The sequence below is a fragment of the Shewanella sp. SM23 genome, assembly GCF_025654295.1.
GTDB classification, from domain to species: domain Bacteria; phylum Pseudomonadota; class Gammaproteobacteria; order Enterobacterales; family Shewanellaceae; genus Shewanella; species Shewanella oncorhynchi.
In genome coordinates this window covers 57,672-114,303 of the sequence record NZ_JAKKRM010000017.1, presented here as the reverse complement: position 1 = coordinate 114,303, position 56,632 = coordinate 57,672, and the positions used below count along the sequence as shown (strand labels likewise).

Genomic DNA, 56,632 nt, shown 5'->3' with positions numbered 1-56,632 from the left:
TTGTCCTGTATGAGCTGCAAGTTGAGCCGCCAACTGTACAAGCCGTTTGGTCCTTCGTACATCCCCTAATTTTGCGCGCTGAAAAATGCTCTGTGCCCAGAGTGATGGTTCACTTAAAAACATGGCATGTGGTATCTGAAACAAAAGGTCAGGATCAGATCAGGTTAATTAAAAATGGTTCAAAAAAATCCCCCGGGGCAAACCGAGGGATTTGTGTAGAAGAGACAGGTATTCCTATAGGGCTTTTTTATTGCTGTTCACGCCTACTATGTCTATTGCTTAAGGACTTGAGGCAAAAGCCGCGCTTTGTTGCTACAATAGCCGTGCTTTTGGGTTGAGCGAGCCTAGCGCTTAAATCTAAACTCAAGCTAGCCCAAAGCTAACCTGAATCTTGATAGACCAGTTTAATCGATAAGTAACGCAATTTCAGTAACCTAGCAGCCGCTTCGTTACCCACCACAGGATATTCACCTTGAGCAACTCTGATACTAAGCCTAATCCATCAATGGCTTTTTCGACTCTTAAGCTAAAACCCGAACTGCTTGAGAACCTTTCTTCTATGGGCTACAACGAGATGACGCCAATTCAGGCGCAAAGTTTGCCACCCATCTTAGCGGGGCAGGATGTGATAGGTCAGGGTAAAACTGGCTCGGGTAAAACGGCCGCCTTCGGCTTAGGATTACTGAACAAGTTAGACGTTAAACGCTTTCGCATTCAAACCTTAGTGTTATGCCCAACCCGCGAGTTGGCCGACCAAGTGGCGCAGGAAATCCGTACCCTTGCCCGTGGTATTCATAACGTTAAAGTACTGACACTTTGCGGCGGTGTGCCTATGGGGCCACAAGTTGGCTCGCTGGAACACGGCGCGCACATTATTGTGGGTACGCCTGGCCGTATCGTTGATCACTTAGATCGCAATCGCTTAGATTTAAGCAATCTCAACATGTTAGTGCTCGATGAAGCCGATCGCATGTTAGAAATGGGCTTCCAACCCGCTCTAGATGCGATTATCGAACAAGCCCCGCGTGAGCGTCAGACGCTGCTATTCAGCGCGACGTTCCCTGAGCAAATTCAATCGATTGCTAAGCAAATCATGTATGACCCAAGCATGGTTAAAGTTGAAGGTAATCACGACAGCTTAAGCATAGCCCAACATTTTTATCATTTAGACGATGACAAGGCGCGTATGCAAGCGCTGCAATTATTGTTGTTAGAACATAAGCCTGAAAGCGCAGTGGTGTTTTGTAACACTAAACGCGAAACCCAAAAAGTGGCCGATGAGCTTGAAGGTTTAGGCTTTAGCGTATTGGCTTTGCACGGCGATTTAGAGCAAAGAGACAGGGACGAAACCCTGCTGCAATTTGCTAATAAGAGTGCCTGTGTCTTAGTGGCGACTGACGTTGCTGCCCGTGGTTTAGATATCGATGCGCTGGATGCCGTGTTCAACTATCACGTCGCCTATGACACCGAAGTGCATATTCACCGTATCGGTCGTACTGGCCGTGCGGGCAGTAAAGGCGCCGCTTATACCTTCTACAATGACCAAGACGGTTACAAAATTGCCTTGTTAGAAGAGTATTTAGAGCGCGAAATCACCAGCGAATCATTGCCCTCTGAAAGCCTGCTCGGCAACACGCCTGCAGCCCCAACCATGATCACTTTGCAGATCGATGGCGGTAAGAAGGAAAAACTGCGTCCAGGGGATATCTTAGGCGCGCTGACGGGCGAAAACGGTATCGAAGGCTCACAGGTGGGTAAAATCCAAGTGACCGATTACCGCGCCTATGTGGCCGTTAATCGTAAGGTTGCCAAGAAAGCGCTGAACAAAATTACTGGCGGGCGCATTAAAGGAAAATCTTACCGCGCTTGGCCAATGAAGTAAGTTTGGCTTGAGTTGAATCGTACCTCGATTTAATTCGCTCTATTTTTAAAGGGAATAAACTCAGGTTTATTCCCTTTTTTGTTGGGTTTTATAGCTGTAGTCACTACACCTTTGTGTCTACTTCACCTCGAATCTTATTGGGCGATTAAGTAACACTTTGTATTTGTCTGCTTAATTGATATGCCCCTCAGCTTGCCTGTGTTAGAAGTGATTCTGAGTAAAAAATAAATGAGCGGATTAACGGCTTTGTCAGGTGATAAGGCTGCATCGGTTTGGAGTATTTATGTTTCGATGGACTATTTTACTAAGCATCTTTTTAAGCGCAGCGAGCGTTGCATCAATTCAGCCAGAGCCGCAACCGGAGTCTAAGTCAGAGTCGCAACCGTTACAGCACTTCATCTACATTAATCATCGTGAGGCCAACGGAGAAAACATTCGTGCCGACAAGGCGCTGCGCGATCCCCGTTTTGGCGGTGCGCAGATTGTTTATACTTGGCGCAGTTTAGAGCCTAAGCAGGGCGAATATGATTTCAGCGCGATTAGGGCCGATATTGCGTATCTCGATTCGATAGGCAAAAAATTGTGGATCCAGCTGCAAGAGAAATCCTTTACGCCCAGAGTCAACGTGCCGCGTTATTTGCTCGATGATCCTATTTATCAAGGCGGTGTGTTGAAGCAAAGCATGTTGAGTGCACCAGAGCGTGATCCCAATAAACTGGTGACGGATGATGAGTATGGCTGGTCAGCCAAAATGTGGGAGCCCTCAGTGCGTGCGCGTTATCAGCAATTGGTGCGCCAGCTAGGCCAAGAGTTTGATGGGAAAATTGCGGGCATTAACTTTAGTGAAAGCTCAATTGATGTGGGGACTGAAAACGCCGATGGAACGACTACCTTCCCCAGTGATTTTAATCCTAAAGCCTATATCGATGCGATTGGCGAGAATATGCAGGTATTAGCTGAGTCATTTCAGCATTCAACCGCTATGGTGTATTTGAACTTTTTGCCAGACGAATGGCTGCCATGGAATGACAAAGGCTATATGCGAGGCTTATTTGCGCAAGCCAAATCGCTCAACATGGGTGTGGGTGGCCCAGATCTGATGCCTTACCGTAAAAGTCATATGGCACAAAGTTATGCCTTTATTCAAGAGTACCCAGCGACACTGGTGAAAGGTATGGCGGTGCAAGACGGTAATTTACGGCAGATTAATCCTAAAACGGGTAAAAAGAATACTGTGCCTGAGCTGTTGGATTTTGCACAAAACTACCTAGGCTTAGACTACATTTTTTGGGTTGAAGATGAACCCTATTTTACTGATGAAGTCCTGCAGCAGTTGCCAGATACAAAGGCGAATTAACTTAGGTTGCCGTTTTAGGCTGTTTTTAAGGCAGTGATTGTTCAAGCCGATTATTGTTCAAAGCGTAGATAACGAGCTAAGCATCAAAATAAACAAAGGCAAAAAACGCCCAATTCCATACGGAGTTGGGCGTTTCTGTTTAGGACTTAATACGGCTAAAGCGCTAAGCAAGTTCGCTTAGCTTTTGCATTAATCCTGTGAATGTCTTGGACGACTCGCACCGTTATTTGGGCGACGGGTGTTTTTCTTTGGGCCATTGGCGTAAGGATTCTCACCCGCTTGGCCACGATTCTCGCCAGCGCCTGAACGGCTTTCACTTGGACGACTAGCGCCTGCGCTATTGGCTCGGCCATCGTTTGAACGTGGGGGACGAGGTTTGGCATCACTACGGGGGGCGCTACTGGCTTCACCGCTGTGTCTTGGATTCTTGTCGTTTGGCTTGTGACCGCGCGCGACGTCACCGCTGCGTTGACCGTCTTTATGCTCGGCGCTTCTTGGGGCACCATCGCGTGAGCTAGGTTGGTTTGAGCTGCGGGTATTTCTACGGCTTGGTACTGATTTACCGCTACTTTTCCCACCGCCACCTAAACGTGATTCTGGCAATTCATGGTTAAAGCCTTCAACCATTTCTCGGTCTAATACGCGATTGATCAAACGCTCGATATCGTTCAGCAGTTTGATTTCTTCGTTACTTACCAGTGACACGGCTTGACCCGATGCGCCAGCGCGGCCAGTACGGCCGATACGATGTACATAATCTTCTGGCACGTTCGGTAAGTCGAAGTTAACCACTTGTGGTAATTGGTCTATGTCTAAACCGCGGGCGGCGATATCGGTCGCAACCAGTACGCGAGCTTGACCATTTTTAAAGTCGGCTAAGGCTTTAGTACGGGCGGTTTGGCTCTTGTTACCGTGGATAGCGGCGGCTTTGATACCTGCCTCTTCAAGGCTTTTCGCCAGACGGTTAGCACCATGTTTAGTGCGCGAGAATACCAACACTTGTTGCCAATCGTTTTGCTTGATGAGTTGGATCAAGAGTGCCGATTTTTGGCTCTTATCAACTGGGCAAACCCATTGTTTTACTGTGGTCGCTGCCGCGTTACGTGGCGTGACCGAAATTTCGACTGGATCATTGACTAGGCCTTTTGCCAGCTCACGAATTTCATCGGAGAAGGTGGCTGAGAACATCAGGTTTTGACGTTGCTTAGGTAAAATGGCCAAAATTTTACGGATATCGCGGATAAAGCCCATGTCGAGCATGCGATCGGCTTCATCTAACACTAAGATCTCAAGCTGGCTGAATTTCACCGCTTTTTGATTATATAGATCCATCAATCGACCCGGTGTGGCGACTAATACGTCGACACCGTGGCGCAATTTTGCGATTTGTGGATTGATAGGCACGCCACCAAATATTACCGCCGAGCGCAGTGGTAAATTCTTACCATAGGTTTCAACACTTTCTGCAACCTGAGCTGCCAATTCGCGTGTCGGAGTTAACACTAATGCGCGCACTTGGCCTGCTTGGGCACGGTTACCTTTACTCAGGAGTTCGAGCATAGGTAGGGTGAAACCTGCTGTTTTACCTGTTCCTGTTTGGGCGGCCGCCATCACATCTTTGCCTTGAAGCACAGCGGGAATTGCTTGAGCTTGGATTGGCGAAGGTGTGTCGTAGCCTTGCTCGGCAACGGCTTTAAGTATCGGGGCCGATAAGCCCAGGGAGGTAAAACTCATAGATTGGTCTCTTGTGGCAACACTGTGCTGCATTTATGGTCAATAGCCAGGTCTGCTGGCGGGCGTGCAGCTTACAGGATCAGGGCTTTAAGTGCCATCTAATAAAGGTTTTTGGGCTGGGTTTCATTCATATTGGCACATAAATCGCTTGTCGGCGGCTTTCACTCGGCCTCGCTTATCTTTTAGGCGCAAGTTTAGATGGCAGAGTTTGAGGTTATGGAAGTTAATTGATTTCAAGGAATAAGATGACTATTAGGCTTATTTCATAATATCAATTGAAGTCATAGGCATTTTTTATCTAGAGTTAGAATGAGTTAGCGGTAGATCACGCTACAATAATGAGAGTGGTATAAACTAAAGTCGATTGGAGTAGAATTAATCAATGACGCAATTGGTTTAGCTATCTGTTCAGTTCGTGATTGATGTTATTCGCTGAATTTTTAACAATGAACCGAGCGAAAGAATTATTGAGTGTTTTCACGGTCACGTTTAACTGAGTCATTCATGTTTAACTTAGTCATTTAGATGGAGTGGCTTAAGAGCAGTTCTCTGCATGCTTGCGATTTATCTCACGTTTATTTTAGGATGAGGCATTGTGGGAACGGTTAAACGCCTCTCATTTATAGGTGGATTATGACAGCGATACAGCATATTGAACGCCTTGCACGAGGACGCAGTGAACAAGCCGTCGCTGTGATTAAAAATGTGCAGCAGATGTCAAATATCCCCATGCATGAGATGCAACTCGCGCTTAAACAATTGCTCAACTGTGGCCGAATTGCGCTGCATTTTCATCCAGATAGAATTGATAGCCGTGGTATGACGGTTGCCGAAGGTTTACTGCGCGATGGTCAATACCGCAGCCAGTTTGAGACCCATATTTCCAATGGTCAGTTGTCACCTGAGTTAGGTGGCCCACGGGATCATTGGGAAAATCAGCTTTTTGGGGATGTATACAAGGGCACTAAATCTCGGCCTAAATACGGCGCACTCGATCTGGGGATGTGGCAGGACGGTCCCGCCCCACGTTTTGGAAGCTGTTATTTTTTGACTCATACGAGTGCGATGGCGCGCTCAACCTTTAGTTATCTTGACTCGTATCGTAATCCGAAAGAGAAAGGCACGCTGTCATGTTTCGATGATATTTTAGCGGCGCTGCTGACTGAGAGTTTTGAGCGTCACTATGCCTTAGGCAAATCCGACTTTAAGCCGCTGAATGTGATCCATTATTTGGGGCATCAGCTCAATGCTTCCTTGCTTTCACGTTTCGAGCGGCCGCTATCGAATAATCTTGACCATTATATAGAGGCGCAGATCCATGGCGATGTTTCCCTCGATGAAGATATCGCCATGCTGGTGGCGGACCCCAGTTTTAAGGGGACTGATATTGGCGCAAGCTTAAGTAAAATTTGCGATAAATATGATATTGAGCTGCAATATTATGATGGCTTTAGCCTGCATACGGCGCAGATCCCCAGTGATTTCCGTGGGCCAACTATGCCATCGCTGGCTAATCGGATTGCCATAGAAGACAGAGTCGATGCCTATGCCATAGGCGTGGCGGCGCGGGATTTATACCATTCCCCCCAGCATTGGCGCGACCGCGGTAATCGTGCGCAAGTCGCCCATGAACTTAAGTTGCTCTGGCATGTGCTGGTGAAATACGGTGGAGTGTAATAAGCGCGAACTCTTTAAAAATGCTTAATTGTAAACGTAAGCATTAACAACAAAATGAGTTTAGGTCGTAAATAAAACAGCGAGATAACATCAGGTTAATTCGCTGTTTTTTTTCTATAGATATTTTATCGTTAAGGTCGCCTAGCAACCAGTGTCGACTTTTTTATAAGTGGGGACGCCCGTTGTCTCCCATTTATAGTCGATATAACAATTTGTCGCTTCGACTTGCGCTTCTGTGGGCGTGGCAAGGTTCAGTTTTTGCTTTGGTGTGGCTATAACTTCATAGGTGCCGTTGGTGGTGTAAATTCGATAGGACCACTCATTCACATTTAGCCCTGCCGCTTTAAAAATTTCTGGCGGAGTCGTGTAAGCCGTACTTGGCGTTATACCGCTGGTGCTGGCAGCCCAAGGCTGATAGTTTTCGCCACGGATTTCGTCGTAAACGACTCTATTCGTGGTGCCGCTGTTAGCAATTTCCGACTTTGATTTGAATAAAGTGACGGCGGATTTCATCGAAGCCAGTGCACCTGATAGCTGACTCTTATAGGCATCTGATTGTAAATTAATGAATTTAGGTGCAGCTACTACGGCTAATACGCCAAGAATAATAATAACCACAACGAGTTCAATCAGGGTGAAACCAGCATTTTTATTTGGCATAGATAGAGGACATTCAATACAAAGAGCTTCATGCTACCTAAGTTTTTAAAATCAGGCTAGTACTAGGTAAAGTTCCGTTAACTCCTAGATTTATTTATCTTTAGCTCGTTTTTGTGAGTCCGCTAGCAAAAGTCTGTGATAGGGTTTCATCTGTTGTAGATGCCTGCGATACTGCGTCCCTATCGGAACTTTTTAGCTGTTGCAAGCCCCTTAAACTGAATTGTTATCGATAGTCGATCCCCGCTACGAGTCGCTTAATTGTTTTCTTGTTGGAGCACCATGGATAAGTCGTTAGAAAAATCCCTTCTCGTTTGGCTTAAAGCCCAGAAAAAAGCCTATGGCCTGTTCCTTAAATTGTCGTTATGGCTTGGGATGATAAGCGCCGTCGCTATGGTGGCGCAGGCTTATATTATCGCGACGATTCTGGATGGCGTGATCATAGGGCAAGTTATACCGCTAACTGACAATGCCCAAACGATCAGTTCCAGCGTGAATATTGATACCTATACACCTCATTTTATTGCGCTAATTGCCTTGATGTTACTGCGTGCCTTGTTGGCTTATGGGCGTGAGCGCGCCAGTTTTGAGGCGGGTAAGCGTCTACGTGGCCATATTCGCGCTGCAGTGATGGACAAGTTGACTAAGCTAGGTCCTGCATTTATTAAAGGTAAACCCGCAGGGAGTTGGGCCAGCATAGTCTTAGAGCAAGTCGAAGATTTACAAGATTTTTATGCCAGATACCTTCCGCAAATCAGCCTTGCTGGTTTTATTCCCGTACTCATTTTAGCGGCGGTATTCCCGATTAACTGGGCGGCAGGCTTAATCCTGTTACTCACAGCGCCATTAATCCCTATGTTTATGATCTTAGTTGGCATGGGCGCTGCCGATGCTAATCGCAAAAACTTCAGTGCGCTTGCAAGATTGAGCGGCCATTTTATGGATAGATTAAAAGGCTTAAGCACGTTGAAACTTTTTCACCGTGGTGATGCCGAGCTTAAGGTGATCGCGAGTGCTTCGGAGGAGTTTCGTAGCCGCACTATGTCGGTGCTACGCATGGCATTTTTAAGCTCGGCAGTCTTAGAGTTTTTTGCGGCGGTTTCGATTGCTGTGCTGGCGGTTTATTTTGGTTTTAGTTACTTAGGTCACTTAGATTTTGGCTACTATGGCGCCCATGCCAATATTAGTTCAAGTACAGTGCCTGACATGGGCGGTATTCCTTTCAGCTTATTTACTGGGCTATTTATTCTGATTTTAGCTCCTGAGTTTTATCAACCGCTGCGCGACATGGGGACTCATTACCATGCTAAGGCGCAGGCTATAGGCGCGGCAGAAGCTTTGATTACCTTGCTCGAACATCCGGAACCTGAATTTGCCGGCCACGTCTGCATCAATAGCATAGAGACGCTGAGTGCCGACAATCTTGAGGTGTTCAGTGTCGATGGCACGCGTTTACTTGGCCCGCTGAGTTTTGAGTTAAAAGAGGGTGAACGCTTAGCTTTAGTTGGCCCGAGTGGCGCGGGTAAAACCAGTTTACTCAACGCCTTATTGGGATTTTTACCCTACAAGGGCCATTTGTTGATTAATGGCCATGAGTTATCCGCATTAGACTTATCCCATTGGCGACAGTACTTAGCTTGGCTTGGACAGGAACCGCAGTTATTCCACGGTACTGTGAGGGATAACGTAGCTTTAGCCGACCCAGCTCTGCCCGACGATACGCTGTGGCACTTGCTGGCAGAGGCCAATATTAGCGACTTCGTTAAGGCACAACCACTGGGATTAGACTCGCCGGTCGGTGAGCAATCTTCCGGTTTATCCGTCGGCCAAGCCCAGCGTATTGCCTTGGCAAGGGCGCTTGGGCAAAAGGCGAGTTTGTTTGTCCTTGATGAACCCACAGCCAGTTTAGATAGCCAGAGTGAGCAGGCGGTGAGTTCTGCGCTGAATCGCGCCATGGCGGGTAAGATGTGTATTATGGTGACCCACAGATTAGATCAGTTAGATCAAATGGATACTATTCTTGTGCTCGATAAAGGCTTGATAGTACAGCGGGGCGACTTTACCACTTTGTCTAATACACACGGTTTATTCCAAACTTTACTGCGTGAAAATGTTGAGTCCGTGGCGGATATTGAACTTGTACCGTTATCGGCCAGCGCCAGTGAGACGCAGCTTGATAGTGACGCTCCACTCGACAGTGCCGAGTCCACTAAAGGAGATGCCCAATGAAAGTGCTGATCCCCTTTATTCGATTGTTCTCGCGTCAATGGCTGATGATGTCCGTGGGCTTGCTGCTGACCATTATTACTTTGATGGCGGGCATAGGTTTACTGTCACTTTCGGGCTGGTTTCTTTCCGCTACCGCTGTTGCGGGTTTGACGATAGTTACGGCGCAGTCCTTTAACTTTTTCACTCCTGCGGGCGGCGTGCGTTTCTTATCAATTGCCCGAACCGCTAGTCGTTATGGCGAGCGTTTAGCGACCCATGAGGCGACCTTTAAGTTGCTGACTGAGCTTCGCGTTTGGGCGTGGTGTAAACTCTTGCCGCTAAGTGCTAAAAATCTGCAGGGGCTGCGCCGTGGCGACATGCTCAATCGCTTAGTGGCCGATATCGATACCCTAGATCATCTTTACCTGCGACTGCTCACGCCTATGGCAGCATCACTGCTGATGACAGGGCTCTTGTATCTGTTTCTTGCTTGGTTCGATGCCAAACTTGCCCTCAGTCTTTGCCTATTTTTAGTCGCTGTTTGGCTGGTGATGCCACTGCTATTTTATCGCCTTGGACACGGTCCGAGCCGAACTATGCTTGAGACCAAGCGTCATTATCGGGTGCAATTATTGGATATGCTGCAAGGCCAAGCCGAGCTTAGCCTATTTGGCGCGAACGGCAGATTCAGGCAGAAACTGAATGATGCTGAAATTGCACTTTTTCGCAGCCAAAGCGCGATGGCCAATATCACTGCTCTCAGCCAAGCCATGTTGATCCTCTCCACGGGCTCAGCCTTGATCATGATGCTTTATTTAGCCGCTCAAGGTGTGGGTGATGCCGTGCCGCCGGGGCCCATGTTTGCACTTATGGTGTTTGCGACTATGGCCTGCGTCGAGATGATGATGCCGATCGCGGGCGCGTTTCAGCATTTATCAGGCTGCGTATTGGCCGCAACGCGAATTAATGAAATCACTGAACAAAAGGCCGATATTCAATTTGCTGTCGATACTGGCCTGAGGGCAAAGTCTGGCGCATTACAGATTGAAGATATCCACTTTGGTTATCGAGACGATCAAAACGTGCTGCAAGGTTTGTCCCTTGAGATAAAAGCCGGGCAAAAAGTCGCGTTACTTGGGCCAACGGGTTGCGGTAAGTCGAGCTTATTGACGCTGATTACCCGAGAATGGCAAGCGCAGCAAGGGCACATCAAGCTCGATGGTCATGCACTTTCAGAGTACAGCGAGCGCGGTCTTAGGGATGCGATTACTGTGATTAGCCAACGCATCTATTTGTTTGCGGGTACTTTGCGGGAAAACTTAGTATTAGCGCTACCTGTTATCGAGGGCGAGAAACGCACTGCCCACGACGCACGCTTGATTGATGTGTTACAGCGGGTCGGACTTGGCGCTTTACTCACGGGTGATAAACCGCTGGATATGTGGATAGGTGAAGGTGGACGTCAGCTTTCGGGTGGCGAGCAGCGCCGTATTGGTGTTGCTAGGGCACTGCTGCGTGATGCGCCGCTGCTATTGCTTGATGAGCCAACTGAAGGGCTAGATAAACGCACCGAGCGAGAGATTTTAAGTTTACTGTTTGATTTTGCAAAAGATAAAACCTTACTTATGATTAGCCATCGTTTAACCGCTATGGCGAAGATGGATCAAATTCATTTACTCGGTCAGGGGAAGATTATTGCGTCTGGCACTCACCAGAGCTTAATTGAAGACAGTGCAGAGTATCAGGCCTTGTACCAAAGACTCGCTTAAGGTTTTGGATTTAATCTTTTGGAATTAAGATGTTGGCGCTCAATATTATAAATAGCGATATATTTTACCCATTAAAAGCGGATATGAATCTATGAACCCTGCGATGCCAGAAGCATTAGCCCCACAAATTAATGCTCATTTTAATGGTAAGTTTGAGGTCGAGCTTAAATATCGTTTATTGGATCGCCACGCTTTTTTCGCTGCCTTACAAATGAGAAATCCTGAGGTCATGCTCGAAGACAACCTTGAGCATGATTGTTACTTTGATCTGCCATCACAATCACTTAAAGGTGAGCACAAGAGCTTGTGTATCCGTGAGATGCAGCCATCGGGGATAATGCTGTGGATAGTAAAGGGGCCAGAAAAAGACCGCTGTGAAGCCGTTAATATCACTGAAGCAACAAAAGCAAAAAGTATGCTGCAGACCTTAGGCTATGAGTGTGTACTGGAAATTAAAAAGCGCCGCAGTATCTATTTTCTGGGTGAATTTCATTTAACAATCGATCATATCGAAGGTTTAGGGGATTTTGCTGAGCTTGCGATTATGACCAATGATGAAACCCTGTTGCCTAAATATGAAGTGCAATTACAACAACTCGCCGCTGACTTAGGCTTAAGTGAAACGCAGCGAGAGCTGTTATCCTATCGGCAGTTGCAGCGGGCTTTAAATGATCAGTGATGGTTCAATCTTTTGGATTAACAGCTTGAGGCTTAATAGCTTAAAGTTTCATCGCTTAAGTTTAATGGTTTACACCGCTAGATTTTGCCTAACCAATCCTTCGCAACAAACCGCTATGGCTAAGTTCAAATCCCTTTGAGCGTCACTGTCCATACCGCATTCACTGTTTGTTTTAACTTGCTATCGACGACTTAAACTTAAGCAGCGTACTTAAATTCGAGTATCACATTTCAATTCAAGCCACCTTTACAAATTCAAACGGCTTACATACTGATTATTCAGTTTTATTTGCCGTGAGTTACTTGATGCGTTTTAGCCTAAGCGTTGTGAAAAGGCGAGGTAGCGTTTAACTTCCGCTTCAGGGAATTTTAATTCGTCACCATCTTGAACACTTGAGAGTAAATTCTCCCGAGCGAAGCGTTTAATGGTCGCTGGTGTTTTATCTAGCATTTTGCACACTTCATCTAAGGTTAATAAGTTATCGCTCATGGCACTCTCCCAGTAATTCAATAGAAACATGACCCAAAGAGTATAGAACAATAATTCCAATCAAGATGACGCAGCGGCCTAAACCGCCAAGGCTATGATTCTATTTTGTGGTTGCGGGCGGTTTCCCGCACTTGGCTCTCTATTTGCAGATGGCCTTTTGCCGCTGTGATCGCCAGAACGGCACGGGACTTGAACTCGCGGCGATATAAGGTTGCGACCACAAATAAGCTGGCCGAGATAAAGAGTATCGGGTGTACAAACCAGCACAATACCGCCATTGAAAAGTAATAGGCGCGTAAACCATAGTTATAGGAGTGCGCCGCTTGATCTTGCACTGTCGCCATTTGTCTTGCATAGGCTTTGAGATTGTCATTTGAGCCATCGGTGTCCAGAGGACCCGCGCCTATCATCACGTTCACAAAACCGTATTGGCGCATTGACCAAGTAAACTGGAAGAAGGCCATCACAAAAATGCCAACTAGCAGAGCTAACTTGACTTGCACCAGCGCATGATTCGGTGGCGTAGCGAAGGGAATGGTTGCTATAACACTTTCTAGTCGTTCAACTTGCGCAAATAAGGTTAGTACACCCGCAAGCACAAACAGCGTGGTCGATGCAAAAAAGGCAATATTGCGTTCTAAGTTGGCCAGTAGTGCCGCATCACCCACGCGCACACCGCGGGTCATCACCTCAAGCATCCAGTAAATTCTATGCTTATGGAGACCACGGGCAATACAGTCTGTATCTCTCGCCTTGCTACGGGCAAAGGCGGTGTAGCCAGCCCAAGAAACGATAAACCACACCAATGCAGAAATATCTAACAACGAAAATGTCATAGCCACCTTAGTAAAATGTAATATGGGGAGAAAGAGAGAGATTAGTCATGTGCAGATTATGAGGTCTATGAAAGATTTGGTGCAACTGAGAAACGATTCCCAGTAATGATTTTTTTGCATAGTGATTGTGACTTCACATTAGGATAAAACTGTTTTATGACAACTCCTGTGTCAGTCGCTTAAATATCTTCGATATAAAGTTGCTCACAAATTTCAGCCTTAATTAATATTTTGGTTACATCAGTATCAACTTTAGATTGACTTTTTAGAGCTAATTCCTTCTAATCCTTAACTTAATTTATTGCATCTAAAATTCAATTTTGAATTTTTAAAAAGTTAGGGATGACTATGAAGTCAAATTTGAAATCCATATCGCTCGCAGTTGCTGGCGTATTAGCGCTTAGCAGTTGTGCCATCACTCAATCTGTTGAAGATAATAAAGAAACTGTTATTGGTTGTGCTATTGGTACTGGTTTAGGTGTATTGATTGGGAATTATTTAGGTGGCAATGAAGGTATGCTTTATGGCGGTGCCGCTGGTGCTGCGATTGGTTGTACCGTTGGTTATGATTTTCAGCAAAAACGCGAAGCATTAGAACAGTTAGCGAAAACAGAAAATCTTGATATTCAATTTACTTCAATCAGCGCTTCAAAAGCATCAGATGAACAACAAAGTAGCTTACTGATCAGTTCAACCGAACAAACCATGTCGAAGGAAGATTCAGAAAAGTACGCTAATTATCAAGTTGTGGGTATGGCTGCGATAGTTTCGAGTAATAGTGAAGTGATGTTTGCTTCTGGAGCTTCAGAGGCGACGCCACAAGCTAAACAAAAATTTCAAAAACTCGCCGCTATCTATAAAGACTCTAAACAAAACATTTTGATTACAGGTCATACAGATGCCAGTGGTGCTGAATCGTTAAATCAAGAGCTTAGCGAAGCGAGAGCGCGTTATGTGGCAACCCTCTTTAATCAAGCTGGCATTCCGACTGAGCGATTATTCTTCCAAGGAGCAGGGGAGTCACAGCCTGTTGCAGCTAATAGTGATGACGCTGGCAAAGCAAAAAATCGTCGAGTAGAAATTATTGAAATTGACGGTAAACCGGATCAATTACTGGCCTATTCATACAAACAGAAGGCAAATTTGAGTTATTTATCCCGCCGATCGCAGGATAAAGTGACAGCAGCCAAGCCTACGACTCAAGTGGAAAAGCAGCCTACAACTCAGCCAAATAAACCGAGCACTTCACCAGCTCAAATACAAATGACGGAGTCGGAAATCGTCAAGTTACTTGAGCCAGTGAAACTGCAAAAAGCCTTGGTAGATTTTGGCGGTAAGAAAATGCTCGACCCATCGACAAACTTTACCCAGTTAGTGGGTGCTAAAAAAGAGAGCGGTTTTGCATTATTTAGCAAGGCGTATGCATCTGAAGTCTCTAGCCTAAATTGCGCCGTTGAGGGACCGAGAGTCACGGGGGACGTGAAGAGTTTAGCCACAGGTGAGAGCTATAATCGTAAGGATTACAACACAGCAGATTATTTACCGGGTATGAATGGTACTGCTTGGGGTTATAAAGTGAATGGCCATTATATTGGTTTGACCCCTGTTGCTGTAATTAAGGACAGTGGCACGGCTGTTTCTGCGCCTAAAGTGAATATTTGGAAGAATTACAAAGGTTCAAGTAAAGATGATCCAAATTATCAGCTTACGAGCCATGTAGAGACTTATTATGGTGATAAAGGCTTGTTATATCGTGTTTTTACAACGGACAAAGACTCTCCTGTGCGCTGTATAGATGTGGTGATGCCAATCGATCGTTCAGCGACCGCGATTGCTGGCAAGTTGTACTACGAGAAGAATAAAACGGTTTATGAAGCCGATTTTGAACCCAAATTGTTATAAGCAATGTGCTTAGGAGCGGTAAATGGATTTTGTGTCTATGTTATTTAATGAGTATCGCACGTTAGTGTCGCTGTTACTTTCGTTGATGGTATTAGTGGTCATTATTACGGTTTGGTGGGATAAGGTCAGTTTCTGGTGGCTTAATACATGGTATGCCTTTCCGGTAATCGGTAAGGAGAGTCGCTTAGCGAAAGATTATGAAACCCAAGTTAAGATTTACGATAAGGATTGGTTGAATACTGAAGTCGCACTATGTACTGATTTTGCGGCTCATTATGAGAAAGTGAATAAGGACGAGGAGCTTTTCAGTAAAAGCCAAGACTATTTAGGTAAAGTGACTGAAAATGGTCGTAACAACTTACATATTTTGGGGTGGATATTGATTGCCGCCTTAGTGTTTGTTGAAGCAATGGGATTTAGTTACGTTCTTTCAGGTTTCACGATTCCCGGAGCATCGGAAAAACTACAGCAGCAAGGTGCTGTGGGTATCGCCTTCATCATCTCGGTTTTACTGGTAGGTTTAACTCACTTTACTGGACATGAGCTGCATGCTAACTCGCTCATTAAAAAGGCCAAGGTCTGGTGGAAAAATGCTAAAAACCGCGACAAATCGACGCCAGAACTGGCACCTAATACTCGTATTAATTTAGATAAAACCTTTGAGGATGATAATGAGCCTCAATATAAGCAACTCATTAATCGGATCTCTACTAACGCAGAGGTTAAGCCCCGTTATTTCATCACCACGGTTACTGCTATTGCGATCCTAGTTATTGCAGTATTGGCAACCTATGTGCGTGGTCAAGTGCTTGAAAAAATGCACATTGATGAAGTCAATATTCAGCAAACGAGTGGATTGTATCAAGAACAAGACCCCTATGCTGAAGCACCTCCAGCACTCTTACTGGATGAGTCTAAAAGTGCAGGTGATAAAGCAAAGGATGACGTGTGGGATCGTGAACAGAAAGGCGGTTGGGGAACTTTTATTTTTCTTGCTTTCTTATTCATCCTATTACAGATTTTCGGTATTTTAATTGGTTTTAAAACCGGATTTGCTGGCAAACATTCTAAAGATGCGCGTAAAGAAATTGGCAACTTTAAAAGTGAGCGTGAGTTTAAGACGCATTATTCTCGTTTAAAGCAGCAAGTTGCGCGTGTAGCCCAGAAGCGCCTAACTAACTTGCAGCAAAGAATGAATCAAAAAGCCGAAACTAATTGCCAAGATCCTAAGGTGCTAGAGGTGTTAGAGGCCTGTGGTGAGCGTTCATTCCTGACGTATATGGAAGATTTAGGTAATGCCGAAAATCGATATGATCAATCGGTACGTTTACGTGAGCATCAAACATTAGCCAGCCATCAGGCGATGAAAAGTGCCGCTGTGGTGGCAACGTCTCATATTGTTGAGGTAGAAACTTCCGAAGCACCAGAGGCGATGGAAGCAAGATTGAAAGCCGAGCTTGTTGCTGAAGCGAATGCTAAAAAAGCTGCAGAGGCCGAAACGCCAGAACAAGCTGAACAACGTATTCGACAAGAGCTGCTTGCTGAAATAACTCAGCAAAAAAAGGTTGTTGAAACGGAAGAACAGATGCGCGATCGTTTACGCAAAGAGATACTTGGAGAGTTAAGTTCATGACAGGAATGACAAAGCTTGCTAAGTTGGTGGTTACTGGCTTGTTTGGCACTTTAGCTATTTCTATGTGTTTGCCTGCGATGGCCGCTGAGAGAAATGATATTAAAAGTTGCTACGAGTTTGCCAAAATTGATCCACTAACAGCAAAGACAGTTTCTGGCCGACATTTGTTTGTGGCGATCGATGGTACTTTTTCTCCGGACATAAATATTAAACAGTTAGTTCATGAGAAAGTGCATCTCTTCCTACAAGCTGGGGATAAAATCACTATCATTAGCTTTAGTGCTTATGTAAAAGATTTTTATACCGATGTTTTGTTTAGTGGCAGGCTGGATACTGATATTGCTGACAGGGATGACGTATCGAAGAAAAATCTAATGGCTTTTGATAATTGCATGAATAAGCAGGCTCAGTTCGTTAGAAGTAAAATTGATGCCCATATAAAACATGCTTTTAAACCTAATGATGTGGATTTGCCTAAAACTGAAATCCTCAGTAATTTATCTCAGGTTATTGCGCCGCAAGTGGCTGCCGATACCGAAGGACGCCGAGTATTGTTACTTGTGTCCGATATGGTTGAAAATTCAGATGTGACCAGCTTTTACAGTAAAAACACCTTAAAAGTTATCGAACCTGAGCAAGAAATGCTAAAAATACAAAAAGCGAACATGCTGAGTGATTTTAAGCAGGCAGATATTTACGTATTAGGTGCGGGTTGGGTTCCTGCTACATCAAAAGGATTTAGAGGCGGTCAAGTAATGTTGCCGTTGAAACAGTTTTGGCAGCAGTATTTTGAGTCCTCCCATGCTGAACTTAAAGGTTTTGGTCAACCCGTATTAATGACGGATATGTAATGACTGGGATTTTAATTAAGTTGTTACGTCATAGATAAGTACCGTTTTAGACTCTAATAAAAAAGCCAGACTCAGTCTGGCTTTTTTATTGTTATCGCGATGGCTAAAGATGCATCGCGATATTCTAAAGCAAGTTCAGTGTACTTATTCTTCGCTATCACCGAGTGACAGTAGGGTCGCATTACCACCAATAGCTGTGATGTTGTTGGTGCGAGTCTTTTCAGTCACAAAACGGGTTAAGTAGTGTGGGCCACCGGCTTTAGGACCTGTGCCTGACAGACCTTGACCGCCGAAAGGCTGTACGCCCACCACAGCACCGATTTGGTTACGGTTAATGTAGACGTTACCCACGTTCACTTTGTCGGCAACTTCCAAGGCATGGCCTTCGTTACGGCTATGGATACCTAAGGTTAAGCCAAAGCCCGTGCTGTTGATTTCATCGATCACTTTGCCAAGATCTGCCGCTTTATAACGGATCACATGCAGGATTGGGCCAAAGTGTTCTTTCTCAAGCACTTTAATTGAATCGATTTCAACGGCGGTTGGCGACACAAAGTGACCATTCTCAGTACCAGCGGGCAGTGGCATTTGCTTGATAAGCTTACCGACTTGCTTGATATGGTCGATGTGGGCATCTAAGTTAGCTTTGGCGGTGGCGTCAATCACTGGGCCTACGTCGGTTTTGATTGAACTTGGGTTGCCAATCACCAATTCATCCATGGCGCCTTGCAGGACTTCGATCACGCGATCGGCGATGTCTTCTTGGAGGAAGAGCACGCGCAGTGCGGAGCAGCGTTGGCCTGCGCTGGTGAATGACGATGAAACCACATCGTTAACCACTTGCTCAGGTTGCGAGGTTGAGTCCACTACCATGGCATTTTGACCGCCAGTTTCGGCAATCAACGGAATAATCGCGCCATCACGGTTGGCCAGTGTACGGTTAATCAGTTTTGCTGTGCCAGTTGAACCGGTAAAGCATACGCCGCCGATACGTTCATCGGCCGTAATTGCGCTACCCACAGTCGCACCCGTACCGGGTAGGAATTGCAGAACCTCAACAGGAATACCTGCTTGGTGAGCAAGTTGTACTGCACGATAACCAATAATCGAGGTTTGCTCCGCAGGTTTCGCGATAACAGTGTTACCCGCCGCTAATGCCGCAGAGACTTGACCGAGGAAGATGGCCAATGGGAAGTTCCATGGGCTGATACACACGAATACGCCGCGGCCTTGGAGGAACAGTTCGTTCAGCTCTCCCGTTGGGCCAGGAAGCAGTTCAGGCTTCGCCATCATTTTCTTAGCTTGTACAGCGTAGTAACGACAGAAATCAACGGCTTCACGTACTTCGTCGATACCGTCTTGAATGCTCTTGCCTGCTTCACGGGTACACAGGGCGATCAATTCTTCGCGGTTTTCTTCTAATAAATCGGCCAATTTTTGTAGTGCAGATGCACGGGTTTCCACTGGTGTGCGTGCCCAAGAGGCAAATGCTGCTTCAGCAGACGCGACGGCTGCTTCGATTGCAGCTTTGTCGGCGAAGGCGACTTGACCTACGGTTTGGGTAGTGTCGTATGGGCTAACAACCGTTTTATGTTCGCCAGTTAAGGTTTTACCGTTAACCAGAGGGCCCGCTTGCCATTGGGTATTTTTAAACTGTTCTAGTGCCGCGAAAAATGGCTCAGATTCGGAAATGATGTTCATATTGAGTCCCTTGGAATTTTTGCGATCGCTACCGAAAATATCGGCAGGTAAAACGATTCTGTTGTTAGCCAGGGTTTTGTAACCCGTCAGTGTTGTTAGCGGATGTACCACTAATGACTCGATGGGGGTTTTAGGATCCACCAGTTTGTGGACGAACGAAGTATTCGCGCCGTTTTCCAGCAGGCGACGAACTAAGTAGGGCAGTAGATCTTTATGGGCACCGATGGGGGCATAAATACGTACCGCTTTAGCACCGGCTTCAGCCAGAATCGTGTCGTACAGCTCTTGTCCCATGCCGTGTAAGCGTTGGAACTCATGGTTACGATCGCCCGCCATATCGGAAATTGCCGCCACGGTTTGCGCATTGTGGCTAGCAAATTGTGGGTAGATAGCGCCGCGAGTCGCATCCGATAACAAGTAACGGGCGCAGGCGAGGTAAGAAACGTCAGTACCGGCTTTGCGAGTGTAGAGTGGATAAGCGGCTTCGCCAGCTTGTTGCGCCCACTTAAGTTCGCTATCCCAATAGGCGCCTTTAACTAAGCGAACTGGGATTTCATCCCCTTGATCTTTCGCTAGACGCGTTAACCAAACCAGTACGGGCAGGGCACGCTTAGAGTAGGCTTGTACTACTATGCCGAGTAATCCCCAGCCTTTAGTTGCTTCAGCATTAAACAGTTTTTGGAACAGTTTTAGTGATAACTCGAGGCGATCGACTTCTTCAGCATCGATAGATATACCGATATTTAAACCACGTGCCAGCTTAATCAGGCGAATCACTGTGTCGTACAGTTCAGTCAAGACGCGGTCTTCATTGGCCACTTCGTAACGTGGGTGCAATGCCGATAGCTTGATGGAGATTGTTGGGCGCGGTGATTCATTTTCGTTATAGCTTTGAGCACCGAGCTCAGTGATCGCATTGGCGTAATCGGTATAGTATTTCTCGGCATCTTTGCGAGTTAACGCCGCTTCGCCCAGCATGTCGTAGGAATGGGTATAACCTAACTTACGTTTGTCTTCGCTGTTTTTCAGGGCTTCTTTCATGTTGCGACCCAGCACGAACTGCTTACCCATGATCTTCATTGCTGCCATCATGGCTTGACGGATCACAGGCTCACCCAGACGATTCACTAAGCGGCTCAGCAAGTTGCTTGGGGTACCATCGAGTTTTTTATCGAGTTTAACGATTTTACCTGTGAGCATTAAGCCCCAGGTCGATGCGTTAACCAGTACTGAGTCACTCTTGCTCATGTGCTCATCCCACTTAGCGCCTGAAAGCTTATCTTCAATCAGCGCATCGGCAGTGGCCGCATCGGGAATTCGCAGTAAAGCTTCGGCTAAACACATCAGGATAATGCCTTCCTGTGTTTCTAAGCTGTACTGTTGCAGGAAGGCATCTATGCCGACCATCAAACCTTTTTTATCGAATTGACGAACCTTATTGACCAGTTCGTGGGCACGACGAGTGACGCGCTCTATGGCTTCATCACTTGAGGGAACTAGTTTGATCAGCTCTGACAAGTATTGTTCTTCATCGACAATGTAGTTGTCGCTGACTGCTTTGAACAGTTCGTCGAGATTGGCAGAATCGTAGCGGCCTGCCAGCACTTCACTCGCTTTGAACATAGTTATCGCTTCCATCTTGGCCGTTATTGGGGCGCTATTGTTGAAACAAATTGGGAGGCGCCAAACGCATTTGATATTTTGTATACAATATGAAGGTTTGCGCGCGCAGATTATACAACCAAAATGTGACGGACAACACTATAGCGTAAAAGATTGTGAAGTTTGTTTGATTAGCTTGTTAATAAGTCGATGTAACGCTTGATTGACAAAAAAGCCAGTGTTTGAAAACACTGGCTTTTGGAAGGTAAATTAAGACTTTTTGTGTGTCAGACTCACATCCAACGTTTTTTATTACGACGTTGTGGTCTAGGTAAATACACTAAAATAATGCCTAGGATTAAGCCCATGCCTGCGATTAATCCACCTTGGCGCCAAAGTTCAAAACGCTCGTCTTGAGCTGTGCGATCTACCGCATTTTTCAGTTGATCACGTTCTTGAGTCGTTTTAGCTAGGTTGGTTTCTAACTCGCTTAGTTTAGCCTTTAATTCGAGCAGTTCGCCGGCATGATTATCTGTTGAACTTGATACTTCTGCTAACTTAGCTTTGGCCTGTGCGAGTTCAGTTGTTAACGCAGGGACTTGCTCACGGAAACTTTGAGTCGAACTGATCAAGTTGGTTTGTACCCAACCTTCACGGCCTTTATGGTCGATTATTTTGGAGTAATCACCTTGAGTTTCGTTGAGCAGTGTCACAGGTTGACCCGCTTCAATTGATCCAACAATTCGAAACTCAGTACCAGGGCCACCTAAAAGATACAGAAACACGTTATCCGAGATGTAGCGGGATTGGCCTTCGGCCAGCAGGTTGGAAGACAGCAAGATCATTCCTACCAGAGTCAGGAGTCTAAACACTTTTGTATTCTCATCAACGAAATAGTCTGCACATGCTAGGGATTTGAGGCCTGTAATGCAAGAGGGAAGTCATAGACTTCCCTCAACTTTACGGCATCCATGCTATGACCATTCCAATTTAATTCAATCTTTCCTACGACCTTCTAGTCCTAGGCGCTAATACTGCTTAATGTCAGCAACACATTTAGCGAGACTTCTTAATTAAAAATACCTTTAATCATATAGAAGAAGATGATTGATAGGCCAGCACCTGCTGGTAAGGTCACAACCCAAGATACGACTATATTACGTACCACACCAATGTTAATCGCTGCGATACCACGGGCCATACCTACACCTAATACCGCACCCACTAAGGTTTGTGTGGTAGAAATAGGTAAACCAGTGCTAGAAGCAATAACTACAGTCGTTGCCGCGGCTAATTCTGCCGCAAAACCACGACTTGGCGTCAAGTGAGTGATGTTTTTTCCGATAGTTTGCATAACGCGCTGACCAAAAATCGCCAGACCCATCACAATACCTACGGCACCCAAAGGTAAAATCCACCAGACTAGAGGTGATTTCGCTGCAATCTCACCACCGCTATTGACGACAGAAACAACCGCCGCTAATGGACCAATCGCATTTGCTACATCGTTTGAACCATGGGCAAAAGCCATACAACAAGCAGTCAAAACCATCAGGATCGCAAACACTTTTTCAACGTTTTTGAACTGGGTTTGACGATCTGCTTTATCACTCATTTGTAAGCGTGAAATGGCGATTTTACCTAAGATACCAACTACAGCAGCAATAGCACCTGCGAGTAGGTAAGACTCGGTAACTGAGAAATGCAGACCAACATGGGATAAGCCTTTCATAATCGTCATTAATGACATGATGAAACCAGCAAATGCCATATAGAAAGGTACGAAACGCTTAGCATTACTCAATGGATCGTCAGTGTTGAAAATGAGTTTTTGAGTGCTTTGGAAGAGGATGAATGCCATAAAGCCCGAAATAGCGGGGGTTACGATCCAAGAGCCTACAATCCCGCCTACTTTATCCCATGAGACTGAATCTGCACCAACACCCACGGCGGCGAAGCCAATAATGGCACCGACGATGGAGTGAGTCGTTGATACTGGCCAGCCAAGAGCCGATGCGACGACAAGCCAAATACCTGCTGCCAACAATGATCCTATCATGCCGTAAACCAGCAATTCAGGAGTTGCAGTGAAATAGCTAGAATCAATAATACCGCTACGAATTGTATTGGTAACTTCGCCCCCAGCTAAAAATGCACCGGAAAACTCAAAGATCATTGCGATAATAATCGCTTGTTTAATTGTAATTGCGTTTGAACCTACAGAGGTTCCCATCGCATTGGCGACGTCATTCGCCCCAATACCCCATGCCATGAGAAAACCAAATGCAGCCGCAATGGCAATAAGCCACGGGCCATTGGTGACTAAGACGTTAGCCACCTCAATACCTGCATCAACCATATTGATACCTTGATAACCTTAATTTGTTAAACGCGAGCCAGCATAAGCTCAAGACGCGAACCGACGCGTTCGGCAAGATCTGCAAGACCACCGACCCATTCAATCGTTTTGTAGAGGAACATCACATCGACAGGATTCAATTCAGATTCCATAGCGAATAACTGACGGCGTAACTGAATTTGTAGATCGTCAGTATCTTCTTCGATGATATCGAGTTCGTTGATCATTTTTGCCACTAAGTCGACTTCACGGCCACGGAAACCTGTTTCTAACAGATCTTCGAGTTCATTAATGACTTGTTTTGCTAGTGCTACCGCATCGATACAGCGTTGTAGATAAGCAATAAATGGGACTTGCATGACCTGAGGGATTAACAGCTGACGGCCGATAACACGACCGGAAATATCTTTGGCTTTGTTGGCTATCTTGTCTTGTTGAGTTAAAAGTTCCAATAAATCTGTACGTTCTACTGGCATAAATAAACCGCTTGGCAGAGTCAGACGGATTTCACGCTTCAGTGAATCTGCTTGCTTCTCGGCTAAACTAATTTGCTTACGTAATTGAACTGCACTGTCCCAGTTACCTGTGATAGTGGCTTCGAAAAAGGGGACGAGTAACGATGCGCAATCGTGTACTTTGTCCATGTGCTCTTGAAGAGGCTTAATTGGCGATTTTGCAAACACGCCCAAAATAGAGTTTACTGGCATTGCCGTTTACCTATTTAGATTGTTCCATTATTGGAAAAAGCGGGCGCATGTTAACCTATGCGTCCGCGTATTGAAACTGTGTTTTTTCAGAAAAAACGACAGGTTTATTCTAACGGGTTATATACCAACTGCAAAACCAAATCCTACGGGATTTTTATGACACATTTGTGACATTATGAACTAAAGATGACGCATCGATGAATATTTGATGACAAAGTGAGCGGTTACGCAATGAATGCTGAGATTGAATTAAAACTGTTTTTCCTGCCGATATATCAAGAATCCCTGATAAATAAGTTAGATAGTCTCGATAATGCCGTACCTCAAGGTCAACGTCGTTTGGCGAATGGTTACTTCGACACCCCTGACTTGCAATTACGTCAGTGGGACATGGGATTGCGGGTGCGCGGTTACGATGCGCACCGAGAGCAGACCATAAAAACCGCAGGACAAGTCGTGGGCGGCATTCATTCGCGGCCCGAATACAATGTGACTATCCAATCCGATAGCCCAGACTTAAGTCTATTTCCTACCAGCATTTGGCCCGTTGATGCCGATTTAGCGGCGACGCAAGCTCAGTTGACTTGTATATTTCACACCGATTTTTATCGTCGCGCTTGGCATGTTCAGATTGATAACAGCGTGGTCGAAGTGGCGTTAGACATAGGTGAAATCACCGCAAATGGCCAGCAAGAAGCCCTGTGTGAGCTCGAGTTTGAACTCCTCAGCGGCGATACTGAGGCGCTACTTAAGCTGGCGATGCAAGTGGCGAGCGTTGTGCCCGTGCGTTTAGGTAAGGCCAGTAAAGCGCAGCGGGGCTATCGATTGGCGGGCAAGGCTAAGCCGCTCGATTTAAAAGCATTGGAATTTCTGCCACTGGCCGAGTCACACGATTCTTCTTCACAGGATTTAAGTGCAAACTGCCAAATCCTGCTTGAAACCGCCCTTGAGCGTTGGCAATTATTAGAGAGCATGATCGCAGAGGAAAGCGACCCTGAAGCCTGTGTGGTACTATGGTGGCGGATGCGCGCCTGTATTCGTTTGCTGCGCATGACCCTAAATCAGCTCGAATTATTGAATGTGACACTGTCTAGCCAATTTATGCTGATTGAAAAGCAGCTCGATTTTATTGAGCAGGCACAGGCGTTGACCGCTTTGCTTGGTAGCCAAAGAGGCTTATTTGCTAAACTTGGCCAACACGCCCAAGTTAAAGTGCGACTTCTGGCGCAACTGACAGAGATTAATCTGACGGGACGCTTACTCTTCCTATGGCAACAGACCGAATATGGTCAATTACAGCTGGCTATTGTTGAACTGTTGCTAAAGATCAGTGCTGGTGAAGTGGACATCACCCATCAGCCTAGCTTACGCCAGCATGCCGATCGTGCTCAGCAAGCTTCTTGGATGGCGATAATTGAGGTCATGCCACTCAATAGCGTCATGACAGCGGCGAATTATCTACAAGTGGCCACAGTGTTGGATGCGAGCATTCTTGTGGGTCATGCCTACGGCAGCTTATATGAGGCGAAATCACGGGACGCATTTCGTGCACCTTGGCAAGATCTCGCGCTTGGGATTAAAACTTTGGCTTGTTATCGCGCCTTACAGGATGCGAGTCGGGAGTTAGATATCAATTTAGCTGAGTGGCTGGAAGACAAGCAGCAGAGTTTGTTGTTTGCTATGGAATCGACACGCCGTAACGCGATGCAACAGCAGGTCTACTGGTAGTATTACTTTTTATCGCTGATAAACGGAAAAGGCTCAATCTAAAATAGATTGAGCCTTTTCATTAGTCCGTTTTCGCAACAAAGTCAGCTATTTTTTGTTTCGATAGCCTGCTTAAGTTCCGCAATTTGAGCCAGCATTTGCGCTTGATTTTGTTATATTTTTTGTTGGTTCTCTTCCATTCTCGCTAAGGCTAATTCAAGCTCTGATTTGATTTCGGCTTTATGCGCATCTTGGCGTTCTTGGCGTTCAGATTCATCTGGCGCGACAAATACCGATGCCATATAACCTGAAATCACCCCAAAAAAACTCACACCGCTGACAATGACCACGCCACCTATGATGTGGCCTGCTGTGCTTACAGGATAATAATCGCCGTAGCCGACGGTAGAGATAGTGACTAATGCCCACCAAATCGCTTGCTCAGCGGTCTGGATATTGGCGCCTTCGGTGCCGCTTTCGACGATGAGCATAATGACGGAAGCTAATGTTAGAATCGTCACCATAGCAACCAGTAAACTGGCTAAGGTGGCTTGTTTACGTTGTTTTACCAGTGGGAGCAGCAGTGAGCGACTCATGCGGATCAGGCGTATTACCCGTAGGATTTGAAAAAGCCGTGCCATACGTAGGGCTTCAATCGCCGGAATACTGGCAATAAAATCAATCCAATGGTGTTTAATGAAAAAGCGTTTATCGCGAGCACGGATCAACCCAACAAAGAAGTTGATCATAAAAATCATGCAAATACTGGTATCGACAAAGAAGAGCAAGCGGTAGGTTTCGCTATCTAGGCGGCCGAAGGTCATGACAAGTACTATGATCACCGACAGCAAGGACAATAGCATCATCGCCATTTCGAATGGAGAAGGAGTGCCAAGGGTGCGAAGCGACCATGGGGTTTTATCTGTCATGCCAAACATGATCCCTGTTAAGTGCGGCGAATATCACTACTAAAGTAAAAGACTTTAGGCTGTGAGTAAATTGACTGAGTTAATAAAAGGGCTATATATCGATTAATCGCGCCAGCCAATGGTAAGAAGGGTTGGCGCTTGAGATCTGCGTTGCTTTAGGTTTCATCAACAAAGTGGACTAAATCGTCGAGTACACGGCGTTTAATTTCTAGCTGTGAATCGGCACTTAAACCATATTTCTCTGCCAGTTGCACATAGTCATCTGCATTGAGTGACACGGTAAGGCGCGGACGCGTTGGCCGTTTCGATACGCTAAGACCTAAAATAGTGCGAATTTGATCAGAAGGGCTAACGCCTGCATCTAACGCGGCTTTACGAATAGAGTATTGAAATTTTTCATCGAGATCGAAGGCAACCTGTGTCGCCTTAGCGGCTTGTTGGTTCTTTAACCATTGCTCGGGCAGAGGGTGTTTGGTTTTACTCATGGCGTATTACCTATTGCTATCAACCGTTTCTAGCGCTTATCTGTGAGATTGTATTGGGATTATTGATAAAGTGCGAGCACGCACTTTATCTTTTTTTTGTGTTATTTCGCCGGCCAGTATTCCCGAATATCCGTTAGCGGGCGATATAGGGTCAAGACGACATCTGTATCACCCCCTTCGTAGACTTCCACTTCGACGGCGCAGCTTTCATTGTCATCAAGTAATAAATAGTACTCAAAGGGCTCACCTGTGGCGCCATTGGCATCCTGTGGCGGCTTTTGGCCACGATAATCCTGACGATGGAAATAGCCAAAAGCGGCAAAAGTCACTTGGTGGTATTGTTTTCCAAGCCATTGTTCAAGTTGTTCAGCTAAGTCGGCCGGTAATACTTGCGTAGTTAACTCGGCATGACCCGGTTCCTCGAACAGGGCGCTGAATTGCTCGAGATTGAATAATTGCTCCACTTGGGCGCGGGAAACCTTCATCGAAAAGGCGAGATAGGTTTCGTCGTCTTCTTCAATGCTCAAAAAGAGAGTATCGCTACCATGTCCCTTGAGTAACCACTCGGAGTGTTGTTTACGTTCCGACTCGTAAGTATGTACGGCTTCGACTCTTAATTGTTGACCACGGAGTTGTGGTGGCAGGGCAAAACTATCATCAATTGAGATCATGTCGCCGACATTGAGCTGGGACGGGTGATTGAGCTCGCGCTGTGGCGGGGCTTTCTTACCAAAAATACTATTGAAAAATCCCATAGTGACTCCTGCTGACTATGCTCGCGTGCGGCCTCATATTGATTGGCTGCGGATATTCACGGGCAATAGTGATCATTTTTATTTAATGAGGATGAAACAAAAAATGCCGAGGTCAGTAGGGGGTGATGATCCCACTGAGACTCGGCATTCGGTCAATCATTGCTTAGCTTTTACGTGCTTTGATTCGATCTAGCACTGCATTTGCGTTTGACTTTTGCTCACCAATACCCGCTTCGGCTAGTTTGGCTTGCAACGACTTATCACTGTTTTCATCGGCTAAGGTTTCAGCCGCTTTTAAACGGTCGTCAAATTGTTGCTGACGTGCCTTGATACGTTCTAGTGAATCTTTAGCGTTCAGCAGCTTAGAGTTGCTAGACGCGAACGAGTCAGTAATGGTTGCCGTCGCTTTTTGGACGCTTTCGGTGGTTTTAACCATGCTCAACTGACGTTGATAATCAGACAATTGGCGTTCGGTTTTCTTCACTAAGTCTTTCAAGCGTGCAGCATGGGCGCTAAAGCTGTCGTTGGCGCTTTGTTGCTCAGACAACTCTTGGTCTAACTGAGCAATCTTTTCAGCAATTTCAATCGCTAATGCTTCATTGCCTTTGTCTAATGCTTGAGTCGCATAACCTTCGTGTTCTGCAATCGAACGTTTCAGACGGTCGATTTCACGGCTGGCTTGCATTTCTTTTGCCATGACATCGGTCAGTTCACGTTTAGCATTGGTTAAATGCTTTTCTGCATCACGGATTTCCTGTTCGAAAATACGGGTTGAGTTTGCGTCAACGATGCTTTGGCCAACTTCGGTGGCACCACCGCGAAACGCTGTTAAAATTTTATTCAGAATGCCCATTTTGTGGCTCCTTATTTCAGATAGTCGACCAATTCATCAATAACTTCTAAACAGTTATCAGATAAAACTGCTAATTCTTGCTCGATTTCGAGCATGCTAGATTGTAGTGATAGCGCACCGTAAACCACGTATTTGTCATCAATTTTTGCAAAAGCTGACAAGGGCATTGGAATGTTGAGCTCTAGCATGGTTTCAAACATTTCACTGCGACGTTCTTGATTTACTTCGTTCTCGCCCCACAGGTAGCTGATGCAAAGTACTTGGTTGTCCGTTACCGATACAAATACTGGGATTTCTTCACGGCCGACCACATTCACTTGCAACACTTCGACTTCACCATCGATTGGATAACAATCAAATTGAAAGCCAGTTTGGCTGTTGTTGCCAAGACTGTTGAGGTGATTGGCAATGGTATGGATATTCATATTTGTCCTTATTGACATATTATGTCTGTGTTCAAAGATAGCACCGAGACATAATATGTCAAGTACTATCTCATCCTATTAAAAAAGATCCAGTCCTTGATTCTCGGACCAATCTTGCAAATGGTAGTGATACAGCTGCAATGAACCCAATTCATTGGGTTTTATGTTGGCGGCATCTTGATAAAAATTGGCTGGAAACTCAAAGGCGCCATCCACTAAACCTAAAGTGAGCCAGTCATCTTTGATGGGCAACTCAGTTAACTTCGCTAATCTGTGTTGTGCATCGAGTCCGCCTAATGTTGCAATACTCCAGCCCCATTCGCCAAAACTGGGCACATTATGATGGTACTGCTTGACGTCAAATCCCGCCAATGCCAAGGTTTTTGCTACCGAAATAAAGGCCTTAGGGGCATGGTAAGGCGATGTTGACTGTACAGTCAGAGCGCCATCACTGCTTATAAGTTCCTTTAATTTACGGTAGAAATAGTCCGAATAGAGCTTATTAAGATCGGGATGGCTCGGATCGGGCAAGTCTACGATAATCGCATCGTATTTCACGCCTGTGGCAATCAGTTTATCGACACCATTAAATGCATCGTCGTTGATCACTGTGACACGGGGATCGTTCAGTGCGTTGCCATTGAGCGCCAACATAGCGCGACTGAGACTATCGGGCATATCTGTATCGGGCGATTTAAATAATTGCACTAGGCCCACATCGAGATCGAGCAGCGTGACTTGTTCAGGCTCCCAGCGCAGTACTTGTTTGAGACCGAGTCCATCACCGCCGCCAATGATCAGCACCTTGTTGTGACGGGCACTGGCCGCGAGCGTAGGATGAACGAGAAACGTATGGTAGATGTGCTCGTCTATGCTAGAAAATTGTAAGCGACCATTGATGTATAAAGCATAAACGGGCGGCAGACCGTTACCGCGCAACCGCTCGGTGAAGGTCAGCTGTTGGAAACGTGTCGCCTTGGCGTAAACCACTTTGTCTTTATAGAGCAAATTATTGAATTCTTGCTCCCAGCGTGGGCCGTGGATTGCTAATACTAGTAAGACGCCAGTCACGATAAAATGCCCACTCAAAAGCAGTTTAGGGCGGCGGATTTTAGGCCAGAATCGCCAGATAAACACAAAACCTGCCAATAGATTGAAACTGGCGGTTAAGGCGGCGGCGAGTTGGATATCGATGGCGAGCATAAAGCCAACCCAAATTGCGGCACCTATGCCTGCGCCTATGTAATCAGCTCCGTAAATGGTGCCCGCGTTATGCAGTAAATGCTCGTCGGAAAGGGATTGGCGAACCCTAGCAATCAGCGGGATTTCCATACCAATCATCAGGCCCAATAACACACCCCACACATAGGGTAAGTATTCGCTGAGTTTTTGCAGCGAGCCTATCATGCCACCTTCGGGCAGTTGATCTGGCGGTAAACCTAAGGTGTTAGCAATGATCAATGGTAGTTGTTGACCAAAACCAATCACCGCTGCTGTGATTAAAATGGCGAGTGAGCCACAGAGTGCAACTGTGAGTTCTAAGATCACAAAACCGGTAAAGGCATCACGGATCTTACGCGCGGCGAAGGCACCTAGCCCCATGGAGACAATCATTAAGCCTATCATGGTGTAAATGGCGGCTTCTAATGCGCCTAAAATGCGGCCCGCATAGTGGGATAAAAGATATTCGTAGATCAGGCCGCAACCTGCTAATACGGCCATAATGCCCAATAAGAGAACATCGTCGAACCAACCTAGGCGGCTAGGTTTAGCCGCCGAGGGAGTTAAGCTAATTTCTTGCATTCGATTAAGCCATCAGTGCCGTAAGAATAAGTGCGATAGCGATACTGATCGCCATTTCTACTGCGGCGATACCGATATTGTGTTGTCTTTCCACTTCATCGGCTAAATCGATACGGGCTAATACCAGTTTCTTCACGACGAACAGCAGTAAGGAGAGCGCGATCAGCATAATGACTGAAAACACTAACCAACCGATCACGTTAGTCACATAAGCCGTTGGATTATAAATAATAAAGTGACTGGCGGCATTAAAGCTCAGTGCCATAGCAATCATATAACCCGCATGGCGTAGCGCTAACGCTGTATGACCTTGGGCTAAGGCTTGCTGCATAGATGAGTCTTGGTTGCGGCTTGCGAAACGGTTTTCACGCCAGCGCGTGAGTAGCACTAACATCAACTGCGAAATCGCAAAGGCGCTGAAGATGGCAATGAAGGTATCGACCGTTAAATCTTCTGCCCACAGCAAGACAGAGCGAATGATAATGGCGGTAGCAATAGCAACGCTGGCATCGACGATAGCGACGGACACATTACCTTTGATGATTTGCTCGTTCTTATCAAACTCATTTAGCGCTATTTTATCGTGGAGGAAACGGCCGAGTTTAATCAGTACTAAACCGAATAAACCATAGCAGCTCATGCCAATCGCTTCGGTAAGATAAGAGTGTGCCGCAGCGCCTGTGATAGCGCCAGTAAGCACTATGCCTAGGGCGGCAACTGCGCCAGCGGTACTTATGCCAAAGGCAAAGTTATCCCGCTCTGCCAGCTCCTTACTGCTATTGACCTTTACACTCCAACCTTGCAAATAACGCATTAGCGTTAGCAAAATCACGGCTATGGTGAGATCGATAGCCAGAATGATGGCTAGCTCTGGTGTGATACCGAAATCCTGAAATAATGTCATTGGAAATCCTTAGTTACTTGCCCCGGCGCACACTGCGGGTCGTGCGATTGCTGGAATTGCGGAAACTGCTGTCTTTAGCATAGTTAGATCGAAACTTACTGTTCGAACTCTTGCTCGCACTTGTCGTGCTGGCCTTAGGTGCGCTGGTACTTTCACGGGATAACGCCGTGCCACCAGTTCGCGGCTTAGCATAAGGGCTGTCAAAGCGCTTGCCTTGTGAGTCGAAACGTTTTTTCGTTTGTTCGAAAGTCTTATTTTGCGCATCCGCTTGTTTGGGTGAGGTATAGCGATAACGACCTACGTCATTGTAATAGCTATAACCTCGGTTACCCGACCAACGATCGTAGGAAACTGGGCGATTGAAGACATTCGAAAACATCGAATACATGCCATACCAAGCCCAAAACGACGTGCCGCTCGAGTCGGTTTGCCAGTTACCGTAAGACGGATTACCAACTAGCTGACTGCCTGGACCAAAATCTTCGCCGCCATTGGCTAATGTTGCTGCCTCACGGCTAATCGCATTCACGCGGGCAAGTTTGCCGTCGGACATATCGGCAACCACGTTGACAGGGTCTGACAACATATCGTTAAACAAACTGGGATCAGCGGCTTGATAAAGATTTTCCGCTTCGGCCAGCTGTTGATCGAGATCGGCAAAGTTACTCGCCACTTTCGATTCATCTAATCGACGTTTCAGCGAGGAATACATGGGACCTTGGGTGCCAGAATCCTTTGCTAATTCATCAAGTAATGGGGCTAAATCAGGTTTCTGCTGCTTTAACAGTGTGGTGTATTGTTTTAAGAGGTTAGCGTTACGCAACTGCCCGTCATCGATCATCGTCGTGAGCGTAGCGAGACGTTGCTGCGTGAGTTGTTGATACTTCGCGATTTTATCCGGTCTCTCATCGCCACAACCCGTCAGCGACAGCATAACGGCTAAAAAGAGGATCGATGTGAGAACACGGGTTAGCATTCCTGCCATGTTTTCTCCAAATGGTAATGAAATAAAACTCAAATACTTGCAGGCAATAATAATCTGCTTGCCCAATATGCCTGCTGCGCAGGTTATAGTACCCTTAAATGCCACAGATAAAAGGGGATACCTTTATTTGTGTGCTACATCAGGTAGCTGCAAGTCTCGTCGAACATAACATGATGTGGCGTCAATCTATATCATTTACGACATAATATGTCGATAGCTAAATTTGTTAGGGATTATTATGACCATGCAAAAAGACAGTAATAAGTCATTGTCTATTCTCGTTAATCAAACCGCTGAGCACAACTGGCTGCGGTTAGAGGAAGTATGGTCCGAAGGACTCGCGCAATTAACACCTGCCCAGCAGCAAGAACTCAAAACGGTTCTAGGGCTCAGTGATTACGTGGCGGCCCAGTTATGCCGACATCCCGAGTGGATTAACAGGCTGTTTGCCGGCGAGTTAAGCTTGATTGAGCGTAAAAACTTTGATCTTGAGTTACACGAAGTGCTGAGCAGCGCCACAACTGAAGAGATGGCAAAAGCCAGCCTGCGACGGTTTCGTAACTACCAAATGGTGCGCTTAGCTTGGCGTGACTTTTTAGACTACGCCAGTTTAGAAGCATCCCTGCTCGATCTGTCGGCGCTTGCCGAAGCGTTAGTGATTTGCGCCCGCGATTGGCTCTATAAAGATATGTGCGCCCAATACGGCACGCCGATGGACAAAGAAGGCAATGCACAGCCATTGCTGATTTTAGGCATGGGCAAGTTAGGCGGCCGCGAGCTCAATTTCTCCTCCGATATCGACTTGATTTTCACTTTCCCTGAACATGGTGAAACCGTCGGTGGGCGTCGCAGTTTAGACAATCAACAATTTTTTATCCGCATGGGACAAAGGTTAGTGAACTTGCTAGACCAAGTTACCGTCGATGGTTTCGTGTTCCGCGTGGATATGCGTTTGCGCCCCTACGGAGAAAGTGGGCCGCTGGTGGTGAGTTTTAGTGGCCTTGAGGATTATTACCAAGAACAGGGCCGAGATTGGGAACGCTATGCCATGGTCAAGGCGCGTGCGCTCGGACCTTGGAGCCATTTCTCCGATGAATTACACAGCCTGCTCAGACCCTTTGTGTATCGCCGCTATATCGACTTTTCAGCGATTGAATCCCTGCGAAAAATGAAGCAACTCATCGCCCAAGAAGTGCGACGTCGTCATTTGACCGACAATATTAAACTCGGCGCGGGCGGTATTCGTGAGGTCGAGTTCGTGGTGCAGAGTTTCCAATTAATTCGTGGTGGCCGCGAGCCTGCGCTGCGTCAGCAGAGTTTATTCGGCGCTATCGATACGCTCTACAGCTTAGGGCAGTTTGAATATTTGGCGGTCGATGAGCTTAAACACAGCTATTTACTGCTGCGCCGAGTGGAGAATTTACTGCAAGCCATAGACGATAAACAAACCCAAACCTTGCCGAATAATCCACTCGATTGGGCGCGATTGTGCCATGTGCTCGATATGGCCAACGAGGTCGATTTACGCACCCATATCGAAGCGGCAATGAGCAAAATCCATCGTCACTTTAAAGCCACCGTGGGCGGTGAAGAAGGCGAAGAAAAGGCCGAGCATTGGACAACGCAGCTGTGGCATGTGCAAGATATTGATGATGCCGTCGCGCTATTGGCCGAACAGCAAATCGACGATGACAAGCTGTGCCCTATGCTCAGCAGCTGGCGTGAGACTGTCACTAAGCGTTCCATTGGTCCACGCGGGCGGGAAACCTTAGATAAATTAATGCCAAGATTATTGGAAGAGTTGATTAATCAACAGAGTCCATCGGCTGCCTTTGAGCCCGTGTCTAAGGTGCTGGAGCAGATTTTAACTCGCACCACTTACCTTGAGCTTTTGTGTGAAAACCCTGGCGCGCGGCAACAGTTAGTGAGCCTGTGCTGCGCCAGTCCTTGGATTGCGGCGCAGTTGGCTAAATTTCCCATGCTGCTCGATGAGCTTATCGATCCGTCGCAGCTTTATGACACAACCTCCATCGATGATTATCCGAGCGAGCTGCGCCAGTACATGTTGCGGGTGCCCGAGGATGATATGGAGCAGCAGATGGAAGCGCTGCGACAATTTAAGCTGTCACAACAACTTAAAATCGCCGCCGCCGATGTCACGGGTGTTTTACCTGTGATGCAAGTGAGCGATCACTTAACCTTTTTAGCCGAAGCCATCATAGAGCAAGTGGTGATGCAGGCGTGGCAACAGGTTTCAGTGCGCCACGGTGTGCCCGCTCACCTTGAGGGCAATGACACCGGCTTTGCCGTTGTCGGCTATGGCAAGCTCGGTGGGATCGAATTAGGTTACGGCTCCGATCTCGATTTAGTTTTCTTGTGTGAAAACAAAGCAGATAACAGCCAGACCAATGGTGAACGGCCGATTGAAGTCGGCCATTTCTACCTCAAACTCGCCCAGCGTATTCTGCATTTGTTCTCTACTCGTACCACTTCGGGTGAGTTGTACGAAGTGGATATGCGTTTGCGTCCTTCTGGCGCCTCGGGTTTGATGGTCAGTGAGATTGAACGCTTTGGCGAATACCAAGCTAACGAGGCATGGACGTGGGAACATCAAGCCTTAGTGCGCTCACGTTTTGTTTTCGGCGACAATAGTTTAGCGGTCAAATTTAGCCGAATTCGCGCCTCGATATTAGAAAAACCACGGGATAAAGTTGAGCTGCAAAAAGCAGTACGTGAGATGCGTCAGAAGATGCGTGATCACTTGCTCAAAGCCAGCGATGGCATGTTTGATCTAAAACAGAGTCCCGGCGGTATTGCTGATATCGAGTTTATTGCCCAGTACTTAGTGCTGGCTAATGCCCATGAGTATCCAGAACTAACGATTTGGTCTGACAATGTGCGGATTTTTGGGGTGTTAGCTGAGCTTGAGCTTTTGCCTATAATGAGTGCCCAGCATTTAACCCAAACCTATTGCTTGCTCAGGGATGAAAATCATCGCCTGACTCTGCAACAAAAGGCGGGGCAGTTACCTGTGTTAGAGGTTGAGGAACATGCCGAGCGAGTGCTTAATATCTATCGCGCTGTGCTGGAATAGTACAGTCATCTAAAGGGAGTAAGGCTGGAACGAATATCGGCCTTAACTCCGCAAGAATAAGCAATTTAGGCTAGAGTTTAATGAGAGCAGTTAGCAGAGAGCACCATGCAATTACCTACTATCCCTGAAAACGAGCTGCAACGTTTGGCCACGTTACGCGCACTCAATGTGCTCGACACCGATGCCGAGGAACGTTTCGATCGTATCACTCGGCTCACGCGCAGAATTTTCTCCTTGCCGACTTGTGTTGTGACCTTAGTGGATGCCGAGCGGCAGTGGTTTAAATCTCGTCAAGGACTAGAGGTGACTGAAACACCAAGGGAAATTTCATTTTGTGGACATGCGATCAATCATGACGGCATTTTCATCGTGAACGACGCCCTCAAAGATCCCCGTTTTAGTGACAATCCTCTGGTGACTGAGCTGCCGCATATTCGCTTTTACGCCGGCTATCCCCTCACCATTCACGAGCAATATCGGGTGGGTACTTTGTGTTTAATCGGTACTGAACCGCGGGATTTTACGGCTGAAGACATTGAAACCTTAACGGATTTAGGACAAATGGTAGAGGCTGAATTACTCTCTATCGCGCAAAATACCTTAGATCCCTTGACAGCTATTTCGAATCGACGTGGTTTTGAATTACTGGCCCATCAGGCGCTGGCGAGTTGTCGACGTACCGAATCTGAGGCGGCCTTAGTATTCTTCGATCTCGACTTTTTCAAGGAAGTGAATGACAGCTTTGGTCATCGCAAGGGCGATCAGGTGTTATATGATTTTGCCCATATCTTAATGACCGCTTTTAGGGAGTCGGATGTGATCGCAAGGCTTGGCGGCGATGAGTTTGTGGTGCTGTTAAGTTTTGTGCATAGAGATACCGTCAATCGGGTCATCGAGCGTTTTAAGCAGTTACTTGAGCAATATAATCAACAGCATCCTAAGCAACATAGATTGGCGACCAGCATAGGTATCGTCCATTGGACGCCGGATTCAGATATGAGCTTAGAGGATCTGTTAGATTCCGCCGATAAAGCCATGTATCAGGATAAAGCCACACATCACAGTGATGCATCTTAAATTGTTTACGCTTATGCCAATGAAAAGGGAGACAATAATGTCTCCCTTTTCATTGGACTTTATTCGGCGAAGAAGTACTAAGCTGTAATGAGCGTTACCCAATGTTGATATAAGGGTAAGCCAATTAATACGTTAACCGGAAATGTGATCCCGAGTGAGGCTAGCATAGCCAGACCTATATTGGCTTCGGGGATTGCGGCACGAATGGCCGCTGGCGCTGCGATATAAGATGCGCTGGCACTTAATGCCGCTAACACTAAAATGCTGCCTGAAGGTAAGTCCAGCCAAACGCCTACACCAATACCACACCAAGCCAATACAAAGGGCGCTACGGCGGCAAACGCTAATAGGCGCCATTGTTTAAGTGGTAGCGGCAAACACACTTTGGCCGTTACTAAGCCCATTTCCAGTAAAAATAATGCCAGTAAAGTTTTGAACCCGCCTAGTAGCACAGGTGTAAGCGGCGCAAGTCCCGTTGGGCCATAAAGCCAACCTATCACCACACCGCCAAGGAGTAAGACAACGCCGCGGCTGGTTAAGGCTTCGTGCAACACGCTTGATTGATTTTCATTTTTGGGTGATGTTTCAATTGCTTTTTTGGCACTTAAGTATCTGTGTAACCAGAGCATTACGACAATAGCAGGTAGTTCCAGCAGCACGAGATATAGGGTCGTTTCTGGCCTTAAGATCAGCCCAGATTTTTCAACCATAGCCATCACCACCGCAAAGGTTCCCGCACTGACGGAGCCGTAATGGGCGGCAATACTAATGACATCGGTATGGCCAATGCGAACCAGCCGAGTTAGTACAGGGTATAAGGCCAAGGGGATAATCAAACCTAAGGCAACAACCGCTAACAGCTCAGTGATCACTAAGTTTTGAGTGTGACCGTGGAGCGCCATTCCGCCCTTTAAACCTAAGGTAAGCATTAACAGTATGGATAGGGTTTCGTAGATCGCGGGTGGGACTTTAAGATCTGATTTCACTAGGCCAGCTAACAGGCCTAAGGCGAAAAATGCAATGACAATATCGGGCATGGGTATCTCATTAAGTTTGACTTTTAAGCCGTACAAAACGCGCTTGTTTGTCGGGTGATCCTGATGGCTGGTGATTTTGGACCTAATTGGTTATATTGAAAAATAAATTGTTTACCACCTAGGTATAGATAATTGTCTATGGATAAGCGTTCGTCATCGACTCAGCTTAAATTGCGGCATTTGAGTTTTCGGTTACTGCAGGTGTATGTGCAAGTGGTGCGGTTAGGTAATATTTCCGCAGCGGCGAGGGCATTGCATTTAACTCAACCCACAGTGTCATTACAGCTTAAAAAACTGGCCGATGTGTTGGACGAGCCATTACTCGAGAGTCGTGATGGCCGCATGTTACCGACCTTGATTGGTAATGAGTTGTACCGCGCAGCCTGCGATACCTTGAGTCGTTTTGAGGATTTCGATGCTTTTATGCAGCAGGCTAAAGGTGGCAGTGTCGGTCACATTAATATCGGTATTGTCACTACCGCAAAATACGTGTTACCACGGATTTTAGGGGCATTTTATCGGCAGTTTCCACAGGTTAAAGTGACCTTAAATATTGGTAACCGTGCCCATGTATTAGGCAGATTTGAACGTCAAGAAGATGATTTATACCTGTTCAGTCATCCTCCAAGTGGCGATAACGTGTTATCTGCACGCATCATTAAAAATCCGCTGCAACTGATTGCACCAAAGGAGCATTGGGCTGTGGGTCGTGAACAAGTGAATTTTAACGAGCTTAAGAATGAGCGTTTTATCGTTCGCGAACCGGGATCCGCCACCCGCTTAATGTTCGAGTCTTGGTGCAGTGGCCAAGGCATCACGCTCGGTGACACTATGCAAATCGAGAGTAATGAGGCGATACGCTTAAGCGTCGCGTCGGGCTTAGGTTTGTCGGTGATTTCGGCGCATACCTTGCAAGAAGGGCGCGAAAAACCTGCAATTCTAACTGTTACGGGTTTTCCGCTCGAAAGTAACTGGTATCTAGTTGGCCGTAAAGATCGCCGTTTGCCCTATGCCGCCATGCAAATGGTGGACTTTATGGCGGCGCATTTGGTCGAGTGTATCGAGCCAGAATGGGTTGCCACTGATATCAGTGAACTGGCTATGCACTTTAATCATGCACCGCAAACTCGGTCCTAGCACTCTTGAGTCTCGCTTGTATTATGGAAGCTTTATTAAACTAGATCATAGCGTTATGCATTGAGGGTAACTGTTGAACACATCTTGCGCCATTACCCTCAGATTCCATTATAAAGCGATACTCTAGACTTTAAATCGCGTCAGTAGATTGTTCAGTTCAACGGCGAGTCTTGAGAGTTCATGTGCCGAGGCACTGGTTTGCTGTGCCCCCGCAGCACTTTGGCTGGCAAGATCACTAATATTCACAATGTTTTTATCGACCTCGCGTGCGACTTTCGCTTGCTCTTCGGCGGCGCTTGCGATGACCATGTTGCTGTTATTCATAGTACTGATTTGGCGATTAATCGTGTTTAATGCATCCCCTGCTAATCTTGCGACTGAGAGTGCCTGCTCAGCCTTTTGGCCGCTGTGCTGCATCGATTGCACAGCCGTTTCGGTGCCATGCTGGATTTTGTTAATCATGTCTTCAATTTCACGGGTCGAGGACTGAGTGCGATGGGCTAGGGCGCGAACTTCATCAGCAACAACCGCAAAACCACGGCCTGTGTCGCCCGCTCGCGCCGCTTCAATGGCTGCGTTTAAGGCCAGTAAATTTGTTTGCTCAGCAATGGCGCGGATCACATCGAGAACTTTACCTATATCCCTCGCTTGAATCGCTAAGGTTTGAACAACCTGTGAACTTTGCGTCACATCCTGATTCATGTCGATAATGGCAGCGACTGTCTCATCTACCTGTTTTTTACCTAATTCGGTACTGCGGGCGGTTTCTTCAGAGGCTTCTGAAGCGAGCACCGCCGTATTGGCAACTTCATCTACTGCCGAACTCATTTCGGTAATCGCAGTTGCCGCTTGCTGTATTTCATCATTTTGTTGCTGTATGCCGCGGGAAGCATCTTCAGTGACTGAATTGAGTTCTTCGGCGGCGGAGGCGAGCTGGCTAGAGGAGTTTGCTATATGGGATAAAGTGTCGCGCAGGTTTTGCTGCATTTCAGCTAATGATTGCATCAGTTGACTGGTTTCATCTTTACCCTCTGTGCTGATTTTCTGCGTTAAATCCCCCCTTGCGACTGCCACTGAAATGCCTACAGCTTCCTTCATTGGCTGCACGATACTGCGAGTTAAAAATATTGCCACTACAAATGCAGCGATTAAGGAGCCCACTATCATAATGCTGTTTAGCCATTTACTCTCGTCGTAGGCTTGTGCAGTTATTTGACCTTGTTCCTTTGCATATTCAGTATTCAAGCTGCCAATGCTAATGAGCGTCTTTGTCATTTTTTCGGCTTGCACTATCATGACATCATCCATGATCCGTTTAGCTTCGGCTGCATCATTCGCCTGTAGCTTGCTGATCATCTCATCTTGATGCTTTAAATACAGATCAAGGCTGCCACTAAATTCTTGATAGAGCTCCTGCTCACCTGGCAGGCTAATTAAAGGCTCATAGTTTTTTTGATCTGTTTTAATACTCTGGCGGATTTGCCTTAATGCATCGAGTCCTTTGTTAAGTTCAGCAGTCGAATTTGCTAATAACAGGCGAAATGTAAACACCCTAGCACGCATCACATTGAGGTTGATGCTCGACAGACTGACCAGCGTAGGTAGGGTATTATCTTCAATTTCTTCTGCAGTGGATCGCATGGATGACATTGTCTGTAATGACATGATTCCTTGAAGTAGCAACACAAGAGCAAGTAATCCAAACGCAGCAATTAATCGTGAGCCAATCTTAAATTGTCGTAACCACATAAGTTAATCGTCCCTGTATTTAAAAGAGTTCCGTTTAAGGCAGTTCTTAATATTTTCTAGCGAATATTTCGAACTAAGTGTCATGGCGCTTAGTCAGAATCATGAGTCTTTAGTTGGTTGCATAAACTATAGATTATATTTTTGAGCTTTTATGTTGCAGGTTGTAAATTTGATCGATTTAAACCTATAGGCTGTAAATTAGAATAATTGAAACTAAGTTACACCGTACCTTAAAACTCAAGGTTAGCAACAGCTAGAAGCAAATTGAACGTAATGAGTCATTTGGTTGTGTGGATTGAATCGATTATGGTAGATGGATTTATTACTTTATGTATTTGATTTTTAACTATTATAATGTTTTTTTCTGTACTAGTTTGTCTATGATTGCAGATTTTCAATTTAGGTACTTATTCATCTTTCTAGGCTTGTATCTGCAAATAGCGTATTTGACTTGTTATATTCTGAATGCATGAATTATCTTGTCACTAATTGTTCCTCGAATTTTTATCGTGATGACTAACTTCTCGCTTATCAATATTAGGCTTTTGGTCTAACTCAACAGAGCGATAAATCGCTAATGTTTTACGGTCATTCACTTCGACTCATTGCTATTAATCGACTGTAGGTGCGGCGGAATTCAAAACTGAGTGCGCCACCTTGATAGAGTTCACTCAGTGGCACGTCGCAGCTGAGATATAAGCTGACATTTTGATCGTATAACTCATCAATCAAGCTAATAAAGCGCCGTGCTGGGTCGTCGTTGGCCGCATAGGAGAGTTTGCGCTCGCCCGTGGCTGCGGCTTGGTTATCACCTGTACCGTCCTCTGTGCCGCGGGCACGGATCCAGCCTTTTATTTCGCCGCCTAATTTGGGAACGCCGCTTACCATTAAGATCTTAAATCGACTGGTGATTTCGATATAATCGAGCTGGGATCTCGGGCCGTCACATAGGGCATAAAAGTCGAACCAAGCGACTGAGTTGCCTGTTGGCGCTATAGCGGTGCGGATCACTGGAATTTCACGGTTGCAGATGGTGAGGCTAGCATTACTCATTCTGCTATCACTAATGCCAATAGCGCTCATACTGAGTGTATTTGGCGTTAACCCATTCACTAGCTTGTCAAAAATCCGCTCAAAATCGAGTGTTCCGGTAATGCCTATATTGCGGGAAATCGAGGCGTTAACTTCAGCGCTATCAATGCCAATCTCGTTGTTTAATGAAGCATTGATGGCGTGCATTCTATGGTCTTGGTTGCCATTGAGATGCAGCATTTGAGTGTGTGTTTGCAGCAGTTGGATGCAAGGTAAAAATCTGTGTCTAGCTAGGCCGTTCTCATATAAGCGCTCAATAGGAATATTTGAGGTGGCGACCAGCACCACACCTTGTTTGAATAGGCATTCAAAGAGCCCAGCGAGTATCATGGCATCGCCAATGTCCGAGACAAAAAACTCATCGAAACACAGCACCTTGCACTCTTTTGCGAGATTTTTAGCTATGAGAGTTAACGGATCTCGTTTACCCGAATGTTCGCGTAATGCTTGGTGAATCCGTGCCATAAATCGGTGAAAATGCAGTCTTAACTTGCCTTCACTCGGCAAACAATCGAAAAACAAATCCATCAGAAACGTTTTGCCCCGACCTACATCGCCCCACAGATACAGACCTTTGATTGCTTGTTTGTTGATAAGGGAAAACTGTGCTGAATGTGGCTGTAGCATCAACTGCTTAAATAGTACATCGAGCGCCAACACCGCCTGTTGCTGCGCGGGATCGTCAATGAGATCTATGCACACCTTGGCGCGATACGCTTCAAGTGGTGTCACGATTGGGGTTATCGATTGCGAGCTAGCGGAGTTTGAATGTGCCATGTCGGGGTCTCGTTGGCGGTTTGTTTTCGGTGTTTGCTGCAGTTAGAGTGTTCTTTAGCTTTGTTTTAGTGCGATATCAGCACTCACCTTTTTGAGGCATCCTGTTACTCATATTCAGGTACTCGGGAGCCATATGGCAAGATGCGCAGGGTAACATAGTCGCTGACGTGACTTAAGTCCCGCTCTGAAGCTTAGGTTAAATACTAAGCGAAACCAGTGCTTTATTCTCGAGGACTTTTACCATAACATCTTTGTCACAAAAATAATGATATGGAATGAATCCTATGGCGAGTAAGGGCAATGGCATTACGGTTATCAGTGCACAAACCTTGATTGAGGGCGACATTCAGTTAGAGAGCGCGGCATTCATTGCGGGTAAATTGCAGGGCAAGATTAGATCAGCAGGACAAATTAAGATCGAACTTGGCGGCGAGATCTCTGGTGAAGTCAGTTGTCATGAGCTGCGGGTTTGTGGCGTATTTCGCGGAAGAGTCTGTTGTAATAAGTTGATTATTACCAGTTCTGGTGTGGTTGACGGTGAAGTCGCCAGTCATCAGATGGAGATTTACGAAGGTGGGCAGTTTATTGGTCAGCGTATTAAAGGTCCTGAACTCGATGCCTTGCCGGATATGCTACAAGCACTCGCGCCAATAGCTCAACGCTCAGATGCGCATTTATATGCCAGTGAAAGCACTTTACTAAGAGGTGATAATCTGGCGATTCGCCCTTGGCTGTATGTTGCAGTGGCAACTGTCGTCATAGCGTTAGGTTTTAGTTTTGGACCAGAGCAATTGCGTGAGTGGTTACCGAATCTTAGTGACAGCACGTTGAAAACTGAGGTGTCTCCGGCAATCGAGGGGCTTAAGGCAGTAAATGGTATGGCTCCTGATCAACCTGCTACGCTAAATAGCGCGAATGCCGACAATATGGCGGTATTACCGGCAACTGATCCTGATCCGCAGGCTATGCAGCAGGATTCGGCGATGGAAGATTTGCAACAAATGGAACAAGGCCATGAACAGATGACGCAGGGTGATAATGGCGCACCGCCAGCCAGCGACAGTGCGACCAATAAGCTCTAATCTGTCGATCGCGCATTTGAATCTTTTAGAAGGATTATTTGGCTTTAGTTGTCAGTTAGGCCAACCTTAACCCTTTCAAACTGCCACTCTGGTAGCTTAGTTTTTAAGTCAGGAAGAATTCGATCAACATCGCCCCGCAAGATAATCAATGGTTCACCGCTAAACGCCCCGTTGGCTAACTGCTGCAGCCTTTCGGGCGTTAGAGCCTGTAATCCTGCATTTAGCTGCTGAACTTCAATTTGAGTTAATCCTGTCGCGACTTGGTGGATATATTGGTTTTCACGTTGAATGCTGTTGTCTTGGCTGAGCAAATCTTCACCGATCAAATAGGTTTTAAGTGCATCGATTTCACCTTGGCTAACACCTTGCGTCTTAACGAGTGTTAGGTGATCTACTATCCCCACCACAAACGCGCCCGTATGTTCTATGGCTGTACTGCCATAAAACTTGATGCTGCTGGAGAGCGGTGCATTGGCGCACTGGCCGTAGATGCCATAGGTGAGACCGCGTTTTTCCCGTAAATCATAGTAGAGTCTGCCCGAAAAACTGCGGCCCATGAGTGCGGATAAACTGCGACAGCTTAAGGCGACTTCCTGTGGGTTCAGTTGCTGCTGAGTTGATGCATCACTTAGGACATGATCTATGGCATAACCTAGGCGGACTTGGGTTTGCACGCTGCCCGGCGCATCAATAAGGTAAATCCTCTTGATTTGCTGAGGCTTTACTGTCTCTAGTTTATCCACTTTCGGCCCTGAATTAGGCAATATTGGCCACAGTTTAAGGCTAGCTTGAAGGTCAAATTTAGCGTTATTTGCCAAAGAGTTGGGTAGAAAAAGATGCCACTGTGCTTGTGTTACCGCCTGCTGTTGGATTTGTTGCAGTTGCCTTAGGCTGAGCGAATCGAACAATGCATTATTATTGATCACTCTATTGTAGGGATGTTCAGGGCCGAGCAGTTTATCGCGCCACACTTTATCTATCTCGGCGCCACTAAAGGCGTTTAAGTGTTTATTGAGCTTGAGTTGACGGCGAATATTGTCGACATCGACGGGGGTGGTTGTCGCATCAACAAAGGCATCTGGCTGCCAAAATTGCAGTAGTAAGTCGTAGATATGGTTAACATCGTCGGGGCAAGTGAGGCTTAAATTAATGCTGTGCAAGCTGACACGCATACTGAAAGTCTCAAGACAGGGATCTGCGCGGCTAATGGCAAGTGCGCGGGCCTTTTCTTGAAAGGCAATCTGTAAAATATCGGGATTATTGAAGGGAACTTGCGGGCTCACAGCCGCTAAACTGACCCTGTTACTCACACTACTATTCATTTGAACTGAGGCAAGGCGATGTAACTGATAGGGTAAATCCAATTCGGTATGGACTTCATCGGTAAAAATTTCATCCGTTACGGGGATAATGACGCCGCTTTTGGGTAAATGATTGTTCAAAGAGCTGCCCAAAGGATTGTTTAAAGAGTTAGGTAAAGAATGGGCTAAAGAGTTTGGTGTTTCAAAATGGGCCAAACTCGGCGGTTCGCTCGGCGTGAAGACGATTTGCGTCTGCTGGCAGGCGTTTAGTGATAAAGCCACAGCGCAGAACATTAAGCCTTGTAGCTGCTTTGACATTGTCAGAGTCGTCATAATACCGCATCCTCTAAACTGTCACTCATATCGTTAGGCAGCCATTCCAGTAGCGTTTTACCCCAGCGAATATACCAAGGTGGCAGTAGGTCGACTCGGACATAATCTTGGTTGAAATACCGTTTTGCGACGCTTTGGATATCGTCGGCCGTGACTGCGTTGATCCGTTGCCACTGCGCAGTAAAGGGATGGTCTTTATCTTGAGCCGACGTTGCGGAAAGCTTGATGGCTAAGGCCTGTGTGTCATCCAGTTGTTGTAATTGATTGTTTAACCACACTTGTTTAAGTGTGCAAAGACTTGCTTCATCCAGAGCATCTTGCTGCGTTTGTGCCACAAGTCCCAACACTTTTTGCACTAAGGCATCGAGTGAGGTCCGTGCCCGTGGAACCAAGACGATATTCGCTATGCCATGATTTTCTAACTCAAAGGGCAGGGAGTAGCTGAGCATTTGTTCGGGATTATGCAGACTGAGTTTAGCAAGTGCACTGGTGGTGTTTTGAAATAAATAGCCTTCTAGCAGCCGAATTGCGGCAGCATCTGGGTGATCTTTACCTACTGCATGCCAAGCGAGCAGTAATCCGGGCCAAGGTCCGCGCTCATCCACTAACTCAGCATGTACTTGTTTAGGCTGGATTGTTAACTCAGAAAATTCAGGTTCAGCAATCGTTGGCCTAGACCAAGCCGCAAAATTTTGCTCAATCCATTGTCGGGTTTGTGGGCTTAGTTTGCCGACAAGGGAAAGCTGCATCGCATCGGGACGATAATAAGCACGGTGAAAGGCAGTTAGGTTTTCTGGTGTGGCTTGCAAGATATCTTCGCGACTGCCAATAATACCGTGACCGTAGGGAGTGCCTTTTACTTGCTCGAGTAAAAACGCCATCGCGCTGCGGATATAGGGCTGATTATCTATGGTTTGTGCCATTTCCTGCAGTACGGTTTCCTGCTGATTTTTAACCGTAGTGGCGTTAAGGCTAGGGCGGATAAAGCGATCGGCTTCGAGATATAAGCCCAGTTCTAATGCTTGGTTTGGCAGCGTCACATAGTAGTTGGTGTAGTCAAAATGCGTGCTGGCATTAAAACGTGCACCTAAAGCACTGAACTGCTGAGCATAGGTATCGCTGGGGGCATTTTCACTCCCTTTAAACAACATGTGCTCAAACAGATGGGCGTAACCGCTCTGACCTTGGGCTTCGTTGCGGGCGCCTAAATTAAATTGGCTGGCGACTGTGACTGTTTGTTTATCTGCCATGGGCAGTAATCGCACTGTTAGGCCATTTTGTAGCGTATAGGTCTCTATATTCGCTTCGAGCGCATATAAGGCTTGCGCATCTTGCTCGGTGCGGCATTGGGCCTGTAGCGTATGACTGAAAACACTGGCCGAAATGGCGATAAAAAAGGTGATTTGAGTGTTCATAAGTGCGTCCTGCCGAGCTTATTTTTTAATTCGTTAAATGTCTTACTCAAGCTGGATACCATTAACGACAGGCAATTGATACATTCGCAGGTATCGATACAGATTGCACCACTGTCGACGACTGCTCGGATTTCATCGAAATCAGTTGAATAGCATTCAGTTTTTGAAAAGAACTGCTATGATGGCACAGTTCTTTTTCTGGCATAAGTACAAGATATGGTAAGCAGATCTCCGTTCGAATCCTTTCAGTGGAAAAGCGATATTTTTAACTGTGAAAGCACTGATATTGATAATTTCTATCTGCTGCTTGAGCAGGAAATGACCCGTTTGGGCATGGTTGAGAAAACATTGGGTGAAGTGGGTAAATACGATGTTAGCTTGTATCAGTCACCGGCCGCTAAGTCAGGCTTACCTTCTTTATTGATCAGCACAGGATTTCATGGCGAAGAATCTGCAGGCCCATGGGGTTTGTTGCATTTTTTGAGTGAAGCTTCAGCAGACCTATTTGAACGGGTGAACTTGAGTTTATTGCCTCTCGTCAATCCTACTGGATTCAGTCGTGGTCATAGATTTAATAAATACGGCGAAAATCCAAATCGTGGTTTTGTATTTGAGAACGGTAAACCTAAAGCGAATGAACATACATCGGTTGAAGGTAAGCTATTGTTAGAGCACGCACAGTTACTGCTTGCTGCGAGTCGAGACGGTATTTTAACTTGCCATGAAGATGTCTTGAGTCGTGAAGCCTATGTGTATTCTTTTGAGCCAAGCCAAGTGCCAGGACGTTTTAGTCTCGATCTGCGCGATACTTTAGGTGGTTATTTCCCGATTGCGGTAGACGGTGAGATTGATGGGTGTCCTGTTAAGGATGGTTTGATCTTCAATCATTTTGATACGTCTTTTGAAGCTTGTTTAGTGCGAAGTGGTGCTCGTGTCGGTGCTTGTACTGAAACGCCTGCGTTGCAAAACTTCGATCAACGCGTATTAGCAAACAGTGCTGCTATGACTCACTTCTTGGCCCTGTGTGCACCTTTATGTGATTGATATTTTAGTCTATTACGTTAGTGAATAGCCTGACACGACAAAAAAATACCCGCAGATTGCGGGTATTTTTTTAGGTGGTATTCGCCAGTGAATTATTGATTAATTCGCATTGGCACACCAGTACGTTCATCGAGTAGCTTCTTGATCACAGAAGAATCAGTGTCAGCTTTCGCGATAAACTTAGCGATCTCTTTTGGCAGTGATATCGCAACTGGCTCATTTGATTCAAACTCCGCCACAGTGCGAGACAATGGTTGATGCACGGCTAAGTAGCGTTTACCGTCTGGCTCTTCGGTTGCTTTAATCGGCTGGTTCACAAATTGTACCCGGGTTCCCACTGGTACAGTCTTGAATAGATGCTCGATATCTTCATGGCGTAAACGCACACAACCTTGACTGACACGCAAACCAATACCGAAACTTGCGTTAGTACCATGAATCGCATACAAGTTGCCGATATACAGCGCATACAGTCCCATAGGGTTATCTGGACCCGCTGGCCATACCGCTGGCAGGATTTCACCTTTAGCAGCATATTCTTTACGAATGCGCGGTGTGGGTGTCCAAGTTGGATTCGCACGCTTGCGTTGTACAGTGGTCACCCAGTTTTCTGGTGTGTCTTTACCAATTTGGCCAATACCAATAGGCAACACTTCAACAGTCTTTTTGCCTTTCGGATAGTAATACAAACGCATTTCAGCCACGTTGATCACTATGCCTTCACGGGGAGCGTTTGGCAGGATCAATTGCAATGGAATGATCAGTTGGCTACCTGGTTTTGGCAGAAATGGATCCACACCTGGGTTAGCTTCGAGTAAGTTACTGAGACCAAGCTGGTATTTGGCTGCGATATCTTCGAGAGTGTGTTTACCCTCTGGAACCGTATAATACTGGTTCTCGCCAATTAGCCTGCTTTGGGCGGCTGGTAAAGGATATTCCGTTGCTAAAGCGGACAGACTAGGGAAAACCAAAGTCAATAATAAAGCTGTGGTGCGAAGCATACTCATAAGCGGATACTACGATTCCTGTTAATAAAAAAGCGTGTTTAACGCAGCTTTCTCTCTTAAAACGAGAGCGGCAATTTGACGAGCAAAATGCACTGGCGCGCGAAGCTCGCATCCTTCCTTATTTTGGACATTATTTCAACTGAAATATGATCAGTACGGCGTATTTGTCGCTTAATTTTTTGTTTTAACGGTTTTCCTTAGCGGCGTCAATTGTCAGTATTTAGTCTTGTCGTTAAAACCTGCTGTACTCAATTATCTTGTGTATACCTTCCTGCTTGATGAAAAATATTTGCAGTGTTAACCAATCTAAAACGTGTCTGTTTGAATGGCGAGCATGTATGGCGTTACTGGAATTGATTTGTTTTGGGAAAACAGAGTGTGGTCCTTTTCTGACAAGGCTATTGCTCATCGGATAAAGTGAATTTAAATCATTTCATTGGCAAATAAATGGAGTTAAAACAATTAGCTTAAGGATAATGTTCAAATATTCACCCTTTACACGACATTATTTTATCTGACACTAAATTGGCTATGATACCGTTAGTTTATACAGGTTTGTGAGCTGAGTTTTGCTTGAATGATTTGAGTTTACGTTCAGTTTGTTATTTTTAACTATTTGATATTTATTTATTTTAATGCTTATTAAGTCGTGTGGTGATGTTCTGCTATCCTTTAGGTTTTACGTTAGCCTTTATCTAAAGGTTAATAGAAAGTTGGTTTTATGACATTTTTTATGTAGATGATTGAAATTTAATATTTAACGCTCCAATAATTCGATATTTTTGTGCTAATATAAAATCATAAAATTGTGAGTTGAGTCATTTTTAACCTCGGTGATTTGTCTATCGTTTAACTAAACAACCTGTATTAAGGAGGCGTTTGTGGATGCAGATTCCATCAATAGTTTTTTTCTGATTGGCGCCTTGCTTACAGCAGTGAGTGTTTTACTTAGTCCTATGTCTTCCCGTTTGGGCATCCCTATTTTATTGATTTTCCTCGCTGTGGGTATTTTGGCTGGCGAAGATGGCCTTGGTGGAATCCAGTTTGATGATTATTCAACTTCCTATTTAGTCAGTAACTTAGCCTTAGCGATTATTTTACTCGATGGAGGTATGCGCACCCGCGTTGCCAGTTTTAGGGTGGCGCTATGGCCTGCATTATCGTTGGCGACCTTTGGCGTTGCCATTACGACCAGTATCACCGGCATGATGGCCGCATGGTTGTTCGATTTGCATTGGTTGCAAGGTTTGCTGGTGGGCGCGATTGTGGGCTCGACCGATGCCGCTGCGGTATTTTCACTGCTTAAAGGGCGTAGCCTTAACGAGCGGGTTGGTGCGACCTTAGAAATTGAGTCCGGCAGTAACGATCCCATGGCGGTATTCTTAACCGTAACCTTGATTGCCATTCTTGCCAATGTCGACAGTGAGTTGTCCTTCAGCTTTATGCTTATTAGCTTTATTAAGCAATTTGGTCTGGGGATCTGTTTAGGTTTGGGCGGCGGCTGGATGCTGTGGAAGCTCGTCAATTTAAGCAAGTTAGCTGATGGTCTGTACTCTATTTTAGTTTTAAGCGGTGGTCTGATTATTTATGCTGCGTCCAACAAACTGGGTGGTAGCGGTATTTTGTCGATTTACTTAGTGGGTCTGTTCCTCGGCAATAAGCCAACCCGTGGCCGTCATGCGATTTTGAACGTACTGGATGGTATGACTTGGGTCAGTCAAATCGGCATGTTCCTCGTATTAGGGTTATTGCTTACCCCTTCAGATTTAGTCGATATCATGATCCCAGGTTTTGCTCTGGCATTCGGGATGATTTTATTTGCTCGCCCTGTCGCCGTATGGATCAGTCTATTGCCGTTTAAGAGCTTTAGCAGTCGCGACCGCTGGTTTATTTCTTGGGTGGGGTTACGCGGCGCTGTGCCTATCATCTTAGCAGTATTCCCTATGATGGCGGGCTTACCGGGTGCTCAGTTGTACTTCAACTTAGCCTTCTTCGTTGTATTAGTGTCGTTGCTGGTTCAAGGTGCATCTTTGACCACAGCAGCGCGTTTAGCTAAGGTGGAACTGCCCCCAAAGCCGTTACCCGTTTCGCGCTCGGGAGTTGAAATTTACCCGAGCAGCGAATGGGAAGTGTTTGTCTATCGTTTGAGTGAAAGTAAGTGGTGTATTGGTGAGCCGCTAAAGCGCTTGGCTATGCCAGATGGGACACGGATTGCGGCGGTATTTAGGGATGACACTTTGCTGCATCCATCGGGTAGCACTCGTCTCGAGGCGGGCGATATACTCTGTGTGCTGGGTCAGGAGAAAAGTTTAGAAGCCTTGAGTAACCTCTTTAGCCAAGCGCCAGAAAATAAAGAAGTACAACGATTCTTCGGTGATTTCTTTATTGAAACAGACGTTAAGCTTGCGGATCTCGCGCCTATTTATGGTTTAAGTTTAGATAATCTCGCTGATGATATGACAGTCGCAGACCTTGTGGTATCTCAGCTTGGCGCTAATCCTGTACTTGGGGATCAGTTCCACTGGCAGTCGTTGCATTGGGTGGTGGCGGGGCTGTATGAAGGTAAAGTCACTAACGTAGGTATTCGTTTACCGACTGAGAATGCGCTCTAATCCTATGTGCTAGATGGTCCTTACTATCGAAAGTCACCATAAAAAATGCCAGCTTATTTGCTGGCATTTTCGTATTCAAAAACTGAATGAGTTACTGATATAAAGATTTATCCGTTGGGTCGGGACGGGTCTTAAAGCGGCGATGTAACCACATATATTGGGCGCGGTTTTTATCTATGATGGATTCAATAATCTTGTTACCGCGAATGGCATCGGCTAATTCATCTTCGCCGGGGAAATTATCCAGCGGTGGCATCACTTCAATTCGATAGCCTTTATCATCTGTAGTACGTTCCACAAAAAAAGGCAGGACTTTGGCTTTGCCGAGTTTAGCTAACGTGGTGGCACCGGTAATCGTTGCCGCATCTGGCATGGCATAAAATGGGATAAATACCGCACTGGAACGGCCAAAGTCTTGATCGGCCGTGTACCAAATCACATCGGGATTGCGGAGGCAGCGTATCATTTGGCGCAAGTCGCGTTTAGAAACGAGACCTTTATTGGAGCGTAAACGGCCTTTGACCTGCAGGTATTCCATCACTGGATTATTGTGTGGGCGATAAACCCCCACGCCGGGTTGGAATTGGCCGAAGATACGTGCGCCCATTTCCAGCGGCAAACAATGCACGGCAAAGAGGATCACGCCGTGGCCAGCATTTAACGTGTCTTGTACGTGTTCTTCGCCTTTGATACTCATGTGCTGCTGCACTTTTTCATCGGGCCACCACCATGCATTGATGGTATCGAAAATGGCTTTGCCCGTTTCTTCAAAATTACGCGTGAGTAAATCTTCTCGCTGTGCTTCCGTCATTTCAGGGAAACAGAGGGTCAAGTTACGGCGCGCTGTGTGGGTGCGACCAGCTGCGAATTTCATCACTAAGCGACCCAATCCCTTACCCAGCGTCATCTGCCAAGGAAGCGGTAGAAGCTGAGTTAAACGCATCAAAAATACGCCAAACCACATGGGCCAATGCTTAGGATGATATAAAGAAGATGAAAACTCGGCTTTCTCGACCACAAAAATACTCACTACTTTTGAAAATTACTGCTCATTCTAACTCAATTTTTGCTGAAAATTAGGTACAATCACGGTTTAATTTCTGCATAAAGATAAGAGCACTATGAAGGTTTCTCTGCCAGCATTTGAAAAAGCCAGAGTGTTAGTCGTCGGCGATGTGATGTTAGACCGCTATTGGGTTGGCCCTACGGGACGTATCTCCCCTGAAGCCCCCGTACCTGTGGTGAAGATTAATCAAGTCGAAGACAGACCCGGCGGCGCGGCCAACGTGGCGCTCAATATCGCGACCTTAGGGGGGCAAGTCCAACTTGCCGGGCTCGTCGGCCAAGATGATACTGCCCATGCCCTAACGCTCGGTGTGCAAACTTTAGGGGTTGAACCCCAATGGTTAAGTATTGCTGATAAACCAACCATCACTAAGCTGCGGGTGTTATCACGTAATCAGCAGCTTATCCGCCTCGATTTCGAAGAAGCCTTCGACAAGGCCGATAGCGTGCGTTTATTGAAACAATCCGAGGCCTTACTCGATTCTGTCGATGTCGTGGTGTTATCTGACTATGCTAAGGGCGCTATCGATCAGCCGCGAGATTTTATTGCTTTAGCGCGTTCGAAAGGTGTGATGGTATTAGTCGATCCTAAGGGCAGTGACTTTGGTCGTTATCATGGCGCGTCACTCATTACCCCAAATATGAGTGAGTTTGAAGCCGTTGTTGGCACTGTGACCTCTGAAGCCGATCTGCTAGAAAAAGCCCGTGGCTTACTCAAGCAACATCATTTTGATGCCATTTTAGTGACCCGCTCTGAAAAGGGCATGACCTTAGTGACCGCTAATGCGCCTGAGTTGCACATTCCTACCGTTGCCCGTGAAGTCTATGATGTGACGGGGGCTGGCGATACTGTGATTTCAGCCTTAGCAACCTCATTAGCCGCGGGCGCCGATTTACCCCAAGCTTGTGCGATTGCGAACACCGCCGCTGGCGTTGTGGTCGGTAAACTTGGCACTTCTACCGTGAGCCGCATTGAGCTTATTGAAGCTTTAGCTTTGCACCATGGAGAATCGGGTTTTGGGGTGGTGAGTGAAGATCAACTGGCCTACGCCTTAGAGCAAGCCAAACTGCGCGGTGAGCGTGTGGTGATGACTAATGGTTGCTTTGATATTTTACATGCGGGCCACGTGAGCTATCTTAAACAGGCGAAAGCTTTGGGCGATCGTTTGATCGTCGCGGTAAATGATGATGCCTCGGTTAAACGCCTCAAGGGTGAAGGCCGTCCAGTTAATCAGGTTGATCGTCGTATGGCTGTGCTCGCTGGCTTAGCTTCTGTTGATTGGGTTGTGCCTTTTAGTGAAGATACGCCGCAGCGCATCATTACTCGATTGCTGCCAAATCTGCTGGTCAAAGGTGGTGATTATAAGCTTGAGGATATTGCTGGTGGCGCTGAAGTGATTGCAGCAGGTGGCCAAGTGCAAGTGCTGGGTTTTGAGGATGGTATTTCAACGACAGCGATTATACAAAATATCATGGCGAATCAGTGAGCTTAGTCGCTCTGGCATTCGCATCTAGCCTGACTTGGACGCCCATTGCCGATAAGCAGGCTTTGATTTGCCCTTTACCAGAGCTTGGCACTTGCTTGGCATTATTGCCTAAGCAAGTGTTGGCGCAGCTGCCCGCCACGCTAGATCAATTTAAGCGCGATTTAGGCCGCAGAAGTGCCATGGTCATGCCCGTCGATGACAATAAGATTGCGGGCCTAGTCTTAGTGAATGAGCAGCTGACACCACAAGTACAGTTAGCCAGTGTCGATATGGTGACCTATCAATTACCTTTACTTGAACAGCCGCAATTAACCCTATGGCATGAGCTCGGTCATTTGGAGAACCTTGCTCTGCAAGGCTCTGTGTTACCGACTCACTTGAGTGCATATCAACATGAATGGCTAGCTGACATTTATTTGGTTTGGCGTATCGCACGGGAGAAAAATGATTTTGCCTTGGCGTGGCAGCAATACCACAGACGCAACCTTGATGCATTAACAAGCCCGCAATATTTGTCGCATTGGAGCTCGCCAATGTTGATACAAGTGTTGCATCGATACGATGTTGCTCAAGTGGCTAAATTTGCCGAGTATCGGGACTTTTTAACGAATTTCTACCCTAAAGCCGAGCAATTAGAGCCGAGATTATTAGGTGAGTATTCGAGCTTAATGCAACGCACTTTTGGCGCGAGTGTATTGCAACCCCTTCCTGAATATCTATTTTGGCGAAAAGCTGATCTTGGACACTATCTCCAACCGACGTTCGTTTTACTCATGGGCGAAGAAAAAGCACATAACTGGTTGGTACAAAATTCAATGTTATGAATGTGTTAATTAAATCAGTGGTGAAGCCTGTTTTAAACTGAACCCTAGCTGAACAAAAGTGAAATACGCTGGTTACGGCCCAGTGAACAGCAGTAATCCCTGAGCGGCTTTGGTAAGCTTTCCCCCCTAAAAATAAGAGGGGAGACATTACTATGGCTAAGCGCTCGCGAGTACAAACTGAGCAAACCATAAATCAAATTATGGATGAAGCGTTAAGACAAATTTTGACTATCGGCTTTGAGACTATGTCTTATACTACGTTATCTGAAGCAACGGGTATTAGTCGCACAGGTATTAGTCACCATTTTCCACGCAAAAGCGATTTTCTTGTTCGTTTAGATAGTCGTATCGGCAATCTATTTGTTGCTGCGCTGGATTTTTCTAGCCAAGAGGCATTGGAAACATCCTGGATGCAGGCAATGCAGGAAGAGCATTACCGCGCAGTATTAAGACTGTTCTTTAGTCTTTGTGGTGGTGCGAATAATGAAATTACCCTCTTTAGAGCGGTGAGTACAGCGCGTCAGCAAGCGATTGCTGAGTTAGGCTTAGCGGGCGATCGCACGATCAACCACCTATTAGGCCGTACAGCTGTGATGTTGCTATCCAATTTTGATGTGGCAAAAGCAGCATAATAGACTGACCAATGAATATAAAAATGGAGCCAGATGGCTCCTTTTTTGTGGGTAAAAATCGTGATTTGTACTGAGGTAAGTCATACCCCAATAGTGTAGGATGACCACTCAATAATGATTTAAGTTAGTGATATTGCCTTGTACTTTTGATTTGACAGGATAAAACATATGGACATGACCCCCATCTCTAATGAGGCAGATATGCCTAAACGCACCATTAAGCTTGATAACACTGAGCTTATCAAAACCAGTTTTTGGGTGAGTCAGATTTTTATAATCATTGCGACTGTTGTTGGCGTGTATTTAGCCGCACAAGAAGGGTTGTCACAGGCAATTAAATTTGATGCCCTGAGCAATATGCAGAATAACTATCATTTGCGTCATGCCCTATATGACGAAGTGAGTGACAATGTTGAAATCTTGAGTCATTACGCTGACACAGTTGAGACTGTGAGTAGTAATAGTTTAGTGAAAATGCATCCGCAGATGGGATTATTTGTCTGGGATAACATGCGCTATTCTGCCAATGCGCTAGAAACACCGAGTGATATTTTGTCTGATATTCGTCGTTTGTATTTAGAGTCTGAGAAGATCATTAGCAATATTGAAACCCGTCACTATAGCGTTTCTTACGGTAAGGATCAGTTGCAAAATGTATTGAGTAAAATCAAAGAAGATACTTTGCCAAAACTCAAAACGAATTATGAAACCCTGTCAAAAGAGCTTAAAGATAACGATATTGCCGCCGACTAACGTATCTTGGCTTAGCTCCCCCCCAAACATCAGGGGTCATTCTTATCCCTGATGTTTGAATCCATTGATGAATTCAGTGTTGCTGACAACACCTCTGTATGATCTGCTTTAGTCCCCCATTATTTTATGGTACTTAAGCTAATGATGAATCTAGTCAGATTTTCTCCGTCGGTATTTATCATCAAAACCTTGTTGAGTTAGCTTAATTCCTGTCGATAGGCTTGA

At 46.1% G+C, this 56,632-nt stretch carries 44 protein-coding genes and 1 pseudogene (1 of these 45 running past the window's edge); 20 read left to right on the top strand and 25 right to left on the bottom strand.

The genetic code is table 11. The features are described from left to right. On the bottom strand, positions 1-123 hold a 123-nt coding region (locus tag L5L98_RS18090), incomplete at its 3' end, for a transposase (protein WP_263142432.1). 382 nt (positions 124-505) lie between these two features. Between L5L98_RS18090 and dbpA the strand changes: the two genes are divergently transcribed. Further along, positions 506-1,882, top strand: coding sequence for an ATP-dependent RNA helicase DbpA (gene dbpA, locus L5L98_RS18085; RefSeq protein ID WP_011847678.1), 1,377 nt, complete (start codon positions 506-508; stop codon positions 1,880-1,882). 283 nt (positions 1,883-2,165) lie between these two features. Then, complete coding sequence (locus L5L98_RS18080; RefSeq protein ID WP_263142697.1) at positions 2,166-3,239, top strand: hypothetical protein; 1,074 nt, start codon at positions 2,166-2,168, stop codon at positions 3,237-3,239. A gap of 189 nt (positions 3,240-3,428) precedes the next feature. Here the strand turns inward: L5L98_RS18080 and L5L98_RS18075 are convergent, their stop codons facing one another. Beyond that, positions 3,429-4,973 (bottom strand): DEAD/DEAH box helicase, encoded by a 1,545-nt coding sequence (locus tag L5L98_RS18075; protein ID WP_105251539.1) that lies wholly within the window; start codon positions 4,971-4,973, stop codon positions 3,429-3,431. A 633-nt stretch (positions 4,974-5,606) separates the two neighbouring features. Here L5L98_RS18075 and L5L98_RS18070 point away from each other — a divergent pair. Beyond that, complete coding sequence (locus L5L98_RS18070; RefSeq protein ID WP_263142696.1) at positions 5,607-6,650, top strand: DUF3626 domain-containing protein; 1,044 nt, start codon at positions 5,607-5,609, stop codon at positions 6,648-6,650. A 141-nt stretch (positions 6,651-6,791) separates the two neighbouring features. Here L5L98_RS18070 and L5L98_RS18065 read toward each other — a convergent pair whose 3' ends face one another. Beyond that, positions 6,792-7,310 carry a type II secretion system protein gene (locus L5L98_RS18065; protein ID WP_105251541.1) on the bottom strand — a complete coding sequence of 173 codons (519 nt, stop codon included), beginning with the start codon at positions 7,308-7,310 and terminating at the stop codon, positions 6,792-6,794. A gap of 279 nt (positions 7,311-7,589) precedes the next feature. Here L5L98_RS18065 and cydD point away from each other — a divergent pair, with 279 nt between their 5' ends. The 3 genes from cydD to cyaB all read left to right on the top strand — a co-directional run bounded on the left by cydD (position 7,590) and on the right by cyaB (position 11,963). Further along, positions 7,590-9,536, top strand: a complete 1,947-nt coding sequence (gene cydD, locus L5L98_RS18060; RefSeq protein WP_263142694.1) for a heme ABC transporter permease/ATP-binding protein CydD — start codon at positions 7,590-7,592, stop codon at positions 9,534-9,536. Further along, complete coding sequence (gene cydC, locus L5L98_RS18055; RefSeq protein ID WP_263142692.1) at positions 9,533-11,284, top strand: heme ABC transporter ATP-binding protein/permease CydC; 1,752 nt, start codon at positions 9,533-9,535, stop codon at positions 11,282-11,284. The genes cydD and cydC overlap by 4 nt, the downstream gene beginning before the upstream one ends. A gap of 91 nt (positions 11,285-11,375) precedes the next feature. Beyond that, entirely contained in the window at positions 11,376-11,963 is a 588-nt protein-coding gene (gene cyaB / locus L5L98_RS18050) for a class IV adenylate cyclase (protein WP_263142690.1), read from the top strand. Between the two features lie 312 nt (positions 11,964-12,275). Here cyaB and L5L98_RS18045 read toward each other — a convergent pair whose 3' ends face one another. Then, a complete protein-coding gene (locus L5L98_RS18045) occupies positions 12,276-12,452 on the bottom strand; it encodes a helix-turn-helix domain-containing protein (RefSeq protein ID WP_006082937.1) in 177 nt (58 codons plus the stop codon). Positions 12,453-12,544: 92 nt separating this feature from the next. Beyond that, the gene (locus L5L98_RS18040) at positions 12,545-13,288 is read right to left on the bottom strand and encodes a DUF599 domain-containing protein (RefSeq protein WP_131524297.1); all 744 of its coding nucleotides are present in this window, start codon (positions 13,286-13,288) and stop codon (positions 12,545-12,547) included. A gap of 348 nt (positions 13,289-13,636) precedes the next feature. Here L5L98_RS18040 and L5L98_RS18035 point away from each other — a divergent pair, with 348 nt between their 5' ends. From L5L98_RS18035 to L5L98_RS18025, 3 genes are read left to right on the top strand one after another with little or no spacing between them, the layout of a single operon-like run. Next, complete coding sequence (locus L5L98_RS18035; protein WP_263142686.1) at positions 13,637-15,190, top strand: OmpA family protein; 1,554 nt, start codon at positions 13,637-13,639, stop codon at positions 15,188-15,190. A 22-nt stretch (positions 15,191-15,212) separates the two neighbouring features. Then, positions 15,213-16,823 (top strand): hypothetical protein, encoded by a 1,611-nt coding sequence (locus L5L98_RS18030; protein ID WP_263142684.1) that lies wholly within the window; start codon positions 15,213-15,215, stop codon positions 16,821-16,823. 5 nt (positions 16,824-16,828) lie between these two features. After that, positions 16,829-17,674: a hypothetical protein gene (locus L5L98_RS18025; protein ID WP_173496764.1), complete on the top strand. Its 846-nt coding sequence runs from the start codon at positions 16,829-16,831 to the stop codon at positions 17,672-17,674. 144 nt (positions 17,675-17,818) lie between these two features. Here the strand turns inward: L5L98_RS18025 and putA are convergent, their stop codons facing one another. From putA to L5L98_RS18005, 4 genes are all read right to left on the bottom strand, one after another. Next, positions 17,819-21,013: a bifunctional proline dehydrogenase/L-glutamate gamma-semialdehyde dehydrogenase PutA gene (putA, locus tag L5L98_RS18020; RefSeq protein ID WP_263142682.1), complete on the bottom strand. Its 3,195-nt coding sequence runs from the start codon at positions 21,011-21,013 to the stop codon at positions 17,819-17,821. Between the two features lie 257 nt (positions 21,014-21,270). After that, positions 21,271-21,822 carry a TIGR04211 family SH3 domain-containing protein gene (locus L5L98_RS18015; protein ID WP_105251551.1) on the bottom strand — a complete coding sequence of 184 codons (552 nt, stop codon included), beginning with the start codon at positions 21,820-21,822 and terminating at the stop codon, positions 21,271-21,273. Positions 21,823-22,046: 224 nt separating this feature from the next. Further along, positions 22,047-23,336: an inorganic phosphate transporter gene (locus L5L98_RS18010; RefSeq protein ID WP_113939029.1), complete on the bottom strand. Its 1,290-nt coding sequence runs from the start codon at positions 23,334-23,336 to the stop codon at positions 22,047-22,049. A 26-nt stretch (positions 23,337-23,362) separates the two neighbouring features. Further along, entirely contained in the window at positions 23,363-24,043 is a 681-nt protein-coding gene (locus tag L5L98_RS18005) for a TIGR00153 family protein (protein ID WP_105251552.1), read from the bottom strand. 231 nt (positions 24,044-24,274) lie between these two features. Here L5L98_RS18005 and L5L98_RS18000 point away from each other — a divergent pair, with 231 nt between their 5' ends. Then, positions 24,275-25,771: an inorganic triphosphatase gene (locus L5L98_RS18000; protein WP_263142680.1), complete on the top strand. Its 1,497-nt coding sequence runs from the start codon at positions 24,275-24,277 to the stop codon at positions 25,769-25,771. Positions 25,772-25,854: 83 nt separating this feature from the next. Here the strand turns inward: L5L98_RS18000 and L5L98_RS17995 are convergent. The 8 genes and pseudogenes from L5L98_RS17995 to L5L98_RS17960 form a co-directional block, all read right to left on the bottom strand. After that, positions 25,855-26,679: pseudogene (locus tag L5L98_RS17995) on the bottom strand (ion transporter). Positions 26,680-26,834: 155 nt separating this feature from the next. Beyond that, positions 26,835-27,164, bottom strand: coding sequence for a hypothetical protein (locus tag L5L98_RS17990; RefSeq protein ID WP_028761837.1), 330 nt, complete (start codon positions 27,162-27,164; stop codon positions 26,835-26,837). Between the two features lie 101 nt (positions 27,165-27,265). Further along, positions 27,266-27,919, bottom strand: coding sequence for a DUF4178 domain-containing protein (locus L5L98_RS17985; RefSeq protein WP_263142678.1), 654 nt, complete (start codon positions 27,917-27,919; stop codon positions 27,266-27,268). Between the two features lie 163 nt (positions 27,920-28,082). After that, complete coding sequence (locus L5L98_RS17980) at positions 28,083-28,772, bottom strand: PspA/IM30 family protein (protein WP_028761835.1); 690 nt, start codon at positions 28,770-28,772, stop codon at positions 28,083-28,085. 11 nt (positions 28,773-28,783) lie between these two features. Beyond that, positions 28,784-29,197, bottom strand: a complete 414-nt coding sequence (locus L5L98_RS17975) for a YjfI family protein (protein ID WP_105251554.1) — start codon at positions 29,195-29,197, stop codon at positions 28,784-28,786. A 78-nt stretch (positions 29,198-29,275) separates the two neighbouring features. Further along, complete coding sequence (locus L5L98_RS17970) at positions 29,276-31,000, bottom strand: polyamine aminopropyltransferase (protein WP_263142677.1); 1,725 nt, start codon at positions 30,998-31,000, stop codon at positions 29,276-29,278. Between the two features lie 4 nt (positions 31,001-31,004). Beyond that, positions 31,005-31,904: a DUF350 domain-containing protein gene (locus tag L5L98_RS17965; RefSeq protein ID WP_113939026.1), complete on the bottom strand. Its 900-nt coding sequence runs from the start codon at positions 31,902-31,904 to the stop codon at positions 31,005-31,007. A gap of 13 nt (positions 31,905-31,917) precedes the next feature. Next, positions 31,918-32,889 carry a hypothetical protein gene (locus L5L98_RS17960; protein WP_263142675.1) on the bottom strand — a complete coding sequence of 324 codons (972 nt, stop codon included), beginning with the start codon at positions 32,887-32,889 and terminating at the stop codon, positions 31,918-31,920. A gap of 238 nt (positions 32,890-33,127) precedes the next feature. Between L5L98_RS17960 and glnE the strand changes: the two genes are divergently transcribed. Then, a complete protein-coding gene (glnE, locus tag L5L98_RS17955; RefSeq protein WP_263142674.1) occupies positions 33,128-35,983 on the top strand; it encodes a bifunctional [glutamate--ammonia ligase]-adenylyl-L-tyrosine phosphorylase/[glutamate--ammonia-ligase] adenylyltransferase in 2,856 nt (951 codons plus the stop codon). A gap of 105 nt (positions 35,984-36,088) precedes the next feature. After that, the gene (locus L5L98_RS17950) at positions 36,089-37,060 is read left to right on the top strand and encodes a sensor domain-containing diguanylate cyclase (protein ID WP_263142673.1); all 972 of its coding nucleotides are present in this window, start codon (positions 36,089-36,091) and stop codon (positions 37,058-37,060) included. Between the two features lie 77 nt (positions 37,061-37,137). Here the strand turns inward: L5L98_RS17950 and L5L98_RS17945 are convergent, their stop codons facing one another. Beyond that, a complete protein-coding gene (locus tag L5L98_RS17945) occupies positions 37,138-38,097 on the bottom strand; it encodes a sodium-dependent bicarbonate transport family permease (RefSeq protein WP_263142671.1) in 960 nt (319 codons plus the stop codon). Between the two features lie 138 nt (positions 38,098-38,235). On the opposite strand from L5L98_RS17945, the gene L5L98_RS17940 reads away from it, so the two are divergent. After that, on the top strand, positions 38,236-39,234 hold the full coding sequence (locus L5L98_RS17940) for a LysR family transcriptional regulator (RefSeq protein WP_263142669.1): 999 nt from the start codon (positions 38,236-38,238) through the stop codon (positions 39,232-39,234). A gap of 123 nt (positions 39,235-39,357) precedes the next feature. Here L5L98_RS17940 and L5L98_RS17935 read toward each other — a convergent pair whose 3' ends face one another. After that, on the bottom strand, positions 39,358-40,983 hold the full coding sequence (locus L5L98_RS17935; RefSeq protein ID WP_263142667.1) for a methyl-accepting chemotaxis protein: 1,626 nt from the start codon (positions 40,981-40,983) through the stop codon (positions 39,358-39,360). Between the two features lie 588 nt (positions 40,984-41,571). Then, positions 41,572-42,852 carry a cell division protein ZapE gene (zapE, locus tag L5L98_RS17930; RefSeq protein WP_263142665.1) on the bottom strand — a complete coding sequence of 427 codons (1,281 nt, stop codon included), beginning with the start codon at positions 42,850-42,852 and terminating at the stop codon, positions 41,572-41,574. A 284-nt stretch (positions 42,853-43,136) separates the two neighbouring features. Here zapE and L5L98_RS17925 point away from each other — a divergent pair, with 284 nt between their 5' ends. After that, entirely contained in the window at positions 43,137-43,934 is a 798-nt protein-coding gene (locus L5L98_RS17925) for a polymer-forming cytoskeletal protein (RefSeq protein WP_263142701.1), read from the top strand. Between the two features lie 44 nt (positions 43,935-43,978). Here L5L98_RS17925 and L5L98_RS17920 read toward each other — a convergent pair whose 3' ends face one another. Together L5L98_RS17920 and L5L98_RS17915 are read right to left on the bottom strand one after the other, a co-directional pair. Next, entirely contained in the window at positions 43,979-45,568 is a 1,590-nt protein-coding gene (locus L5L98_RS17920) for a M16 family metallopeptidase (RefSeq protein WP_263142664.1), read from the bottom strand. Then, positions 45,565-46,983, bottom strand: a complete 1,419-nt coding sequence (locus L5L98_RS17915) for a M16 family metallopeptidase (RefSeq protein WP_263142662.1) — start codon at positions 46,981-46,983, stop codon at positions 45,565-45,567. The genes L5L98_RS17920 and L5L98_RS17915 overlap by 4 nt, the downstream gene beginning before the upstream one ends. A gap of 216 nt (positions 46,984-47,199) precedes the next feature. Here L5L98_RS17915 and L5L98_RS17910 point away from each other — a divergent pair, with 216 nt between their 5' ends. Continuing rightward, the gene (locus tag L5L98_RS17910; protein WP_105251567.1) at positions 47,200-48,027 is read left to right on the top strand and encodes a M14 family metallocarboxypeptidase; all 828 of its coding nucleotides are present in this window, start codon (positions 47,200-47,202) and stop codon (positions 48,025-48,027) included. Between the two features lie 92 nt (positions 48,028-48,119). Here L5L98_RS17910 and L5L98_RS17905 read toward each other — a convergent pair whose 3' ends face one another. Beyond that, on the bottom strand, positions 48,120-49,034 hold the full coding sequence (locus L5L98_RS17905; RefSeq protein ID WP_105251568.1) for a L,D-transpeptidase family protein: 915 nt from the start codon (positions 49,032-49,034) through the stop codon (positions 48,120-48,122). Positions 49,035-49,915: 881 nt separating this feature from the next. On the opposite strand from L5L98_RS17905, the gene L5L98_RS17900 reads away from it, so the two are divergent. After that, positions 49,916-51,646, top strand: a complete 1,731-nt coding sequence (locus L5L98_RS17900; protein ID WP_105251569.1) for a potassium/proton antiporter — start codon at positions 49,916-49,918, stop codon at positions 51,644-51,646. 91 nt (positions 51,647-51,737) lie between these two features. Here L5L98_RS17900 and L5L98_RS17895 read toward each other — a convergent pair whose 3' ends face one another. Continuing rightward, positions 51,738-52,664 (bottom strand): LpxL/LpxP family Kdo(2)-lipid IV(A) lauroyl/palmitoleoyl acyltransferase, encoded by a 927-nt coding sequence (locus L5L98_RS17895; protein WP_168822581.1) that lies wholly within the window; start codon positions 52,662-52,664, stop codon positions 51,738-51,740. A gap of 103 nt (positions 52,665-52,767) precedes the next feature. Here L5L98_RS17895 and hldE point away from each other — a divergent pair, with 103 nt between their 5' ends. From hldE to L5L98_RS17875, 4 genes are all read left to right on the top strand, one after another. After that, complete coding sequence (gene hldE / locus L5L98_RS17890; RefSeq protein ID WP_028761811.1) at positions 52,768-54,198, top strand: bifunctional D-glycero-beta-D-manno-heptose-7-phosphate kinase/D-glycero-beta-D-manno-heptose 1-phosphate adenylyltransferase HldE; 1,431 nt, start codon at positions 52,768-52,770, stop codon at positions 54,196-54,198. Next, positions 54,195-55,022, top strand: coding sequence for a hypothetical protein (locus L5L98_RS17885; RefSeq protein ID WP_263142658.1), 828 nt, complete (start codon positions 54,195-54,197; stop codon positions 55,020-55,022). The genes hldE and L5L98_RS17885 overlap by 4 nt, the downstream gene beginning before the upstream one ends. 152 nt (positions 55,023-55,174) lie before the next feature. Beyond that, positions 55,175-55,654 (top strand): TetR family transcriptional regulator, encoded by a 480-nt coding sequence (locus L5L98_RS17880; RefSeq protein WP_006082899.1) that lies wholly within the window; start codon positions 55,175-55,177, stop codon positions 55,652-55,654. Positions 55,655-55,822: 168 nt separating this feature from the next. Next, positions 55,823-56,407: a hypothetical protein gene (locus L5L98_RS17875; protein ID WP_263142656.1), complete on the top strand. Its 585-nt coding sequence runs from the start codon at positions 55,823-55,825 to the stop codon at positions 56,405-56,407. A gap of 197 nt (positions 56,408-56,604) precedes the next feature. Here L5L98_RS17875 and L5L98_RS17870 read toward each other — a convergent pair whose 3' ends face one another. After that, positions 56,605-56,632: the 3' end of a hypothetical protein gene (locus L5L98_RS17870; protein ID WP_263142654.1), read on the bottom strand. Its footprint extends 353 nt past the window's final position; the window shows 28 of its 381 coding nt (coding positions 354-381); its start codon lies off the right edge, out of view; its stop codon occupies positions 56,605-56,607.

Excerpts from the sequence above, each read along its gene's own strand:
- L5L98_RS18015 (WP_105251551.1), bottom strand. The coding sequence starts at position 21,822 with ATGATCTTGCTGTCTTCCAACCTGCTGGCCGAAGGCCAATCCCGCTAC.
- L5L98_RS18080 (WP_263142697.1), top strand. The coding sequence starts at position 2,166 with ATGTTTCGATGGACTATTTTACTAAGCATCTTTTTAAGCGCAGCGAGC.
- L5L98_RS17985 (WP_263142678.1), bottom strand. The coding sequence starts at position 27,919 with ATGGGATTTTTCAATAGTATTTTTGGTAAGAAAGCCCCGCCACAGCGC.
- L5L98_RS17975 (WP_105251554.1), bottom strand. The coding sequence starts at position 29,197 with ATGAATATCCATACCATTGCCAATCACCTCAACAGTCTTGGCAACAAC.
- putA (WP_263142682.1), bottom strand. The coding sequence starts at position 21,013 with ATGGAAGCGATAACTATGTTCAAAGCGAGTGAAGTGCTGGCAGGCCGC.
- L5L98_RS17875 (WP_263142656.1), top strand. The coding sequence starts at position 55,823 with ATGGACATGACCCCCATCTCTAATGAGGCAGATATGCCTAAACGCACC.
- L5L98_RS17880 (WP_006082899.1), top strand. The coding sequence starts at position 55,175 with ATGGCTAAGCGCTCGCGAGTACAAACTGAGCAAACCATAAATCAAATT.
- L5L98_RS17910 (WP_105251567.1), top strand. The coding sequence starts at position 47,200 with ATGGTAAGCAGATCTCCGTTCGAATCCTTTCAGTGGAAAAGCGATATT.
- zapE (WP_263142665.1), bottom strand. The coding sequence starts at position 42,852 with ATGGCACATTCAAACTCCGCTAGCTCGCAATCGATAACCCCAATCGTG.
- dbpA (WP_011847678.1), top strand. The coding sequence starts at position 506 with ATGGCTTTTTCGACTCTTAAGCTAAAACCCGAACTGCTTGAGAACCTT.
- L5L98_RS18010 (WP_113939029.1), bottom strand. The coding sequence starts at position 23,336 with ATGGTTGATGCAGGTATTGAGGTGGCTAACGTCTTAGTCACCAATGGC.
- L5L98_RS18070 (WP_263142696.1), top strand. The coding sequence starts at position 5,607 with ATGACAGCGATACAGCATATTGAACGCCTTGCACGAGGACGCAGTGAA.
- L5L98_RS17970 (WP_263142677.1), bottom strand. The coding sequence starts at position 31,000 with ATGCAAGAAATTAGCTTAACTCCCTCGGCGGCTAAACCTAGCCGCCTA.
- L5L98_RS17965 (WP_113939026.1), bottom strand. The coding sequence starts at position 31,904 with ATGACATTATTTCAGGATTTCGGTATCACACCAGAGCTAGCCATCATT.
- hldE (WP_028761811.1), top strand. The coding sequence starts at position 52,768 with ATGAAGGTTTCTCTGCCAGCATTTGAAAAAGCCAGAGTGTTAGTCGTC.
- L5L98_RS18025 (WP_173496764.1), top strand. The coding sequence starts at position 16,829 with ATGACAAAGCTTGCTAAGTTGGTGGTTACTGGCTTGTTTGGCACTTTA.
- L5L98_RS18045 (WP_006082937.1), bottom strand. The coding sequence starts at position 12,452 with ATGAGCGATAACTTATTAACCTTAGATGAAGTGTGCAAAATGCTAGAT.
- L5L98_RS17920 (WP_263142664.1), bottom strand. The coding sequence starts at position 45,568 with ATGACGACTCTGACAATGTCAAAGCAGCTACAAGGCTTAATGTTCTGC.
- L5L98_RS17960 (WP_263142675.1), bottom strand. The coding sequence starts at position 32,889 with ATGGCAGGAATGCTAACCCGTGTTCTCACATCGATCCTCTTTTTAGCC.
- L5L98_RS18040 (WP_131524297.1), bottom strand. The coding sequence starts at position 13,288 with ATGACATTTTCGTTGTTAGATATTTCTGCATTGGTGTGGTTTATCGTT.
- L5L98_RS17980 (WP_028761835.1), bottom strand. The coding sequence starts at position 28,772 with ATGGGCATTCTGAATAAAATTTTAACAGCGTTTCGCGGTGGTGCCACC.
- L5L98_RS18065 (WP_105251541.1), bottom strand. The coding sequence starts at position 7,310 with ATGCCAAATAAAAATGCTGGTTTCACCCTGATTGAACTCGTTGTGGTT.
- glnE (WP_263142674.1), top strand. The coding sequence starts at position 33,128 with ATGACCATGCAAAAAGACAGTAATAAGTCATTGTCTATTCTCGTTAAT.
- L5L98_RS17940 (WP_263142669.1), top strand. The coding sequence starts at position 38,236 with ATGGATAAGCGTTCGTCATCGACTCAGCTTAAATTGCGGCATTTGAGT.
- L5L98_RS17945 (WP_263142671.1), bottom strand. The coding sequence starts at position 38,097 with ATGCCCGATATTGTCATTGCATTTTTCGCCTTAGGCCTGTTAGCTGGC.
- L5L98_RS18075 (WP_105251539.1), bottom strand. The coding sequence starts at position 4,973 with ATGAGTTTTACCTCCCTGGGCTTATCGGCCCCGATACTTAAAGCCGTT.
- L5L98_RS17925 (WP_263142701.1), top strand. The coding sequence starts at position 43,137 with ATGGCGAGTAAGGGCAATGGCATTACGGTTATCAGTGCACAAACCTTG.
- L5L98_RS17935 (WP_263142667.1), bottom strand. The coding sequence starts at position 40,983 with ATGTGGTTACGACAATTTAAGATTGGCTCACGATTAATTGCTGCGTTT.
- L5L98_RS17950 (WP_263142673.1), top strand. The coding sequence starts at position 36,089 with ATGCAATTACCTACTATCCCTGAAAACGAGCTGCAACGTTTGGCCACG.
- L5L98_RS18005 (WP_105251552.1), bottom strand. The coding sequence starts at position 24,043 with ATGCCAGTAAACTCTATTTTGGGCGTGTTTGCAAAATCGCCAATTAAG.
- L5L98_RS17905 (WP_105251568.1), bottom strand. The coding sequence starts at position 49,034 with ATGAGTATGCTTCGCACCACAGCTTTATTATTGACTTTGGTTTTCCCT.
- L5L98_RS18030 (WP_263142684.1), top strand. The coding sequence starts at position 15,213 with ATGGATTTTGTGTCTATGTTATTTAATGAGTATCGCACGTTAGTGTCG.
- L5L98_RS18000 (WP_263142680.1), top strand. The coding sequence starts at position 24,275 with ATGAATGCTGAGATTGAATTAAAACTGTTTTTCCTGCCGATATATCAA.
- L5L98_RS17990 (WP_028761837.1), bottom strand. The coding sequence starts at position 27,164 with ATGAGTAAAACCAAACACCCTCTGCCCGAGCAATGGTTAAAGAACCAA.
- L5L98_RS17915 (WP_263142662.1), bottom strand. The coding sequence starts at position 46,983 with ATGAACACTCAAATCACCTTTTTTATCGCCATTTCGGCCAGTGTTTTC.
- cyaB (WP_263142690.1), top strand. The coding sequence starts at position 11,376 with ATGAACCCTGCGATGCCAGAAGCATTAGCCCCACAAATTAATGCTCAT.
- L5L98_RS18035 (WP_263142686.1), top strand. The coding sequence starts at position 13,637 with ATGAAGTCAAATTTGAAATCCATATCGCTCGCAGTTGCTGGCGTATTA.
- cydC (WP_263142692.1), top strand. The coding sequence starts at position 9,533 with ATGAAAGTGCTGATCCCCTTTATTCGATTGTTCTCGCGTCAATGGCTG.
- cydD (WP_263142694.1), top strand. The coding sequence starts at position 7,590 with ATGGATAAGTCGTTAGAAAAATCCCTTCTCGTTTGGCTTAAAGCCCAG.